Source organism: Paenibacillus sp. FSL R5-192 (assembly GCF_000517845.1).
Taxonomy (GTDB): Bacteria; Bacillota; Bacilli; order Paenibacillales; family Paenibacillaceae; genus Paenibacillus; species Paenibacillus amylolyticus.
Genome location: NZ_ASPR01000005.1, coordinates 57,672 through 115,342, shown reverse-complemented (window position 1 = coordinate 115,342; position 57,671 = coordinate 57,672). Strand labels below are relative to the sequence as shown.

Genomic DNA, 57,671 nt, shown 5'->3' with positions numbered 1-57,671 from the left:
TCGAAGCTCAAGGCCATGAAGTGGTTGTTCGTGACTTGTACAAACTTGGATTCCAACCCGTACTGACTGAAGCTGACACAGCTTCCATGCGTGCAGGACAGACACCACAGGATATCGCAACAGAGCAACAGTTTGTTACGGATGCAGAAGTTATCACATTCATCTATCCGATCTGGTGGACAGGTCTTCCTGCCATTATGAAAGGATATGTTGACCGTGTATTCGCCTATGGTTTTGCATATGCAGCAGGTGAAGCGGGAATCGAGAAATTGCTGACAGGCAAAAAAGGACTCATCATCAATACACATGGTACACCAAGTGAAATTTATGATCAGATTGGCATGACCGCTGGACTGAAATTAACTTCAGACGTAGGTATCTTCGATTTTGTAGGTATTGAAGCCGTAGATCATCTGCTCTTCGGTAGTATTGGATACCTGGATGCCCCCGCATATCAAGCCATGTTGGATCAGGTTAAACAGACGATTACAACCAATTTCTAATATGGATGTTGAATCCAGATACGGATTCCATATGATACCAGACCGACTCGATCATGAGTCGGTTTGTTTGTTCATGTGTTTGCAAAATGGATGAAAGGGGGTATAATTTACCCATGGAACCTATACTTATATTTAAAGCATTATCGAACGAGACACGTAGACAAATCTTGTTGTGGCTCAAAAACCCGGAGCAACACTTCCCACCGCTGGAACTATCTCAGCATCCGGATGGTGGCAAGAACGGAATCTGTGTTGGTACGATTCAAGTGAAGGCTGGACTGGCTCAGTCGGTTATCTCCAGTTATCTGCTGACTATGCTCAAGGCAGGGTTGCTGCTCTCCGAGCGAAGAGGACAATGGACGTATTATCGGCGCAACGAGGAGACAATCCGTCAGTTTGCCGAGTACGTACAGAACGAGTTATAAGCCGGATGCCGGAACGGAAGCTAGGATGCATATGCAGGCAGGGATTCCGTCCGGATGTAAACGGCTAGATTATGAACACATCACCATATCCAATTGCGATTTAATTAATCTATATATCTGGATATACAAAAATATAATCATCGAGGAGATTAAATGATAATGACTACTGAAAATACGGCTTCATCCCATAAAGAACATATTAATGACGTTAAGCTTTCCATTTTGGATCTGGCCCCCGTCGTTGTGGGTGCAACACCTGCTGATGCTTTGCGCAACAGTCTTGATCTGGCACAGCATGCAGAGCGTTGGGGATATCACCGTTACTGGGTAGCTGAACATCACAACATGCCGGGTATTGCTTCTTCCGCAACTTCGGTTGTTATTGGATATCTGGCTGGTGGAACCAAAACGATTCGTCTGGGTTCAGGAGGCATCATGTTGCCTAACCATGCACCGCTTGTCATCGCTGAGCAGTTTGGTACTCTGGAATCCCTTTATCCTGGCAGAATTGACTTGGGACTGGGTCGCGCACCAGGTAGTGACCGCCGTACATCGCTTGCACTACGTAAAGATCTGAACAGTGGGGAAGATTTCCCTGAGCTTTTGGCAGAACTCAGAGCATACTTTGATGCTTCGGCGACATCTTATCATGCGCCTGTTCGCGCAGTTCCTGGAGAAGGATTAAATATTCCAATTTACCTCTTGGGGTCCAGTGATTTCAGTGCACGTCTGGCAGGTCAGCTGGGATTGCCGTTTGCTTTTGCCAGCCACTTCTCGCCCGATTACACCCGGATTGCACTGGAAACGTATCGAAACAACTTCCAACCATCTGATAGCTTGAAGGAGCCACATGTGATTGTTGGTGTTAACGCCGTTGTTGCGGATACAGACGAGGAAGCAGCATGGCTGGGTACAACGATGCAACAGCAGTTCCTGAACATTATTCGCGGCACAACGGGATTGGTACAGCCTCCGGCAGAGATGGAAGGCAAATGGACGGATCGTGAGAAAGCTGGTGTTGAGCAGACGCTGAAGGCAGCTGTTAATGGTTCACCAGAAACCGTACGTGGACAGTTGGAATCTTTCATTCGGCAGACGCAGGCAGATGAGCTGATTATTACGTCGATGATCTATGATCATAAGGCACGGCTGCATTCCTATGAGTTAATCGCACAATTAGCAGGAAAAGCTTAATCTTCATTTTTCAGCATAAAAGCTGGCTTATTGGTAGGGTATAGCTATAAATTTACGGTTCGTCTCCCAGGGAGGCGGGCCGTTTTTGAATAGGGAGAATTTGCAAATGATTCGTGTGGGGCAGAAGACTCATTTTGGGGTAAAATGACTTTACCGGTTTAATTTGAAACGGTTAAACAGCACCATACGTATAAATCCAGAGTGTTATACATATGTTGGCTTGTACAAGGTATTTTTTTCGTGTGTGGGCATTTATTTAGCTTTATAGTTTAGTTTTGAATAAGGGTCATAAGAGAGGACGACACGCCTATGGAGCAACCTGAGCAACCCCGCGTTTGGCCGGAGCGGTTCAAACGATTTTTTCTTAACAACAAGTTTGTCCTATTTCTGCTGATTCTGCTGTTGGTGGGACTGAACGTGATGGTTCTGACCAAAGTATCCTTTGTTCTTCATCCGCTCGCAGTACTCATCAAAACCATTGTGCTACCTATTATTCTGTCAGGCATACTCTACTATCTGCTGAATCCGATTGTGGATGTGATGGAAAGGTGGAAAATCAAGCGCGGCTGGTCCATTCTGATCCTGTATCTTGCGATTGGAGGCATTCTGACAGTCGTAGTATTGGCGGTCATTCCGGTTGTGCGTAACCAGATTGTGGGGCTGATTGAAAATTTCCCAACCTACAGTGAGACGGTAAAACAGCAGTTTGAGGAGCTTACGGGCAGTAAATTGTTCGGTCAGTTCCAGGAAACGGTGAATCTGAATTCGCAGGACTGGTGGGGAACAATCTCCCAAAAGGCTACTGAAATTCTGAACTCGACCTGGACCAAATTGGGCGGATTTCTCGGAGCTTTCACTGAGACCGTGCTGTCTATCGTAACGGTTCCATTCATTCTGTTCTATCTGCTGAAAGACGGCAAGAAGCTGCCAGCGAAAATTCTGTCTTTCCTGCCGATCAAGAGCCGTACGGGCGCAATGCATGTGCTGGAAGACATCAATCACCAGATCAGTTCATTCATTCGTGGACAGATTATCGTCAGCTTCTGCATCGGTATTCTGCTCTACATCGGTTATATGGTCATTGGTCTGGATTATGCATTGATTCTTGCAATTATCGCATCGTTCACAAGTGTTGTTCCGTATCTGGGACCTGCAATTGCGATTACACCAGCATTGATCGTGGCACTCGTCACTTCTCCGGTGATGCTGCTGAAAATGGTTGCCGTATGGACGATCGTACAGTTAATTGAAGGTAAATTCATCTCACCACAGATCATGGGTAAAACGCTGAAAATCCATCCTATCACGATTATCTTTGTCATTCTGACTTCGGGTAATCTGTTTGGAGTCGTGGGCATTCTGCTCGCTGTTCCAGGATACGCGGTGCTCAAAGTATGTGTATCACATATCTTCAACTGGTTTAAGGACAGATCGGGCCTGTACGACCCGAACAAGAACAATCTTTTATAACCGAAGTGGCAAGCTCCAAGAGATAGTTAATCAGAAGATTTAGTCACTTTGTATCCTGTATAAAACGGTACCCTTACCAAGAAGAACCCCCGTCCATCGGCATACAGCCGAGAGGCGGGGGTTCTTCTTCATGAACAAGCTTGGCTGCTGCCTAGCTGTGTTTAATATGTTGGAGCGTTTGCAGGAAAATCTGCTCAATATGAGCATCATCCAGAGAGTAGTACACGGTCTTGCCTTCCTTGCGCCGCTTGACAATCCGCATGTTGCGGAGTGAACGCAACTGGTGTGAAATGGCCGACTGTCCCATGTCGAGCAGAACCGTCAGGTCATGAACACATAATTCCTTCTGTAACAGCGCATCAATAATACGTAGACGTGTGGGGTCGCTGAATGCCTTGAACCAATCTGCCATCTCGGAAGACGTCTCCCGATCTATGAGTGAAGTGCGAATCGTCTGCACGTCGGCTTCAGTACCTGAGCAGGCTGCATCACATTCGCTTGGTGCTTTAACCGGTTGTTCCATTTCCTATCACCGCCTATGTTAACAACTATAGCTCTATTATATCCAAAACCCGCCTAAAGCGAAATGATTACTATTAGCATAATCTGTATGAAAAATCAACAATGATTGTTGACACTCATGTTTAGGCGTGCATATAATAGGGGTAACCAAACATATGAATGAGTGCTCATATATTGAATGCAATTGAAATATAACATCGTTTTTGTACTGCAAAGGGGAGAATTCACATGGGAACCGGACAGGAACAGGTGAAAAGGGAACTGCTGCTTGATGGACTGGATTGTGCAAACTGTGCATTGAAGATTGAAAATGGCGTCAAAAAAATTAAGGGCATTAACGAATGCTCTGTCAATTTTGTTACCAAAACATTATCGCTGCACACCACTTCCGACATGGATGAACAGGTAGTGGAAGAAGCAAAGCGCAAAGTGCTTCGGCTGGAGCCGCATATTCGCATTTCGGAAAAAGGAAAACACGTGAACGGACATGTGCACACCCACACAGGAAGTGCAGCTGGTGCGCATAACCACAGTCATGACCATACTGGACATGATCATGGACATTCACATTCACATGGCAAACACTCGCATACTCATGATCAACATCAACATGGTCATACACATGAGCACGGGAGTCATGCTGGGCATGATCACAGCCATACCCATGATGATGCCCATGCAGGCCACTCGCATGAACATGGTGCAGGACAGACAAAAGTGTTGCTTGCTCGTCTTGCTGCAGGTTCTGTGTTGCTCGCAGCCGCAATCTGGTCGCCGCTGGAGGGCTGGGCACAGTTTACTCTATATGCGCTCGCCTATCTGATTGCCGGGGGAGATATCGTGCTCCAGGCGTCCAAAAACATCATCCGCGGTCAGGTATTCGATGAATACTTCCTGATGTCTGTCGCTACCTTGGGTGCCTTTGCTATTGGAGAGTATCCCGAAGGGGTAGCGGTCATGCTCTTTTATCAGCTCGGGGAGCTGTTTCAGGGCATGGCGGTTAATCGGTCACGCAAGTCGATTCAGTCACTGATGGACATTCGCCCGGACTACGCGAATATCCTGACGGGTTCGGGTGACGAGACCCGGCGTGTATCTCCGGAAGACGTACAGATTGGTGATCGTATTGTCGTGAAAGCAGGAGAGCGAGTACCGCTGGATGGTATCGTTAGAGCTGGGCGTTCCATGGTGGACACTTCTGCTCTGACAGGTGAATCGGTACCTCGTGAGCTGGAGCCCGGAAGTGATGTACTGAGTGGATTTGTGAACAAAAATGGTATGTTGACGATTGAAGTAACCAAAACGTTTGGTGAATCAACGGTATCCAAGATTTTGGACCTGGTGCAGAACGCGAGCAGCCGGAAAGCGAAAACAGAACATTTTATTAGTAAATTCGCCCGATATTACACACCGGTTGTTGTTATCCTTGCAGCCGTGATTGCATTTGTTCCGCCGTTGATACTTAGTGGTGCAACATTTGCCGACTGGATCTATCGTGCATTGGTCTTCCTGGTTATCTCATGTCCTTGTGCGCTCGTGGTCTCTATTCCACTTGGTTTCTTTGGTGGTATCGGAGCAGCTTCACGTAACGGGATTCTTGTCAAAGGCAGTAACTACCTTGAAGCGTTGAACGATGTGAAAGTTGTTGTTTTTGATAAAACGGGTACACTAACCAAAGGTGTATTCAAAGTAACAGCCATTCGTCCCGAAGGTGGACGCACGGAAGAAGAACTGATGGAGCTTGCAGCCATTGCCGAAGCCAATTCCAATCATCCGATTGCTGAATCCATTCGCGTAGCTTGGGCCAAAGCCATTCCCACGCAAGGTGTTGAAGGTTATGACGAAGTTGCCGGACATGGGATTAAGGTGAGCGTCGATGGTCGGGAAGTGCTGGCAGGCAACGCCAAATTAATGAAGCAGGCGGGTATATCCTATACCACACCAGAGACGGCTGGAACGATAGTCCACGTGGCTGAAGCTGGCACATATGTTGGTCATCTGATCATTGCCGATGAAGTGAAGGATGACGCAGCCGCGGCCATCCAGGCGCTGAAGAAACTCGGCATCCGCAAAACGGTCATGCTGACAGGTGATGCTAAAGCCGTAGGTGAAGCGGTAGGACGTGAGCTGGGTGTGGATGAGGTCTACGCTGAATTGTTACCACAGGACAAAGTCGAGCGACTGGAACAACTGGAAGCTGCCAAATCTCCGAAGGAGAAAATGGTGTTTGTCGGTGACGGTATCAACGATACACCTGTGCTGGCACGCGCCGATGTGGGTGTGGCCATGGGTGGACTTGGTTCAGATGCCGCGATTGAAGCGGCAGATGTGGTCATCATGACCGATGAACCGTCGAAACTAGCGAGTGCAATCCGCATTGCTAAGCGTACACGAATGATTGTGTGGCAAAATATCGCGTTTGCTCTGGGAGTTAAAGCGATCTTCCTGTTACTCGGTGTGTTTGGCATAGCTACCATGTGGGAAGCGGTATTCTCGGATGTCGGTGTCACGGTGCTAGCTGTCCTGAACGCCATGCGTGTACTTCGTGTGAAGAATATCTAAGTTTACGAAACGATCCAGGCGGCTCTTCGTATATACGTAGAGCCGTTTTTATATTTTTATGTAGATAAGTCTAACCAGACATTTACACGAGAACGGAGAGGACAGAGATGACCTGAAGAAGCGAAGCTACCATCGCAGGTTATTCTGTCATCGGAGTGTCAATGTGAGCAGGTCTATGGAAGACAACAGTGAAGGGGAGAACGTTTTGACAGGAGCAGTAGTAGGGATCATCATTGGAGTGTGTTATTTCATTCTGGGGTTGATGGTGTTCAAAAAACCACCGAAAATGATTAACGGAATATATGGTTATCGGACCCCGCGTGCAATGAGTAATCCCGAGTTATGGGACGAAGCGCAAAGTTATAGCGCCAATCTGATGATGCAATTTGGTGTGATTATTACGATATTCGGCATTATCGGTTTCTGGCTTACAGATGTACGAGCTTTGGTTCTGAGTCTGGTTGCTACAGGATTCTATACGTTCAGATTGTTTACCAGAGTTGAAGGCCGGTTGAAGCAAATGCAGCGTGCTCAACAGCAACAGAATGAGCAGAACGTTTAAGGTAAAGTGAATGAATAGTGTACAGAGGAAGACCTGCGTGTGAAGCGGGTCTTTTTTGTATGTACCAATCACGGGGACTAGTTAAGTGGTGAAAGTTCGCTGTTGGGGGAGTTAAGAACCCATAGGCAAAGAGCAAGGGTATCCATCGCGAGTTGGTATCCGTCGATGAAAGTTTCTAAAACAGTAGGAAGCACAGCTAAACTTCGGAAAGGAGGGATTAACGCAAAAGAAGAGTGCGGAACGCGAAGGATATGGTGGAACGTGCAGTCATGTAAAGATAACCGAAACGGACAGCACCAACGTAAACGATTCATAGGAAAGGCTGCTTGAGAAAATGTTAAAGCAAACACGGCGGAATTCTGTTTGAAGCGTAGAAATACCCAGTCCAAAAATGAACTTTGTACAGCCTATTTTCAGTCCTTATGCGAATGAACGCTAATCTAACTTGGCTAACCATGAAGAGGAAGAGAGTAGGGCTTATTAATAATATAAAGTTCCCATTAGTAACATTATCTCAATCAAATAATAATCAAACAGGATTGCATAAAGTATTGTTTATACAAAAAAGAATTTATTGTATTATTTAGTATTTTTTTATATATAATTTATGTTATTTTGTATTATGTGGATATATAATACATATTAGAAAGGAGCTGATTTATATGGCGGGATGTCCATCAGGTTGGACTTATACTAGTCAATGTAACGATCAATGGTCTTGTAACCTTAATCAAGTGTGCAGCACCGTACCAGTATTAGAATATACTTGGTACAGACACGAGTATCACAGATGCAGAAATAACAAAACAGGAGCAACTGACTGCTATTGGGCAGATAGTCATTATTCACAATGTTGCTAACGTGAATTAAACTAGTAGGGCTTATGCTCCTACTAGTTTTTTTGCTATTTCAACTAAAAACTCTATTAATCCATATTTTTAGGATGTAGAAGTCCCTCTTCATCAGAACTACCCAGCCAACTTGCAATAAGATCTTGGGCGTATTCTAAATCTTCAGAATCAATGTCATAATACCAAGTCGTTCCTCTCATTTTCCCATTACCTTGAAGCATATAATTTTCAAAGTTAGGAGAGGAATCCTTTAAGTAAACAGTTTCTGCTAAGTTCAGAATAAAATCAGAGTCCATATTAGTTGTGAAATTAGAACCAGCAATATCTATTAATTCTGGAATTTTAGAAATGTTTTTCAATTCCAAAGCTTTATCCATCAAAGCGCTGATAAAAATACGTTGACGTTCGGTACGTTTAAAATCAGAATCTTCACGGTAACGGACATAGGCTAAAGCATCTTGACCATAATAAATTGGCTTATGGGGTTCTATTCTTAATTTTTCATGAATAGGATTTTTGTTTTCAATTAATTCAGTTATCGGTAATTTAACTCCACCTATTGCATCAACAATGTCTTTCATCCCATTGAAATTTACAGCAGCATAGTAATTTACTTTATTTTTCAGAAGATTCTCCACGGTATCTATGGTCATTTTTGCTCCACCATGGGCATATGCAGAGTTTATTTTGGATGTTACATCTCTTCCGATAATATCGGTGTAAGTATCCCTAGGAATGGAGAGTAGTAGTATTTTATCCTCTTTAGGCCGTATTACAGAGTATATTATTGTATCTGACCGACTAGGTTCACCTTCACGTTGGTCGATACCAAGCAACAGTAAGGAAAAAGGTTCGCTCACTTCTACTTTAGGACTTTTGCTTTCATATCCCACGGGTTTGTATGATTTATCTAGCGTTTTTTTTACATCTTTCTTTAACACTGTATTAAACCCAAATACAGATAATTCTTTTCTAAATAAATAGGTTGAACCAGCGAGAAGAATAAGTGCTGTAAGAGTCAGTATAGCCCATTTTTTTTTATTAAATTTTTTATGTTTTTTTTGTTTCCTGGATACCATCAATTATGCCACTCCTTTAATAATGAATACAAATGGAAAGCGGGCTCTAGGAGAAAAATATATTTTCTCAAAGAAAACCCCGCTAAATTATAGATGAGAACAATCAAAAGTCAAAAGCAGTTATCATTTTCATAAATGAATTCACATCGTCAAATTCAGTTGTGCTGATTACTTGATGATTTTGATCAGTGTGATAACAGTAGGGCGTGCTAGGAACTTTATACTTCTCTACGAGCTCTTTTTTTGTAATCGCATATATGGTGAAACTCGAATTATAGTAAGTATCAAGTTCTTTGACTTCTTCAACCGTAGCAACGATATATAGGACTAGATTAATCTTTTCTTTATTGTGCTCTGCTGTACTAGCCTTTTGTATGGCTGTGATGACCTCAATACAATCTTGGCAAGTTAAGGATAAAAAAACAACATTGCTTTTTGGCTGACGGTCATGGTGAGGGAACATTTCTCCTGGTCGAAATGACTCTATTACATTTTCGCTTCCGTGTTGAGCATCCTTAAATAGTTGTTTGAACAAGCCCATTATATTCTTCCTCCATTTTTTGACTCTGATATAAGTTGTAATATGTTCCTCTTGAATTCATGAGTTGATGATGTGTACCAACTTCTACTATTCTCCCATTATCCATAACAATAATTCGATCAAAAAGTTTGCATAAATTTAAACGGTGAGTGATAAAAATTAAATTTTTTCTTCGTTCTTCTTGAATATACGTATTAATAAATTTGAATTCTGACTCCGGATCCAACGCGGAAGTGGCTTCATCTAGGATCATAAATTCGCAATCTTTATATAATGCTCGTGCTAAAGCAACCTTTTGCCACTGACCACCTGAAAGTTGTCTAGAACCTTCATATTCGTATCCCAATACAGTATTCAAATCAATATCAGGAATGAGGTTTGAATATGTTCTTTTAATGCTGAGAATCTTTTCAATATTAGGTTTATCAGAAAGAGAGATATTTTCTTTTAATGTAAAAGGGTATTTCATAAAATCCTGAGTTACCATAGAAAAATTGCTGAAATATGAGGTTGAATCTAACAATTTTATATCTATTCCACCAATAAAGACAGTTTGAGCTTCAATATCGTGTAATCCAGCAATAATTTTAGATAAAGTCGATTTTCCAGATCCATTACTGCCTACAATAGAGATTTTTTCTCCACTTTTAATATTTAGATGAATTCCATTAAGAGTTTTAAATTTTTGGTTAGGATACTGGAAGTTAAGGTTTTGTATGGATAAATCTTTTGATCTTATACTTACACTATCTTTACTTTCTATACCTATATTAGAATATTTTCCAAAAAAATCAACCAATTTCTTAGTTGATATATGATATTGCTTAATTTGTCTGTAATAACTTGCAACACCATAGAATGAGGATTCGATCATTGTAATTGCTGCTAAAAGTGAAATGTAATCTCCGAATGATATTATTTTATTCATTAATGCAAAGACTAGAACAGACTGATTTAATAGCAGGCCCAAGTTAGATTGAAGGCCAAGGATGAGTTTTTTTACAGACTCATGTCTTTTGTATTTTAATGTTTGTATAATTTCTTCTCTATACGATTGATCCCAATGGTTCAGTATAAAAGGCTTAGCAGAAAATATCAGTATTTCTTTAATAGCTAATGGTGTTAAGAGGAGGCTTTGAAGGATTGAACGTTTTCTAGAAACTTCTGTAGTTTGTTCGACAAATTGATAATCTTTCACTGCCAATTTAGATTCAGTGAGCAATTTAGGTAAGTTGAGCAATAATATTATAAAGGGAAGAAACCAAATTTTCTGAAATATAACAACGAAATAGAAAGTTATGGAGAATAAAAGACTAACAAATTGTAGAAAAGATAAAGTTAAACCTGATATAGAATCGAATCCATACTTTGCGATGTTCAATTCATTTTGATACTTAGGCGTTTCTACATTTGTAATAGTTTGTGGATTAATTTTATTTAAGAATATGGTGTCCAGATTAAAGCTCATTTGAATACGTACTTTATCTTGAAAGTATGTATTAATGACTTTGATTAAATTCATGCCAATATACACTGAAAAAAGAAGACCCATCCATAGAACAACTTGTTGGGAATTAATTGAATTACTTACTAACGTATCTGTTAAATGTTTTGTTACTTCTATCTGACTTGTAGAAAGCAATGCAGTTAACAAGCCTAACACAAGAATTGTCACGTACAATCTCCAAGAATTATGATGAATTTCTTTTTTTAATAAATTAAACTTCATAATCTACCTCATAATTTCCAATTGCAAAGGTTCTATCAGATCCTGAAATGAATTCATATCTTGAACAGAATGTGTAGTGACAATTTTCATATTACAATCAATTGCGAAACCAACAGGTAAAAATCTCATTTTCAAGTATTTATTCATGATATGAGGTGGAACTAAATAGAATTGAGCCCTTTCTTTAAAGTGATTGATTAACATTCCGATGCTAGATGGATCGGAGTCTAAAAGAACTACGATATTTAGATCATGATTCTTCTCAGTATACTTATCAATAACTTCTAGTGTTTGTTCACACAAGTCGCAATGAGTGCTTGCTAAAAATAGTATTAAATGATCTTCAATTAAGTCATGTAAGTTGGTGTGGTCAGAGAGAGGCATGTTTGGTAAAAAATCATCAATTTTGAGAATATCTAAGTCATATTTTTTCAAGAATTCAGGCTTTTCCATTTAATATCGCTCCTAAGTTTTTAATTATCATCATAAGGAGAAACCAAACATTCTTACATAAATAAGCCCTAAATTTTATATAATATTAATTATTTTGTTGAAAATATAGACTTTATTGTTAATTATGTGTTAATTATTATATATTGATAGAGTATAAACCAGGATTTAGTATATAGCTTCATAATATATGCTAGTACTGATTCCTAAACTTAATCTCTTTGTATGAATTAAAGATAAATATAAAATTTAATTTTTATCCATAAGATAAACAATGTCATCATTGCTGCCTTTCTCTCTTCAAACAAAGAATTGCAGAATCCGCACAGAGTGTCGTGACTACAATCAAAGGAGGGATTTTATTGTCGACACTTATATGGAAGGATTATTCAGTTATATACACCGCACAAATTAACACACTACTATTAGAGACGGGAGGATTCATTATTGTTTCTGATGTTCATTCGTTTCTAAGTGTTGATCAGAACTACATTAGGTGCATCATCCTTGATTGTCCAAATTTCTCAATTAATGATTTCATTTTTCTAAGAAGAAAAGTGAAACAAGGTATAGATATAATTGTTATTGATCAAGACTGGAATAAGGAATTACATAATTTCTTGAAGAATCAGCGTTACCAATTAAAAAAAAGAGAAGCTGCATTTAATGAATTTAATTCTTCATCGTTTTGTTGTGAAGAAATGATTCAAATAAACAAAATGAATAGATCAGTGATTATTCAAGGAAACATCGAAGTTGAAATGACTAAAAAGGAATTTAATCTATTTTATTTTCTATTTGAAAATAAAGGACAGATTATTAATACAGAGGAAATAATAAAAAGAGTTTGGTCAGGGCTAACTTCCGAAGCAAATGTATACATGACTATTCAAAAGATCAGAAACAAGGTCGAAATCAATCCTAAGTCTCCTGAACTATTAGTCACTAAAAAAGGAGGGGGATACATTTTTAATTATCCAAATCAAATTTAGGATAAATTTATAGATTTATACAATTGTTTTTTTATAAACTTATGAATGTAAATGACAGAATAAATGAGAGGAGGTAATAGAATGGCATGTCCTTCTGGATGGACTCGTATTGGAACATGTACTGACTATTCTTGTAGTACATCTTCTTGTGACAATCCCGCTTATGCTGGATTTGTAATCCAATATAAGCATACTTATGACCGTTGCTCTCAAAGTGGAACAACGAAATGCTACTATGTGACTAGTACTTTTGAAGATTGCGAGTGTAGATAATAAAAATTAAGAAAGAACGCCTGCAATATACCGCAGGTGTTCTTTAATTACTAGGATTTTTGGAATGCATGTAAAGCTAATGACTATGTACCAACCGAGAAATGGAGTTCATATGAAAATTTTATTGTGGACCGATAACCTAAGTTTCCTAGCATATGTACAATCATTATTTAATGGAGCGTCTATTATTACTGTTAGTAGCAAAGATGATTTGCAAAAAATTCATTTAGGTGAAATAGAGAAAATAATTCTTCATTTATCAATGGTTAGGAAAGAACATGAATTGCAATATTTAATAAATTTATACTTAGGGGCTATAGCGGATATTTATCTGTATTATGATTCGACTAATTGTGTTGATAAGACATTTAGAATTCTTGGTAAAATTGGAATAAATGTTCAAAAAAATGTTTTGCTGAATACAAAAAAAAGTATTTATGCTTCAAAATTACATTTAGATTTTGACAGAAAAGCTGTCTTAAAAAATAATAAATGTATTGATTTAAGTTCTAGGGAATATCAAGTTCTTCAATTTCTCATTAATCATTGTAATAGTGTTGTTTATACAACCGAACTCTTGAAATCTGTTTGGAAAGGCTTTGGTTGTGAAGCTAATGTTTATATGACTATACAAAAAATAAGAAAAAAAATAGAGGAAAATCCAAAAAAACCTAAATATTTATTAACCAGAAATGGTGGCGGTTATATTCTGAAATTATAAAAATTGAAATAAAGGAAGGATTAATCATGAATTTACCATTTAAAAAAATGAATTATAGACCCTCAGTACTTCAAGTTGGTGAACTGCTGCCGAATGTACTAATTCATGAGAAAACAACATATCTATATGACTTTATTAAAGATGAGTATCTAATGATACTATTATTAAGTGTGTCTTGTAGATCTTGTGAGAGTGCACTCGAGTCTTTGGTTGAATTCAGTAAAGAACATACAGATGCTAACGTCCTTATTTTAATTGATGCTCCAGAACGAGAGAAAGAACTTTTAGAAACCATTTTTAAAAGTTATCAAATCTGTTCCTTCAGCTCAGAAGCAATGAAAGAACAACTTAATACAGGTACCATACCATGGTTATACAGTATTGATAAAGAAGGCTTTATCATAAAAAGCTACGTTTGTGGTCTGGATTATTACAATTTAGCAATACCACCATACTTTGATTATTCATAAACGTAAGGCCTACTTACTGTAACAACGCTCAGTTAATTGGAGTGTTAGTAGAAACAGCTATCTTCATACAATCGTAATACGTATGCTAACAGTAGAGTTTTCCTCTGATTAGCGAAGATTTTTATGATTAGACGCAAAGGCGACTGAATTTCAAGATAAATTGTTTTTTGAAATTTTTCACGTTACAAAATAGAGAACTTTTATGGTGGAACCTAAAATGTATGTTTGTCTTTCGATCTGATTACAGGAGGTCATAATGGGATTAACATTGATTCTTATAGATTATTTTTTTTCTTTTATCTTTTTCGTTTCCTTTTATTTCAAAGCAAGAAATATTTTTAACTTTTCATATGAAATCAAGAGTTACAACATTGTTCCGTCATCTTTAGCTCAAGTGGCTGCTGTCACTGTAATTATATTGGAGTTCCTGTTAGCAATCCTATATGCATTTCACGTTCTTAATCCATATAAAGAAGTTGCAACAATATGTTTATTCATATTTTTCACAATTATTACTTACAGGAAGAAACGTGAAAGCGGAATAGAATCATGTAATTGTTTTGGGAAAGTGAGCTTTCTAAATAAAAACCCAATTTTGCGAAATATATTTTTTATTGTTCTATCGTTAGTTCAAATCATTATTTCAAATCAACAAAGAGACATCAGACATTCACTATATTTATTATTGGCGTACAGTATTTTTATTGTGATTTTTGATATTTGGGATACTTTGAAAAAAATCAAGAAACTGGGGCCAAGTTTATGAATATTCTAATAATAGGTATTGTTCTAGTTGCATTAATTATTGTTTTGATTTTGATTAATCAAAACTTAAAAGATATGCAGAAGGCGTTATTGTCCAAATGTGTTTCTCAACTTAACCTAAGTAGTACTGATTCTTATAACTTCATTTTTTTAAACTATCGAGCGCAGGAATTCCAAAGTATTGAAGAAAAGTTGGCTATTGGAACATTTCAAAACACAATAGTTATCTTTGATGGTCCTGAATGGTTATTTAAAACCAAACAGAAAAAATTTAAACATATTAATTTATTACATGCCTCTACTGTTATGGTTGAACCGTCAATCTATAAAACTAACGTTGCTTACATTCTAAATGGAAGAAAATTAAAAATAATTGAAAATGCAAATAATTACTTATAAAAGATTTAGATATTATTTATTTCCAAATCTTAAATGTGGAATATAATAGGAATATCCCTAGTATAAGTTTTATATTATTATGATTGGAATACAGGGATATCGTTTCTTTGAATTAATTAAACTATTATTAAGAGGAGGAAATAGAATGGCTGGGTGTCCGAGTGGTTGGTCTTATGTAGGGAAATGTAACCAAAATAGAACATGTGAAGACGGTTGTGATATCTGGGGAATAGGGTATGTTCATAATTATGACCGCTGCAAAAATTCATCCGGAACTACAAATTGTTTTTATGTGAGTTCAGATTATGAAGGCTGTGACTGTAAACATCCTTAAGTCTAGTTTACAAGTTTCGTCGAAATGATCGTTATAAGAGTAGTAGGAGACCTTTTCATCAAGATATAAATCATCTAAATTCTCTTCTCAAGTCAAGTTCTTTTCGAAAGTAAAGGACTTGACTTGCTCTTTGAATCATATAGTAAGTTTCGTCATTTGGAAGTACTACTGATTCCGTCCTTATCTGTTCCATATGTAAATACATACGAATGAGTGTTACAGATTTATAAAAGAGTAGTCTATGTTAGAAGATAAATCGTATGGGGCAGTTTTGGGAAGTATGAACAATAGTTAAAAAGCTTTTTGTTATCTAACTATATATTTAAATTATTGAAAGATGAGTAGGAGGTTTAACTATAGAATATTATTATGAAAATTATAGAAATAATTGAAGTTCTCTCGATAAGCGACGAACCTTTTTGTGATTCACCACGAAGCCTTCCTTTCCTAACGCGTTTCGCATACGTCAGTAGCCAGAATAAGGACGAAGCTGGTGAATACCTAAAAAAATATGTGCTTTTATATGTGCATCCCAATCTACTTGTTTTTCTCTTAGGACAACACTCTTCATCCGTTTGTAGTGACCTGCGCGATGAATTTAAGCAATTTTACACACCCAACCACAGTGCCCACTTGTTTATTCCTTGAACGGGCTGGCATTGGGCTTCAAAATCCAGCTTCCCTCTCCGTGCAAATTCGTGTTGAGCTTTTTAGAAATATTCTACCTGCGCTTTCAGATAAGCCGTTTCTTCTTCTGCACTAAAAAGGTTCTTCGTCCAACGTCCACGATAGTTCTCAGAACCCTCTCTGTTTTGGTTATTGCGAACCTAACCTCAGAAAATCTGATTCATATTCTTTTCTGTGTATTTACTGACAACTCAAGACGTAAATTTAAATACGGCCATATGCTGAACAACACGTAGGGTGTTGTGAGAGGTCGGCTATTCAACGAATGGGTAATCTCCTATTCAATTGAAGATAGAGAAGCGAAGAGGATGTTAAACTCGCTAAGACTTCATACACAAAATCTAACGTTGACGTTAACGTTAATATTATATATAATTATGTACATAACATTATAGACATATAAAAAGAAGTAGAGGTGAAGGAATGAGTTTATATAAAATCGACGACGCAGCCAAGGAATGTGGTTTGACCAAGCGAACCATTCGGTATTATGAAGAGATTGGTGTCATGCCTTCACCTCAGCGGACAGATGGCGGTACGCGGTTGTACACTCGGGAGGATATCGATTATCTGAAAAAGGTGGTTCGCGCCAAAGAGGTACTTGGATTCTCCCTTCAGGAGTTACATACCTATGTGGCAACAGCAGATGCCTTGAACGAACAACGTTTTGACTACCAGCAGACGACCGAAGTAAGAGAACGGATCGAGAAGCTTACCGCGATGGAAACAACGCTGGATGGTCAGCTGCAACTGATTGAGCAGAAACTTCAGAGCATACATGCCGTACAGACTGAACTGGAAGAGCTGCGTGAACGCGTTCGGAGCGGTATTCAGAAGTTACAGGCACATGATCTGCAGGGTGATGAAGACGGCTAACCGAATTAGTATCTATTTTCAAATAAACAAAACTGTATACACATAATCGCTACATGGAGTGAGCACCATAGTACCTGTGGCGATCCTGTACAAACACCGGATGTTTCGGTGTCATTTGTGCCTTTTTGTTACCTCTAATTCTGAAAATGTATAGAATGTTTTCATTATTTTCACGGTTGTTTTCAAATGAAAAATTTCACCACATAAATTATTCACAGGAGGAATTACGTATGAAAAGAGAGCCATCATTACCGGACGAATTGCCTTCATCACGTGGGGGCCTGTTATCCCAGCCGCGAGCGGTATGGGCGGTTGCTTTTGCATGTATCATATCTTTTATGGGTCTGGGTCTGGTTGACCCGATTCTGCCCGCCATTGCAGATCAGTTGCATGCTTCGAAAAGCCAGGTGTCACTGCTATTTACCAGTTATAACGCTGTAACCGGGGTAGCGATGCTGATTACAGGTGTCGTATCCAGCCGGATTGGTGTGAAGTGGACGCTGCTCAGCGGTATATTGTTGATTATTATCTTCTCGTTCCTCGGCGGTACCTCAGACACGGTAGGTGCACTGGTTGGTTACCGTGGCGGTTGGGGACTGGGTAATGCCTTGTTCATCGCAACGGCGTTATCTGCCATTGTGGGACTGTCCACGTCGGGGACAGCCAAAGCGATTATTTTGTACGAAGCAGCGCTTGGTCTCGGGATTGCGGTTGGACCGCTGCTTGGTGGTGAGCTAGGTTCCATCTCTTGGCGTGGCCCGTTTTATGGGGTGGCTGTTCTGATGGCGATTGCCTTTATCAGCATTACATTTATGTTGCCCAAGATGGCCAAACCGAAAACACGCAGTTCTTTGTCCGATCCGTTTAAAGCATTAAGTTATCCTTCACTGAAAACATTGGCGATTACCGCCTTCCTGTATAACTTTGGTTTCTTTACCTTGATGGCTTATTCACCATATGTCATGAATCTGGATGAGCACGGCTTGGGTTATGTATTCTTTGGCTGGGGACTGATGCTGGCGATTACGTCGGTATTCGTGGCACCAAGATTACAACGCCGATTCGGATCGGTTCCGTCCATGAGTGTCATGCTTACATTGTTCGCGATTGATCTGGTTGTTATGGCAGTAGGTACGGTGATGGGTTCACCAACTACCGTTATTGTGGCAGTCATTGTAGCGGGGATTTTCCTTGGGATTAACAACACGTTAATTACAACGGCTGTTATGGAAGCTGCACCTGTAGAGCGTTCTGTTGCTTCTGCTGCATACAGCTTCGTTCGTTTCCTGGGTGGTGCACTTGCTCCATGGCTTGCGGGTAAATTGTCCGAGTGGTTCCTGCCGGAAACGCCGTTTTATTTTGGTGCATTAATGGTTCTGGTTGGAGTCGTGGTACTGCTGGTGCGCCGTCATCATCTGCGGGATATCGATTCCGCCATTACATCTCATTAATTCACAGGAGGAATTGCAATGTTGAAACGTATATTGGTTGCTGTTGATGGTTCGGATCATGCGCATAAGGCTTTGGAGCAAGCACTGATCCTGGCTGAAAATATGAAACAACCCGCAAGTCTGTTGATCGTGCATGTGAATCCGGCTATCTCTATCAATGAACCTGCATTGGGTGTTGATCTGGAAGCTCGGATTGCCGAAGAAGGGCAACATATTATAGAACCGGTGACTAATCAGTTGTCCGGGCGTGACATTGCATATGAAACGCTGTTGATTGCAGGTGATCCCGTTAATGAGATCTGCCGTGTGGCGCGTGAACGAGATTGTGGAATGATCGTGATGGGCGCGGCTGGGAAAGGTATGATCGCAGAGATGATCGTGGGCAGTGTCAGTCATAGCGTGTTAAAACATGCAGAATGCCCCGTCCTGACGGTTAAATAGGTTGTGAAATCCTTTATAATGCAATAGCTCAAGATTGCCACAATGGCTCATCAGGCACGTTACAAGCTATGATTGCCGAATACCGTAGTGGGTTGATGGCACGGAAATAGTGTATAAATAGATTATATAAATTGAACTGAACTTTTACATGAGACTATGGTTGTTCTGTCATCGAAGTGGCAGTGTAATATTCTTAAGTTCAATAGGCTCTAAAAGGATGGAGGATGCAGCATATGAAAAAACAACATCTGTTTATCGGTGGCCAACCGACCGAATCTGTAGATTATAAAACACTTCAAGCACCATACTCCGGGGAAACGCTGGCAGAAGTCTCTTCGGCTTCAGCCGAGGAAGCGGAGGCTGCTGTTGCAGCTGCGGTTCAAGCTGGGAAGGCAATGCGCCAGATGCCTGCACATCAGCGTGCAGATATTCTGTACAAGTTGTCCTCCATGCTTGAAGAACGCAAGGAAGAAGCAGCGCGAATCATTGCGCTTGAAGCGGCGAAGCCAATTACGGCAGCACTGGCCGAGGTTGACCGGACGGTGGAAACATATCGTTTTGCCGCTGAGGAAGCCAAGCGGCTGACCGGAGAGACGGTTCCGATGGATGCAGCCAAAGGTGGAGAAGGACGTATCGGTTATACGATGCGGCAACCTCTAGGTGTCATCGGTGCGATTACGCCGTTTAATTTTCCAATGAATCTGGTAGCCCACAAAGTAGGCCCAGCGCTGGCAGCGGGCAATACGATCGTACTCAAACCTGCGGAACAGACGCCTCTGTCTTCCTATTACATCGCTAATCTGCTTCAGGAAGCCGGACTGCCGGATGGTGCACTGAACGTGGTGAGCGGTGATGGCAAAACCATTGGTGATGTGCTTGTGGAGCACCCCCGTGTTGCTCATATTACGTTTACAGGCACTCCAGCGGTAGGGACGAGCATTCGTAGCAAAGCAGGACTCAAACGCGTGACATTGGAGCTAGGGTCGAATGCAGCGGTGATTGTGGATAAGGACGCAGACCTGGATAAAGTGGTTCCTCGCTGTGTGACGGGAGCTTTCACGTATCAGGGACAGGTATGTATCTCGCTACAGCGAATCTACGTACATCGTGACATCTCGGAAGAATTCATCCGGCGTTTCGCTGAAGCGGCTAAACAAGTGGTGGTCGGAGACCCGCTGAGCCCGGATACGGTGGTCTCTGCGCTGATTACCTCCAAGGATGTACAGCGTACACTCGACTGGATTGAAGAAGCCAAACAGGCAGGGGCTGAGGTGGCAGCAGGCGGTCAAGCTGAAGGAGGCATTCTTCGTCCAACGGTATTGATTAACGTTCCGCGTGATGCCAAGGTATCCTGTCAGGAAGTGTTTGCACCCATCGTTGTGATCAATACGGTAGATTCCGTTGAAGAGGGTATTGAACATGTTAACGATTCGATATACGGGCTTCAGGCAGGCGTATTTACAAACGATATCCATACCGCCCTCCAAGCTGTCGATCAGATTGAAGCAGGCGGAGTTATGATTAATGATATTCCGACGTTCCGAGTGGATCACATGCCCTATGGTGGGGTGAAACAGAGTGGTATCGGACGTGAAGGTGTAAAATATGCTGTAGAGGAAATGACGGAATTGAAATTTGTTATGTTTAACAAAGGGTGATTCTCTTCCATTATTTTACTCAATATACCGTATGCCAATGAAAACATAACCACACACTCCTGTGCGAGAATAATGGCACAGGTTTTTTTATAGGAAGATCATGGAAAAAGTTTTCAAAAAATACATGCGGATTCTTCGCCGACTGCGGGTTCACATCTGATGAGACGGGTATAACATAGTTAACATACCGCAACATAACTGACCAAACGCCGCTCATATCACCGAAGCATGATGTACCCATCCAGAGCACGAGCGGAATGAAGCGGTACAGCATTGCCGAAAGTCTTATATTCTCTCATTATTCAAATACAATGCAGTATGAATTAAGCCTGAACTCTGGAGTTGCAGGACAGGCAGGAGGTGTATTCAAATGGCATATTCCATGGTTGACGTATCGGGAATGTCAGGCGTAAGTCTGAACGAACTGAGCCAGTATGCGGAGACAGGTCTTCTGAATCCGGCTTTTGGGGATATAGATGAGGACATCTATTATGAAAAGCAGGAATTGCTGAGACTCCAGCAAATCCTTTTCTGTAAGGAAGTAGGTATGAAGGAGAATGAGATTGCCCCGATGCTCCGGGATAATCCTCAGGATGTCATACGCATCATGAAGCAGCATCGCATTGATATTCTGCAGAAGGCACTCCGTCTGCATGGATTGATTCAGACACTGGACAAAACGATCTCTCATTTGCAAGGTGAACAGGAAATTGATGAACATGATCTTTATATCGGTTTTGTAAATAAGGGGCGTCACCAGTTGCTGAATGAATCGGGTTCTGAAGCTGTAGTCACTAATAATATGAACCATGTGCAGACAGACGGTGCTCAGAGGTCCGACATCCAATCTTCCAATTCATCCACATTACCTGAAAATCAGGAGTTGAAGTCAAAAGAAGATTATCTGGATTCCCAGGCGAAAATTGATCAAGTTCATCTGGACTTGCAACAGGCCATTGAGGACGGATTGGAGCCCGGTAGTGCAAAAGTACAACAGATTATTGGCAGGCATCTTGAATGGATCAAAGGTTATTATACACCCACCGCTGAGATCTATCGGGATTTGGCCAATCTGTATGTAGAGCATAAAAATTTCCGTCAGATGTATGATGGTTACCACCCGAGGCTGGCTGAATTCCTGCGGGATGGGATGATGATTAAAGCGGAACATGAATTATCCTAGATGCATAAAGTAACATGGGCGAGCAAGAACATGGGTGTGAATCATAATGGATAACAAAGAGCGCAGACCTCTGAGAGGACTGCGCTCTTTGTTATTACGGGTTCTTCATCATCGTGTGTGATGAGACTCCGATCACCTTATTCATCATTTCCTAAAGGGGTATGGTTGCTTCCAACTGCTCTGTGAGCAGGCTTACGGCTTTCTCCAGGAAGACGCGGTCTTCGTCGTCAAAACGGTTTTTGATCGGGCTGTCGATATCCAGCACCCCGTACAGTTCGCCGTTTTTGATAATCGGTACGACAATCTCACTGTTCGATGCTGCATCACAGGCAATGTGGCCTGGGAAGGCATGAACATCATCAACGACTAAGGTACGTTTTTCCGCAGCAGATGTGCCGCATACACCACGTCCCAGTGGAATTCGGATACAGGCAGGCAGTCCTTGGAATGGCCCGAGGACCAGTTCTTTTCCATCATACAGATAGAAGCCGACCCAATTGGTGTCGGTCATAAATACATTGAGCAGCGCAGCAGCGTTCGCCAGATTGGCAATCGCACTAGGTTCATCGCGGATCAGAGCACTTAACTGTCCCAGGACGGCGGTGTGCTGCTCACTTCGTGTTCCTTCATAGGAAACAGCTTGAAACATGGTAAATCACCCTCCCGAGCAAAATGGTACTTATTTTCAAGATAGTGCAGAGGATGCGGTTAGTCAAGCGGAGGATTTCGGAAAGGGAAGGGAATACCTGAAGAATCCTCCTGTTTCTCAGCTTCTTACGTGGGGTAATTACTTAGCAACCACGGAGGGCTATAACCCGGGAAGGAGCTTGGCTTATGCATGCAGAGGTACAGAATCTTTTTGTACGGATTCATCTACTATATTTCGCGCAAAATCAGGATTTGAACGTTAGCGAGGCACTGCCCCTATTGGAAGAACGGGGATATCGCGTTGGAGAGCGGGAGATCAAGCAGGAGCTTGAACACCTGACACAGGAGAACTTCCTGACCGCCCACGGGGACCAATGGAGCCTGACCGGGACTGGCATCGAAGAATTCAAGGAAATCACGGCTGTGTTTGGCCGGGTTAGCGATGAATTACTGGGGAAGGGCAAGAAAACGTCCAAAGCTTAAAATCATTAGGACAAGCCATGATTCCGTAATTCACTCAAACTTGAATTGTTCCATACGTACAATAAGACCGGGAGCGACATTGGCCCGGTTTTTTGACGTGTGTGCATGACTGAACAGTTGCCATTCGGCGCAGGTTATGATTAGATGACTAGTGAATATTATGGTCTGCGGAGATAGATCGGATCGGAGTGTCTTTATATGTATAAATGCAAAGGAAGAATTCCCGAAATGGAGACTGCGCGGCTTCGTCTGCGTAAAATGCGTCGCCGGGATGCGGCTCAGATGTTCGCATGCTGGTCAGATCGCGAGGTGACCCGTTACATGAATCTTGCACCCATGATTGGGACAAGCGAAGCGGCGGACATGATTGGACTGCTCAACCAAATGGCAGGAGAAGAGGATGCGATCCGCTGGGGGATCGAACTCAAAGAAACAGGCAAGCTCATCGGCAGCTGTGGCTTTAACACATGGCAGCTTGAAGGCGCCTTCCGGGGTGAGATCGGTTATGAGCTGGGACGTGATTATTGGCGACATGGTTATATGACGGAGGCTTTCTCCGCATTGCTGCCCTTTGGATATGAGACCATGGGTCTTAATCGAATTGAAGCGCTGGTTGATCCGCGTAATCTGGCGTCCGGCGATTTCCTGACGAACCGCGGCTTCACGCGGGAAGGATTGCTGCGACAGGTGCAACATACGTCCACCGGATACAAGGATATGGTAATGTATTCAATGCTGTATGATGAGTTCCTTCGTAAGAAAGGTAAATAAAAGAGACAATATATGATTTTTTTTAAATACACGTAAACGAAGAAACAGAACAAAGCTGGAGAAGCGAAGCGTTCGCCTTTAAAGCTTTCTGAAAGAAAGCTACATCGGAAGTTTGTGCTGGTTCGTAGTAGAGGTGTAAATTAACGTACCAAATTATATAGAGAATGAAGAGAGAAGGGTTTGTGTGAATGCAACTGGAGGTTTGAAGCGCAGTTTCATCTTGACGGGGCTGTTGCTCGCGACATTTCTGTCAGCAATTGAAGGCACCGTAATTGGTCCGGCAGGGCCGACCATTGTCAGTGAGCTGGGGAGTGTACAGCTGCTGAGCTGGATTTTCACGGCATACCTGTTGACGATGGCTGTGAGTACGCCCATTTTCGGTAAAATCAGTGACCTGTATGGACGAAAGCCTGTATTTCTGATCGGCTGTGCCTTATTTTTACTGGGTTCACTCTTGTGCTGTCTTTCGCAGAACATGGAGCAATTAATTATTTTTCGTGCCATTCAAGGGATCGGTGCGGGTGCAGTAGTTCCTGTTACATTTACGATTATTGGGGACATCTACGCCATTGAAGAACGTGGCAAAATCCAAGGCTGGATTAGCTCCGTGTGGGGCATTTCCTCTCTGGCGGGACCGCTGCTTGGCGGTTATTTTGTAGATAATCTCGGCTGGCAGTGGATCTTTGGTTTTAATGTGCCATTTGGTCTGCTTGCGATGTGGTTTGTATTTCGTTATCTGAAGGAAGATATCTCTCCGCGTACAGCCAAAATTGACTATGTTGGTGCGCTGACCTTCACGGTGGGCATTACCGCATTGTTGTTTGTCCTGTCGGCGGGTGGGCAATATTATGCCTGGAGTTCTCCGTTGATTGTTGTGCTGAGTGTGGTCGCCGCTCTGTTTATCATTTTATTTTTCGTGGTGGAAAAAAGAGCTCAGGCTCCAATGGTTCCACTACATCTGTTCCGAATTCGGGACATCCGTGTGGCGAATATCGCTGGACTGCTGACCAGTACTTTGATGATCGGCCTGACCAGTTATTTGCCGCTCTGGGTGCAGGGGGTTCGGGGAGGTAATGCGACGGAATCCGGGCTGCTGCTCGCACCGATGTCGGTGGGTTGGCTCATTGGTAGTGTGATGGCAGGCCGTCTGTTAATGAAAATTGGATCACGTATGACCGCATTGATTGGGTTAACCGGTATTGCGATTGGATCGGGTGGACTCTTTCTGGTTGGCGGGACATCCCCGCAGGCTGTGCTATTTGTATTGACCTTTATTTATGGTCTTGGTTTCGGTTTTGCTTTTACAATCTTCACCATTATTGCGCAGTCTTCTGTAGGATATAAGGAGCGTGGCTCCTCTACGGCATTGCACACGTTCATGCGTACGTTGGGACAGACGATTGGTGCAGCGGCTTTTGGCACTTGGTTAAACTATCGGATCTCCACGTTATCCAGTGAACAGAATCTGGCGGAGGCGGGAATTTCGGAGAGTGATCTGAACGAACTGCTCGCACCACATACGGATGCTGCCCTATCTGATGACAAATGGGCGCTACTGCGTAACGTGCTGGAAGGAAGCTTGCATTCCTTGTTTGTGATTATGTTTGTCATTGCATTGGTCTCGTGGGTAACGACGCTTGCTTTACGCAAACGTTTAATTGTACCCGAAGATGCAGATGCTCCACCGCAGCCACAAGGCTCAAAGTAAAAAGAAGATATATATACGAAAAACATATGAAAAACCGGATTCGCCGATGTCAGGCAAATCCGGTTATTTTTGTTGGCACATGTGCAGTGGACTAGAGTGTATCTTCAAACTCAGGCAAGTGATACGTTAGTGGGATATCCGGGTCTAAAGCATTTTGAAGTACAGGCTGGCTGATCCTGGTGAATCGTCCAGACGAATTTCTAAGGAACGGAGGACGTCTTATTTGACCTTCTGCTCCTCTTTCTAAATTGTAAGGAACATGAGACAAGTTATTTCCCGAAATCACCTGAAAAACACGTTGTAAACGGCTGTTTATTCAAAGATAGCGTGTGTCAGATTCCTTAAAATGCTGCAAGCGCTTCAAACCCCTGAATAAGACGTCACAGGTTCGTTAGCGTTAGCGCTCCCACTTTCGACAGGTTTTAAGATACGCCCTAGCTGCTCGCTGATAAACGGTCTGCAGAATGTGCAAGCCTTCCCAAGAGTTCGGACAGCAATTCCTTGTCTTCCTCGCTCAATCCACTTACAGCCCGATCAATCTTCAACGCATAACCTGGATAGATGTCATCCATGGTGCGCTGTCCTTCTTCGGTCAGTTCCACAAAGATGATACGTCTGTCTTGCGGACAATGTTTGCGGTGTAACAATCCTTTTTGCTCCAGCTTATCGATCACATAGGTCACATTACCACTTTGCAGCAGAAGTTGTGCGCCAACCTGTTGAATCGGCTGAGCTCCTTTCATATATAACACTTCGAGTACCCCGTACGCGGTGGGGTTGAAGCCATGCACTTTGCTTCCGGATACAGCGTGTTCATTCACGCTCTTGAATGTCTGGGCCAAGGTGCGGTACAGATGAAGTGAACGTTCGGTTCCGATTTCTTGTAATTCCAGCATGCTGATCCCGCCTTTTCAGATTAGTTTTATAAGTTGAAATGATAAAGTTACAACCTACCACTACGAGGACAGAACAACCTTCCAATCACTGTTATCCCCAGATTTTTTGAAATATTCTTCAAAGGTAAAATCCGGTGATAGCGTATGCTTCCGATGGAGCTTTCTTTCAGAAAGCTTTTAGGTGAACGCTTCGCTTTTTCAGGTTATTTCTGTCCTCTCCGTTATGCTGTTCATGTAAAAGAGTATTTCAACTTATATGAGTTGGTTAGTTATGTTTGACGATTCAGGTTGTCGCCATAGTTTAATTGTAAACTTCTATTTCTACGAAAAACATGCGATATGTCACAAGATTTGCATTTTTAGCATTTAAAATTTGATCATTCATCATGCTGAAAAATCATCCTTCAGATGTCGCTTTTTCTCCGCCTCTGGCAGGAGGTCGAGTTAAGGGCTGCTCTATATAATGAGTTCATACTATGAATTGGAATATAATGGAGGAGAAGAAGGATGACAAGTGATTTAACGTTTGAAGGACAACGACCGCTGAAGAATAACCGATCTTTTGTAACATTGATGGTGGCACAGGCTATTTCCAATCTGGGTGATTGGCTGCATCTGCTCGCAATTCTGACCCTCGTGGGTATCCGCTGGAATGCAACGCCTTGGGAGATTACATTTGTCACACTTTCCGCAGCACTACCCATTCTGTTGACAGGGCCATTCGCAGGCACACTTGCAGATCGCCTGAACCGAAAATGGCTGATGATTGTAGCCGATGGTGCACGGATTATCATCGTGGGTGCGTTAATTTTTGCTGACCAGATCTGGCACGTCTACATACTGCTTGTCCTTAAATCCCTGTTTGATGTAATCTTCTCTCCGGCCAAAAACGGAAAGCTGAAGGAAATTGTACCTCGCGAACACCTTGCCCAAGCTGTATCCATCAGCTCGGTGATTGAACAGATGTCCAAAATTATTGGTCCGGCGCTTGGCGGACTTTTGGTAGCCGCCTTTGGAATTACCTGGTGTTTTGTTCTCGATTCAGCGTCTTTTCTTATCTCCGGCATCATTTTATTGTGGATTCCTGGAACTCGGGTGATCCAAACCGCAATTCATAACGTAACAGAAGTAGAGGAAGAGACAGCTGGGGATGTTCGCAACCGCTCAAAAGGCTCTTTTTGGAAAGAAACACTTGAGGGTATCCGCATGCTCGCATCTCTCCCTCATGTAGGAACGTCTCTGATCTTGCTTGCTTCAGCCATACTTTTTCTGCAATTTGCCGATTCACAGACTGTGGTGTTATTCAGACAACTTCCCGGAATTTCAAGTGATCTGCTGGGATGGTGCGTGGCAGCAAGTGGCGCAGGTACATTAATTGCAGCGATGAGTGTACGGAAGTGGAAGCATGCAGGGCATGTTTTGAAAATGGGTCTGGGCACCATACTCATGGGTCTGGTTATCGGCGGAGCCGGAGTTATTGTTGGGATTTGGCCGCACGCCGGGCTAGGTGCCAATCTGTTGTTAGTATCCCTCTTTGCCCTGGCAGGTGTTGGAATTGGGTTTGCAATTGTCCCCTTTCAGATCCTGTTGCAGGAACAGACACCTGAGGCGATGACAGGCAGGGTGTTTGGAACGGTAGGCAGCGTGATGACAGCCAGTAATATTATGGGCCCGGTGGTAGGCGGATTTATGGTCACCTCATTTGGTGTAGTGCCGGCTTTTGTCTGTTCAGGCATTTTGATGACCCTGCTTGGTTTGATTTATTTGATGAAACGTAGCGGGGAAAAAGCCGATTTGACTGGCTCCATTGAAGCCAAGACGATGATTGCAGGCGACTGAAAACAGGCCGGATCTGCTCAGGTTAGAACAGTTGAAATGAAGGTTTGAATTTACTTCAAATTTTAAGTTTATGATTATAAAGCGTTTGAGTAAACGCCTTCACGTTTAATGAGGAACAGGCAGAAATCCCTGTATTCTAATTATTCCTAGGGGAAAACTCATATGCTTTGTCCCACCAACGCATTAGCGGAAAGGGGGTGAAGCAACTTGAATGTAAAGTTACCAAAATCGATTATGCGTCTTGGAAGCATACCACTGGCTATACTCGCCGGGACTTTGATGCTGGGGTTTGGATCGTCACATGTATACGCAGACGAGGCTCAGGTATCTTCTGAAAAACCTTCCAGCGGCTTGTCGCTAAATTTGTTTTCACGTGATTCGTATGGCGGGTTGAACCTGACTCCGTCAGTATCGGTATCCACACCACTGCTGGATGCTGAAGTTCCTTCGATCAAAGCGAACGAATCGACAGGTAAGCTGAGTGTATCTGAGCTGAAAGTAGATACACCGCTTGGATCGGCCGGAACATCAGAGATTGGGATTGATGCGAAGAAGGGAACCGTCGAACTGCCGTCTGTACAGGCGGATACACCGGTGATCAAAGCCGATGTATCAAGCAGTCAGGTGAACCTCAACGAAGGTACAGCTTCCTTGCCTGGTGTTACCGCAGAGGTACCCGATGTGATCAAGGCAGAGACGTCTGCTGTAAAAACAGACCTTCGGCAGGGTAAGGTTGAATTGCCTTCCGTGAAGGTGGATGTACCTGAAGTTACTTCGGTCAATATCTCTTCATCCCGTGTGGATCTGAGTAAGGTAAATGTACAGTTGCCTTCTGTGAAAGCAGAAGTTCCAGTTGTAGACGTATCCGCTGAACTCAATCCTGATCAGGAAAAGGTGGAGATTCCAAGTGTGAAGCCGGAACCGCCTGTAGTCACTCCGGAAAAGCCGACGCTCGTCAAAACACCGAATGTTGAAATTTCCAATTCGAGTGCACTCGCAGATCCTGTTTCATCACAGAACAACGAGGAAGGACAGGACGCAATACAGGTTACGGGTAAAGTGATGGAGGTCACCCCGGAACCAGTAGTACGTCCAGAACAACCTATTGTCCCGCAGGCATTGCCTATGGAAGGAACCGATTTGACGCAGGATTCCGATGTTAATGCAGGTTTGCCCGATAACGAGTTATTCCTCGTAGATCAGACAACTGCTAAACCAGCTGTCACTGAACAAGTGCAGAGTAACCAGGAAGCCAATCTGAAACCAGATGATGATGATGCAACATCTCCATTGCACCCTCGCACAGAACGACCAACAAGTTGGTCTGTTGCAGCAACTTCTCCCGGAGCAGCTAATGCTTCCGCCGGGACAAGCTCCGGTTCGTCCGGTGTAACTGGAGGTGGAGCAACCGCTCCAGCCGCTGCACTTCCGGGAGCAACAACGGGTCTGGTTACGCCAGATTACGATTTTGCCTTCCGAATGGAACGGCTCGATGGGTTCAGTCAATGGTCACAGGCACCACCTGGGCGGCCGCCGCAATATACCTCTTTCTCATAGGCAACAATGGCGTTAATTCAACCAAAATTGAGAAGGAGTGTATAATCATGAAAAAAGTGAATCGTTGGGTAAAATTGTCGGTATTGTCGGGTACGTTGGTAGCTGGATTGCTGGGAGCTTCGCAGGCAACTTATGCCGATAGCTATAGCAATAACAGCAGTGGCAATCTGGATCTAAATGCAGGTTTGCGCCTGGAACTGGGATCTCTTCTGTCAGGACACCGTGACACAGGTTACGGTAACCATGGGAGCTACGGAGGTTCATCCAGTGCAACTGGAGCATTGAATCTGGATCTTGGCCTTAACGCCGGCTTATCTTCCGAGAGTATGAACCGTTACAATGATCGTTCTTCCGACCACACAGTTGAGCGTAGCAGTTCTGGCAAGCTGGGCCTTGGCCTGAATGCCAATGTGTCGGGAGAAGGTACAACGATGAGCGACTATTCAAGAGGCGGCGATGATCGGAACGTGAACACCAGCTACGCGAGTGAAAGCCGTGGAGCACTGGGTCTTGGTCTGAACGTGAATGCCGAAGGAGAGAGTGCAACGATGGCTCAATCCGAGCGCAACAGCAACGTGAATGACCGTGAGCGTAACACGAACAGTAGCTATGCCAGTGAAAGCCGTGGCGCACTGGATCTCGGTCTGAATGCAAAAGTCGAAGGAGAGAGTGCAACGATGACTCAATCCGAACGCAATAACAGCGTGAAAGACGGCGAGCGTAATGTGAACAGCAGCTATGCGAGCGAAAGCCGTGGAGCACTGGATCTAGGTCTGAACGCAAAAGCAGAAGGAGAGAGTGCAACGATGGCTCAATCTGAACGCACTAACAGCGTGAAAGACGGCGAGCGTAACACGAACAGTAGCTATGCGAGCGAAAGCCGTGGAGCACTGGATCTGGGTCTGAACGCGAATGCCGAAGGAGAGAGTGCAACGATGGCTCAATCTGAACGCAACAACAGCGTGAAAGACAGCGAGCGTAACGACAACAGTAGCTATGCGAGCGAAAGCCGCGGCGCACTGGATCTCGGTCTGAACGCGAATGCAGAAGGAGAGGGTGCAACGATGACTCAATCCGAACGCAACAACAGCGTGAAAGACAGCGAGCGTAACGTAAACAGTAGCACTGCGAGTGAAAGCCGTGGAGCGCTGGATCTTGGTCTGAACGCCAAAGCCGAAGGAGAGAGTGCAACAATGGCTCAATCCGAACGCACTAACAGCGTGAAAGACAATGAGCGTACCGTGAACAGCAGCTATGCAAGCGAAAGTCGCAGAGCACTGGATCTGGGTCTGAACGCGAAAGCGGAAAGTGAGAGTGCGACTTGGACTCAATCTGAACGCAACAACAGCGTGAAAGACAGCGAGCGTACCGTGAACAGCAGCTATGCGAGCGAAAGCCGCGGCGCACTGGATCTGGGTCTGAACGCGAAAGCGGAGGGAGAGAGTGCAACATGGACTCAATCTGAACGCAACAGCAACGTGAAAGACAGCGAGCGTCACGACAACAGCAGCTATGCGAATGAAAGCCGCGGAGCACTGGATCTGGATCTGAACGTGGATGCGGATGCGGATGCAGAGAGTGAAACTACATCTGTGGTGGAGACAAATCGGTAATATGAGATTTTCACTGTAATATGAAGAAGCAGGGGCTCCGGAACCCCTGCTTCTTTTTATTATAAAAATGGGGAGATTATTATTAAAAAGTCTGCAAAAGTTAATTTGCCTAACGGAATTAGTAGTGATTTTATGGATACATTGGCTGATGTGATGGGTGATTATGATCAAACCTTGAAAGGTCTCAAGGATAGGTGAGTATGACCCGGTATTGAGTATTCAAGAGGTTATTGCGATCAACGACGCTATGATTAAGCGTTACAGTCCTGGAGAGCAGATTGGAGTTAAAGATTCTGGTCTGCTTGAATCTGCTGTTGTAAGAGCACAATCATCAGCTTTTGGTAACGAAGCCTACCCATCTATATAGAAATGCTCAAAATGATCAAACACACAGCCCGCAACTCGATTACAATAAAACATAAAGAATGAAATAAACACCCGATTAGAACAGGGAGTGAATGATATGGGAACGGAATATAAAAGCACGGAAGTACAGGAGTCCATATTGGACGTACATATTACAGAGGCAGGATACGAGCCGGGACAATCGACCATACGCAATATTCGAATGAATGTGGGGCGAGGAGAGCTGGTAGGTATTATCGGACCCAATGGTGCGGGCAAAAGTACCACAATCAAAACGCTTCTTGGTCTGCTGGAACATGCGAACTATGAAGTTACGATTGGCGGAGATGGTCGTTATGCTTATATTCCGGAGCAACCGGTTTTTTATGAATATATGACACTATGGGAACATCTTGATCTGGCCGCAGCGGCGTATGAAATGGAGGAAGAAGCTTTTGTTGCCCGAGCGGAGGAACTGTTGGTTCGTTTCGGTATGGACCACGTTCGGAATGATCTTCCAGCCAGTTTCTCAAAGGGCATGCGGCAGAAAATGATGTTGATGATCGGATTTCTGTCTTCGCCGGATATTTATATTGTGGACGAGCCGTTCATCGGACTGGACCCTCGTGCAACCAAGGATTTTCTAAAATTACTTGATGATGAACGTCGCCGCGGCGCGGGTGTGCTTATGTCTACGCATGTACTGGATACCGCTGAACGAATCTGCGACCGGTTTATTCTGATTGCTTCGGGCAGATCTGCTGCCGAGGGAACATTGGATGAGATCCGTGAAGTGGCAGGATTGCCGGAAGCCTCTTTGTTTGACTGTTTTGATGTACTGACGTCTTAGATAGAGAGAGGGTGAGAGAGAATGGAAACTTCCCAGTGTTATACCCCACTTCGTTTATACAGACGAAGACGCAAAGAGCATTTCAAGGAACAGATGAAAAATCTCAGACTCGTCGTGGATTGGACAGTGTGGGTATACCTGCTTGTTCCGGGTCTGCTCTATCTGATTGGATGGTACACGAGTCTGTGGACCAAACCGCTGCCTGCATGGGCGACAGGATTACCGCTCCCCGTACTGACTGGGCTGATCGACGTGGTTATGCTTACCGGTGGTGTGTTGATATTTGTGGAGGAAGCGGATGTATTGTTTTTGAAATCAAGACCGTTGTGGATGCGAACACTGATGAGGCAAGGGCTCTACCGGTCCTGTCTGCAACATCTGGGCAAAATGATCCTGATTACAGCGCTGACCGCACCCCTGTGGTCCCGTGTCTATGAGATGTCGAATCTCCAGATTGCACTTATGGCTGTCTGGTTTGGTGCGGTAGCTTCATTCCAAGCCATAACACTACATATGACGAAGGTTCGACATACTGGATGGCGACGCTGGATTCAGATGATCCCTCTCGTCATTGGCATAGGTTACATGACCATTCATGCGACATCATGGATGCATGGACAGACGTGGAAAATCAGTTTTGGAATCGTAATTATCATGCTTCTTCTAATTACAGTTGGACAGATGAGGCTATTGATGAAGGGAACGTTTGAAGGGGATGTGCGGGAGGATCTGCGGAGCAGGCTGCAGCTTACAGCTCTAATGTTAAGCCGGGCGGTGAGCAAGCCGAAAGCCCCACGAACACGGTCCATCATCTTCCGTAAACCGCGTAAACTGTTACGTAATCGTTCCATCGCGAATCGGACAGCGGAGATTGCATTCAAGGCATTTTTCCGAAACTCGGCCACGATGAAATTGTATCTGCAGCTTGGCGGACTATCCATCGCAGCAGTTGCATTACCACCTTTTCCGGTCAATGTCATTGTGTGTGCGTTATTAATCATCATGTTGACGGTGATGTTTTATCGTTCCTGGGATGTTTTTGCCACGTCCGACTATGTTCAGCTTATAACGTATGACACGGAGGCGCTGCATCTTGCAGGTTCAATGATGGTTCGGATGTTGTTTGTCCCGATTGGTATTCTTATGGGATTCACGCTGGGATTGGCCTGGCTCGGCTGGATCGTCGGTATTCTGACAGCTGCAGGTGCGGTGGCCTTCGGACTCTGCGTCTTATCTATTGCCGGATGGGTCCGGCTGACCCGGGCCTAGGCCGTGTCTCAAAAACTCGCTGAAGTTCATCTTTTACCGCCTTTTCGCCCCATGCTGTGTCACTTTCCCTTGACGTGCCCCGGCACGCCTGCGGAAAACTTCCTTGCTTGGAACGAAAATTCGGCAAAATCTGATTCCTTCGGAGTTTTCAGACACGCCCTAAAGGAATTCCTTTCTAATTCGGAGCATATCGTGCGCTATATCTGCCCATGCTATAGAAGAAGAATCTCATCTATGGATGATGAGAGATTAGCTGTAGCAAGGAGGAAGAGAAGATGATGGATAATAGCGAACTACAGGTGCACTTTTCAGACGATTCAGCGTTGAATGCCGCCAGGGCAACCTTGGAGGAATTGGGATATAAGCCGTATCAGTCCGGCCCGCTGGAACTGTACATCCCCACAGATCGCCAAGATCCTCAGTCTGCCGTAGAGATTGTACAATCTCATGGAGGAAGTGCCGTGTTTGCCTCGCAAACGGAAGAACTGGATCAGTTTCAGAATATATCGATTCCGGCTCATCTCGTGAATGAAGACTGGCATGAGGGTTATGCGAGCCAAAACCAGGGAAGCCAGGCTGAGCAAGGCAGACATAACTATAGCGATGACCCGACATACGATGATTCGGCTGATGGATTTTCAGGCAGTGTGAAAGCATAGAAGCATCACAAGCTAAGAGCAGTTCGAGCTAATTTTTCTAAAATGGAACAATGCCCAAAAACCCCGATCGTCCACAATAGTGGATATCGGGGTTTTTGGCATCTGAGCTAATTCATTATCGGGTTAAAAGGTGTAATACCTATTATGATGTAACGTGTTTATATTCAGCTGCATGCATGCCAGCCGTGTATCCTGTGGAGAATGCAGCGGTGATATTATACCCTCCGGTGTAGCCGTGAATATCCAAAACTTCACCGCAAAAGAATAGTCCAGGCAGCAGCTTGGATTCCATTGTTTTTGGGTATATCTCCTTTAAGTGGATTCCTCCCCCAGTAACAAAGGCTTCTTTGAGCGATCTCGTTCCGTCTGCACGGAAGGTAAAAGCTTTCATTAGCCCACACAAGTTGCTTAACATACCTTTGGGGAAATGGTGGAACGTGAGGTCATCGCTGATCTCTGCCCGTTTCATCATTAAGGGAATCATACGTTCAGGAACCCATGTTTTTAAAATATTTTTGACAGCTTTGCGGGACTCTTGTTCCAATACTTGTTGCACCTGTGCTTCTAATGCACCTAAGGACAGTTCCGGGAACAGATCAATGCTCATAATGACCTGTGGGTTTCCAGACTTCATCTGAACCTTGCGGATAAATTGGCTGCAGCGCAGTGCAACCGGTCCTGACACGCCAAAATGCGTGAAGATCATATCCCCGCGATGAGAGATGACTGTTTTTCCTTTGGCATCTACTACGGATAGAGCGATATCCCTTAAAGACAAACCTTGCAGTTCTTTAGACTGAATCCAACTCTCTCCAGACACAATGGGCACTTCGGTCGGATATAACTCCGTTATCGTGTGACCCGCAGCCTCAGCCCAAGGATAACCATCTCCGGTAGATCCCGTTTGGGGTACGGACTTGCCGCCGGTAGCGATGATGACAGAGCGCCCAAGAATGGTTTTACCGGATATCAATTTAACACCTTGTATCTGCTGACCATTCTGAATAATTTCCTTGACCGGTTCTTTGGTGCGAATCTCAACGCCGAGGGAGACAATCTTGCCAACCAGCGCATCCACAACTGTTTTGGCTTTATCGGTTACAGGGAACATTCTGCCGTTGTCTTCTTCTTTCAGGGCAATTCCGAGATTCTCGAAGAAACGCATGATTCCCTGGTTGTCCAAATTTTGAAACGAACTATATAAAAAGCGTCCATTACCCGGAATATGTCGGATTAGTTCATCCGTTTCCTTGGCATTGGTTACATTGCATCGACCTCCGCCAGAGATGCCGAGTTTACGACCCAGTTGATCTCCTTTATCCAGCAGAAGCACGGAGGCTCCATGCTCGGCAGCAGCAACGCAAGCCATCAGGCCCGCAGATCCACCACCAATTACAATGACATCATACATATGTTATTACCCTCTTTTTTCATTGATTTTGTCTGTTTTACGTAAAATGTGTCTACTCCTGGCTTTTTCTGAAATATAATGGAGTTATGAGCAGTTCTATTGTGCAGTCTTAAGGGATATATTGTAATATACTGTCGCCTATGTTTTAATCAGAAATACATGAGGGAATGTGCAGGCAGAGGAGGAGATGGCATTGTGGTTGCGTTAAAGGACATGCTTTTACAAGTACTGCTGGCAGGGTCGGCGGTATTTCTGATTCCCTTATTCCGTCTGGCACTCTCCAAGCGGGTTATTGCCAGAATGGAACATGCCGGAATCGTTCATACCAGTTTTGCTGTGACAAGTGTCGCGAGCATGTTATTGTGTCTGCTGTTTGCGCTCTATGCAAGCCCGGTGGCCGTACCCATATCATTAAGCATCGTACCTGTGATACTTGTTATTTTGTATTGTAAGTCCGCTATAGGCGTAACGCTGTCCATTCTACATATTCTCTTCTATTTTCTTTTTGCGCATCCCTATGATCTGTACGGATTTCTCCTTCATACGGGCATTCTTCTCTATCCTATTGTATGGTTGTCTGCCAAACGATTCAAGCATAATACACCTTCACGCAAAATGGCGATCCTCATCATCCTGATTACAATGGAACTGGTTGTAACGAGTCTGTTATGGATCGCATCCCTCCAGAATGAATCCACATACTCTGCGACCTACATGATACTTACAGCACTTGGATATACCGCTGGAGCCATTGTTGCGGGCAGTCTGAGTCTGCTATGGCTGGAACGGATGAAGCACTATCGCGGGCTGGAACAGCATCTCTCGGAAGTCCACCACCGATACATAGCTGAAACGGAGAAACTTCATCAGATTCTAAATGCAGTGCCTCTCTCCATTGCCACCGTAGATAAACAAGGCACAGTGATGTTTGTCAATGAGATGATGGAGCAAACCGCAAGGGAGCAGTTACCTTGTACCTCCACACCTGATCTCATTGGACAGCCTGCCAGTCAATTTGTTGAACAAGGTCAGGCGGACAAGATGGATAAAAGCATTCGCAGAGCCGTCGTTCATGGTGAGATTAGTGGGTTGACCGTTCGTTACGGTGCACACGTATTTCAGTCCCGAACCGTACCGATTTATGCCTTTTCAACAGAGTCTGCGAGAGAAGTTACAGGAGCCATGCTGATCATTCAGGATATCACGGAGCTTGAGATGTTGCGAAGTGAACTGGATAATGTGGATCGTCTCAGTCTGGTGGGGCAGATGGCTGCAAGCATTACGCATGAGGTGCGTAATCCAATGGCGGTTGTGCGGGGTTTTCTTCAACTCATGCAGGAAAAGAGTCCTGATTCCCTCGATCACTATTACCGGATCGTTCTGGAAGAGCTGGACCGGGCCAACAGTATCATTAATGATTTCTTGTCTTTGGCTCAGAATCGTATTGCCGAGAAAGAAGAATCCCAGCTGCACGATATCATCCATGAACTCAGTCCGTTGTTATGGGCGGATGCGAACCTGCGTGGTCAGAGTATAGAACTCATGTTGGCCCATAATGTGCCAAAGTTGCATCTCAATTCTAAGGAAATCAAACAGGTGGTGTTGAACCTGGCCCGTAACGGGATGGAAGCCATGAATGAGAAGGGTGTGCTTACGCTGGAGACGCGGATAGTGGATGATAAAGTGGAACTGTGTGTACGTGACACAGGACCTGGTCTACCCAGAGTGAAGAAGGAAAAGCTGTTTGAACCTTTCTATACGACAAAAGCCAAGGGAACCGGACTTGGATTGTCCATGTGCCTAAGTATTGTGGAACGACATAATGGAACCATTACTGTGGAATCGGAGGAAGGACAGGGCACGACCTTCAAAGTGGCATTTGAACGTTAGTCATTCAGCATATATTGCCAGACATTGAGACATAATATTATGGAAGAAGCCTTTCCGCAGGCGGTTTCTGAATCTTGCTTTCATTGCTTATGGATGTATAATAGGAATAGCACATCATTACATCCATAATGTTCGATATGAATGTAACGTTGTTTTGGAGAGTTTATTGGCCTTTAATTTTATCAAGATCATAGAACAACCATTTATAAGGAGTGAAACCGAATGTCGATGTCATTTGATCAATACATGAAAGATATGGTTCAACCGATGCGGGATGATTTAACTCGTCTAGGAATCCAGGAGTTGCGTACTCCTGAAGAAGTGGAAGCAAGTCTTCCGGATGCAAAAGGAACAGCGCTGGTTGTCATTAACTCTGTCTGCGGATGTGCCGCAGGTCAATGTCGCCCAGGTGTGTCCCAAGCACTGCAGCACGATATTACACCGGATCACCTGTACACTGTATTTGCTGGTCAGGACAAAGAAGCAACTGCAAAGGCACGTGAATTCTTTGCACCTTATCCTCCATCTTCACCGTCCATCGCTCTGATGAAAGACGGAGAACTCGTTCACTTTATCGAGCGTCATCAAGTGGAAGACCGTTCTGCAGAGGATATTGCGGCTGATCTCAAAAGTGCATTTGACCGTTACTGCCGTTAATTCGCTCCAATAGAACGCCCCGCCCTTCGGATCACCGATGCCGGGGCGTTTCATTTTGGATAGATAAGGTTATTGAACCATTCGGACCTTTCAAGCTGGACATCAAATTTCATTCATTTAGAAACGGGGTGTGTGAACGATGAGTTTGCAACAACAGATCATCGCTGAATTGAAGGTTAAACCAAGCATTAATGAAGAAGAGGAAGTACGCAAGCGTGTTGATTTTCTGAAGACGTATGTGAAAAATGCGGGTGCCAAGGGTTTGCTGATTGCGATCAGCGGCGGTATTGACAGTGCAGTGGCTACGGCGCTTTGCAAAAGAGCGACGGACGAGCTCACGCAAGAGAACAACCAAGAGTACAAAACGCTTGGTGTGTTCCAACCTTATGGTGAACAATCCGATATCGACCACAGCTACGCTGTAGCCAAAGCATACGATCTGAAGCATGTCGTGGAAACCAATATCGAAGATGCAGTGAACGAGATTGCGCTGGAAGTGGAGCAAGGTTTCAAATCCTTGGGCAGCCCACGTCATATGACTCACCAAGGCAAAGGTAATGTAAAGGCGAGAACTCGTATGGTTATGCAATATGCGCTTTCGTTTGAAGAGAACCTGCTCGTTGTAGGTACGGATCATGCGTCCGAAGCCATTACAGGCTTCTATACCAAATGGGGCGATGGCGCTGTGGATATCACACCACTAAGCACTCTGAACAAACGTCAGGTACGCCAGCTGGCAGCATATCTGAACGTGCCACAGGCTGTTTTGGACAAAGCACCATCGGCAGGGCTATGGGAAGGTCAGACGGACGAAGATGAGCTGGGAATCTCGTATGAAGCGAACAGCGACTATCTCGAAGGCAAACAGATCGATTCGGCTGCACAAGAGCGCCTCGAAGCGTTCTATACGCGCACACATCACAAACGCAATGCGATTCCTGGTATCTAATACGGGTGGATGAGCATGATCGTTATAAGCTGTTAACACCAACATTGAAATAACGTCCCTTTTAGGGAATGCAAAAGAGTCACTGCTCACGCAGTGACTCTTTTTGTTATGTGGAACGAGAAACCGCAAAAATCCAGGTGACTACTATAAAGATGTGTTAGCTATTCCAGTCTTTGATCTGTTGCAGGGTTTGGGTGATGGCTTGCTCCAGTTGCGGAGTGGTTTCTTTAAATGGGTGTACGGTATTAAAGGTATGGTTCCCATCAGGAATCTGGTGCCATGGGATATCAGGGCGTGCTTGCACAAGTGCGGCAGAACCGTCCCGCAGACGCTGGGGATCTTCTGTTCCCTGAATGAGTGCGACTCGCAAAGTCGAAGAAGCCAAGCGGTCAAGGATAGCGTAACGTTTGCTATGCTTGTCCAGGTCTTCCAGAATAGCCACGTCCAGTGGCATCTGCTGGCCTGTTCGTCCGTTAACGACATGGCTGCGGCCATGCGTACGCATTTCTTCTTTTTGCTCCGCTGTGAAGAGATCCAGATTGGTTACGCCATTCCAGGAGATGACACCTGCCACCTGCTCGGGGTGATCCAGTGCATAGACGAGACTTACGCCCGCACCGCGGCTATGACCAACCAGGTATACAGGAAGTCCAGTGAGTTCAGGTTGTGTAGCCACATGTTCCAGTACCAGGGCCAGATCGGCAAGCTCCCGGCTGTAGGTATTCACTGCGAACTTTTCAAGTTCAGAGAATTGCTCCAGATATTCGCCGATACCGTTGTGAGAGAAATTAAAGGTCAGCACATGATGCGTCTGGCTTAGCTGTGCAGCTGCATAGGGGAACATGCCCCAGTCTTTGAAGCCTTTGTATCCGTGAGCCAGAATGATGACACCTTGAGCGGGTTGTTGTGCAGGGAAAAAGTCTCCGCGAATGATCGCATCTACGTCAGTAAGCAATTCAAAAGTTATGGGCATTATTCAGACCTCCTAAGAATTTCAGACGATTCCTGATTCATATTTTAGCATATATGGTAATGCGGATAGGTACTCGCTTCTGATCGTCCCTCCTGCTACAATAGAATACGTGTTCGGAGAGTTACGGATCATGTGATTGAATGGAGATCTTTTACAATGAAGGTTCAAAAAGAGCGGTTTTCAGTACCGAGAAGATGGGACTTTTTGAATAACCTCTTACAGTATAAAAGATTAAGCGGGTGAAGCGTTGATGATATATGGCATAGGTAATGATGTGCTGGAGATTGGACGTATGCAGAAGTTATTGTCCGGTCGCCATGCGGAAGCTTTCATAAAACGAATTTTAACGCCAGCAGAGCAGGAGATCGCGGTTCGTCGAGGGAAGCGGATGACGGAGTTTGTATCCGGTCGATTTGCAGCGAAAGAAGCGGTGTCTAAGGCATTTGGCTGCGGTATTGGTGGTGTCATGGGCTTCACTGACATTGAGGTGCTACCTGATGGGACAGGACGTCCCGTGGCCTCGCTGTCCAGTCAAGCCTGGGAACGTCTGCAGCTGCCATATGATAAGCAATATGACATTCATTTGAGTATTACACATCAGACGGAATTGGCAGCGGCCTTTGCGATCGTGGAACAGATGGAAAAGTAGTTAGCTTGGCAATAGGAGAGGACGGAAATATGGGTTTACAGGAACAGAAACAACATTTCAGCGTGAATTTGCTGGACTGGTATATGGTCAACAGACGGGATTTGCCGTGGCGTCGCCACAACAATCCGTATTTCACATGGGTATCGGAGATTATGCTTCAGCAGACGCGGGTAGATACGGTAATTCCGTATTTCAATCGTTTTATCGGGAATTTCCCGACCGTACAGGCGTTGGCGGAAGCACCCGAAGAGGATGTCTTGAAAAATTGGGAGGGACTCGGTTATTACTCCCGTGCACGTAATCTTCAGGCAGCCGCGAGACAAGTCATGGAGCTGCACGGAGGCGAGATGCCGCAGGACAAGCCGGCTGTCTTTGCATTAAAAGGAGTGGGCCCGTATACTGCCGGGGCCATTCTCAGCATTGCCTTCAACCAGCCGCAACCTGCGGTAGATGGCAATGTCATGCGGGTACTGTCCCGATACTTCCTCATCGATGAGGACATTATGAAGGGCAGCACCCGGGTGTTGATGGAAGAGCTCGCAGGAGAGCTCATTCCGGAAGGGCGGGCGCGTGATTTCAATCAGGCGCTGATGGAGCTTGGCGCGCTGGTGTGTACACCCAAAGCGCCGCACTGCCTGACTTGCCCGGTCATGGAGCAATGTTCCGGCCGCATCGCCGGAAGAGAGCTTACACTGCCGGTCAAGACCAAGGCGAAGCCGCCGCGCCCTGAGCAGCGGCTGGTCGCGATTGTGGAGGGCCGCGGTGCTCATCGCGGCCAAGTGCTTGTGCGCCAGCGCCCAGACACGGGCCTATTGGCCCGCATGTGGGAGCTGCCGCATGTGCTCGCGGCGCCCGCCGCAGCCAGCAAGAAGGCGGCGCCGCTGGCGGATGAGCCGGCCATGGCATTGCTGGCCGGCAGTCTGTGGGCGGAAGGCTTCGCTGCCCGCCCGGAAGGGCTGGCTACCCATGCGGAGCATGTGTTCAGCCACATTGTCTGGAGCCTGCAGGTGTACAAGTGTACCGAGCAGGACCAGAGCAGTGAGCTTCCGCTGATCGCAGCGGAAGCCAGAGCCGCCTACGATGCACAGGCGGCAACAAGGGAGGGCACAGCCTCATCATCAGCTGTGTCACCTGAGTCAGACACGACGCATTCATCGGAGCCAGGCACGCCTAATGCGCAGAACATCTCAACATCGCTTAACGATGGAGAGATGTTGATGTCATCATCTGATGTTAGTGACCTAGCGCTGAGCACTCCGACATTGACAGGTAAAGGCGATGGCTTGACCTACCGCTGGATCGGTCCGGAAGATATGGATAAGATGGCATTCCCGAATATCTTCCTGAAGCTGATCAGCAGTTATTTTGCTGGTGCGTATGATCAAGTGAATGATTAAATGGGGGAGCTAACGAACTCCAGAGGTCTTATCATGTGGATATACCACAATTATAAATTCTAACGAACCTGAGTGACGTTATCATAGCCAAATCAACCCAAAAGTGCGTATCAAAGCCCGTATCTGGGGAAATAGCTACTCTGAGATTCGTTAGGTTCGCGATACGATGAAATATGGAGCAATAGCGTGTCCTGGGTTCGTTAGAAACAAAACACCCATTAACTATAATGATAGCAAAAAGAGAGCCTGATCACGGTCACGATGACCGAATCAGGCTCTCTTTTATGTTAACTATTGCATGCTAACAATCTTATTTTGCAGAAGCGTATCGTTTGTTCACTTCATCCCAGTTGATTACATTCCAGAAAGCGGCGATGTAGTCAGGACGTTTGTTTTGGTAGTTCAGGTAGTAAGCGTGCTCCCATACATCCAGACCCAGAACCGGAGTCAGACCTTCGAAGAGAGGGCTGTCTTGGTTAGGTGTGCTAGTGATGGACAACTTACCATCTTTACCAACTACGAGCCAAGCCCAGCCGGAACCGAAGCGAGTTGTAGCTGCTTTAGCGAAATCTTCTTTGAATTTATCAAAGCCACCCAGTTCGCTATCGATAGCTGCTGCGATATCGCCTGTAGGAGCGCCGCCGCCGTTAGGTCCGATGATTTCCCAGAACAAGCTGTGGTTAGCATGTCCACCACCATTGTTGCGAACCGCTGTGCGGATGCCTTCTGGTACGCTGTCAAGGTTAGCAATCAGATCTTCCAAGCTTTTTTCTTGCAGTTCAGGAGCGCTTTCCAGAGCTGCGTTCAAGTTGGTTACATAAGTATTGTGATGGCGATCGTGGTGGATTTCCATCGTTTTTGCATCGATATGTGGTTCCAGTGCGTCGTTAGCGTAAGGAAGTGCTGGTAATTGAAAAGTCATAATGAAATACCTCCTGAGATTTTAGGTTTTTTTTGAAAACAGGTACATATGTAATAATACCCTTGCCACTAATATTAAACCGCATTCGAGCTAATTAAGCAACATTTTTGTTTATTAAGTCCCCCGAGGCGTTGATCTAATGATGGGCCAGAGATAACAAACATATTTTACCCTTTATTCAACTATTTATGTGTTTTCAGGCGTTAAAATGGATGGAAAGTTTAATATTCGTATGTAAACGGTTACAATTAAGCGCTTTCAAAAGAAAATGCGTGTTTTATGGAGAAAAGTATGGTTTAATTGACGAAGAAGCGGTATTTTCTCGTTTTTTGTCATTATATGAACATTGGGTTTTTGGTAAAAAGGGATTCCCTTTTTGTAAAAAACCTCATCTAAGCTAACGAAAAGGGAGATTTAAGACATGCACGTTCGTTCCTTTCAGTTGAGTGATGCAAGCCAGATGACGGAGCTTCTCCAGGTTGCACTATCGGAAGAGTGTTATGAGAACACGATGGGCCCGTTTGCCCGTCAATTGTCATGGGATTCTGACCTGATCATGGTTGCGGAAGAAGAGGGAGACCTCGTAGGCGCTTTGATCGGTACGATTGATCACAACCAGGGTTGTATCTACCGTATTGCGGTACATCCAGACTATCGTCGCCGTGGAGTCGGCAAAACACTTGTCGAGGCTATGGAACAGCGGTTCCAGCAGCGTAAAGTCAGCCAAGTATGGGTGGCGGGTGATGAGCACAACAAAGTAGCCATGCCTCTATATGAAGCAATGGGTTACGGTGCCAATCAGATTATGAGCGCTTTCCAGACTCTTAGTATTTTGTCCAAAGCTTAGTTTGCATGTTTAAAAAGAAATAAAAAAAAGATTTTCATTTCATATTAGGCATATCTCTTTAACGTGTAAGAACGTGAGGGATGTGCCTTTCTATTTATATGAGTGTTCTTCACGTCATATTCCTCTGGTTTCCTCAATTTCTGAACATGCTTCGGAGTCCCTGAATTCTATTTAAATCACCCTGATTATCCCGGCTGTATTCACGATAACCAAGGTATTGGTGCTCATAACCAATTGTTTCACTCTCCCAAATGGAGTAGACTGAAAGGGAGTATGGTTACCATGTTACAAGTTTAATTCAACTATTTAATAAATGAGGTGTCCCTTTGAATTCCAATAATCATTCAATGGAACATGTGACTTCCGAGCAACGTAATGAACCGTCAAAGCCTGAACAACCGGGGAAATCCTGGGTTGTCGAGCTGTGGGACTGGGTCAAAACGATTGTTGTTGCTTTTGTAATTATGATGCTGCTGAACCTGTTTGTGTTTAATCTGTCAATGGTCAAGGGACAGTCCATGCAGCCGACACTGGTTGAGCGAGATCGCCTTTTCGTCAACAAAATCGTATACCATCTGGGTAATCCTTCCCGATCAGATGTGATCGTACTTCGTGATCCAAGCGAAGGTGTGGAGAAGAAGGATTTTCTGGTGAAACGGCTCGTTGGACTTCCGGGAGATACAATTGAAGTTAGGGATCACCATCTATATGTGAACGGCGAGCAACAAGCGGAAACGTACACCGATATTGAGGTGCAGGACCCAGATTTTGGCCCAATCACCTTGGAGCCGGATCATTTCTTCGTGATGGGGGATAATCGTCATGAAGGCAAAAGTAAGGATAGCCGAGTGTTTGGCAGTATTACATCCGACCAGATTGTAGGCAAGGCTGAATTTATTTTCTGGCCGTTTTCTGAATTGAAGAAATTGTAAAATGCTTACAGGACAACAACTTCAGACTGCATTTTGCGTTAAACCATATAGACTCGTTCCGTTTGAATTCAAGTATGTAAGGCATATATAGAAATTAACGCCTGTCCTCTTACCGTGAGGCGGGCGTTCACTATTTACGGAATAAGTGTCGGAAGAAGAGAGGGAAGAGAAATGACGAGCGTACAGACCGGGGCAGCACAGGATGCCTCCATATGGGAAAAGTTAAAACAGGAGATCAAGGCAGCTGGCCCCGGACTGGGCATTGATGATATCGGTTTTGCTTCGGCTGATCCCTTTGTTTCCCTGAAGTCGCTGCTGGAGCAGTCGCGGGATAAAGGGTATGCTTCAGGTTTTGAAGAGCCGGATATTGAAAAAAGGGTGCACCCCGCCTTAAAAGATGGCGAGCCCGCTTCACTTATTGCAATAGCCGTGGCATACCCATCCAAAATGGTGAATCCGCCGAAATCGGAGCCTGGTGCGTATCGAGGCATTTTTGCCCGTTCGGCTTGGGGTCAGGATTATCATCAGGTCCTGCGTGCAGCGATGGACAAGTTGGTCAATTTTATAAAGGAACGCGTACCTGAAGCCATGATCGAAAGCATGGTAGACACCGGAGCATTGGTGGATCGTGCGGTGTCCCAGCGTGCGGGGATTGGTTTTAGTGCCAAAAACTGTGCCATTATATCACCCAAATTTGGTTCATGGATTTTTCTCGGAGAACTGGTAACGAATATTCCTTTTCAACCAGACACACCTGTGACCGAGGACTGCGGTGAATGTACAAAATGTATTGATGCCTGTCCTACAGGAGCATTGGTGGGACCGGGGCAGTTGAATGCACAGCGTTGTATTTCTTTTGTAACCCAGACAAAAGGGTTCGTGGATGAAGAATTTATGCTGAAAATAGGCAACCGTCTGTACGGTTGTGACACGTGTCAGATTGTCTGTCCGAAGAACCGGGGCAAGAACTGGGATCACCATCCCGAGTTTCACCCCGATCCGGAGATTGTGAAGCCACTCCTACTGCCGCTGCTAGACATCGGTAACCGGGAATTCAAGGAACGTTTCGGTCAGAGTTCCGCCGCCTGGCGGGGCAAAAAGCCGATTCAACGCAACGCCGTTATTGCCCTGGGTAATTTCAAAGACAAAAGTGCTGTACCCAAACTTACAGAAGTATTAAAACGTGATCCGCGCCCCGAGTTGCGGGGAACCGCAGCCTGGGCGTTAAGCAGAATTGGAGGAGAAGACGCCATGAGAGCAATTGGGGAAGCTGCCGCTAACGAACAAGATGGGAACGTACTAAGCATGCTGCAGAAGGCCGAGGAGCGACTGAGTTCGTCCGAGACCTTACCCAAACAGCCACAGGCTGGGCAAGTGAGTGAGAAGCAGCCAGAGGAACAGAATAACGAGAACAATACCTTACTTGCGTTACAACAGGATTTGAAAATGGAAGCTGGGATTGAACCGGGTAGTGAGCAGTCTGCACAGCCTGACAAACCGGAAGCCGCAGCGTGGAAACCTTCAGCCGTTACAGGTCTTCATGGCAAGCCCGTATACTACGATGAGGTACTGACACCGATTGGTACTCTTACGTTATGCGCGACGGATGAAGGGCTGTGTCACATCGATTTTGGCGCCTTTCACGTACGCGAAGCTCATCTGCAACAATGGGCCCGCATCTGGATTGGCGAGTATCGATATGAGAAGAATGAAGAGAAGCTCAGCGAAGCTTCAAAGCAGTTAAAGGAGTATTTTGCAGGGGAGAGAAAAACGTTCGACTTGCAGCTTGATCGGCTTGGAACACCATTCCAGCTACAAGTATGGCAAGTTCTGTCCGATATATCTTATGGAGAGGCCTCATCACACCAACAGGTTGCGGAAATCATCGGCAGACCCAAGGCTGTTCGTGCAGTTCTGGACGCCATTAGCAAGAATCCGATTCCGATTATTATTCCCTGTCACCGTATCAGTGGTAAAGACGGTACCCTGGTGGGTTATGTAGGCGGTCTGCAAACCAAGGAGCAATTGCTCGCATTGGAGCAGCTATCGTAAGAGCGGGGGACGTTCATGAAGTATGTAAACGTGGAGAGCGTGGAAGCGGGGGAGCTTCTGGGCAAGACGGTATATTCCAGTAACGGCACGGTACTGCTGTCTGCCGGAGTCCAGCTCACCGTATACATGGTCAATACGCTGAAGCGTATTGGCGTGACCATGTTATACATCCAGGATGAAGCGTATAAAGATGTGGATGCAGAAGACATTCTGGATGAAACCACGAAACGGGCAATAATTAATGAAATGAGTGTCACACTCGAATCCATTCGATCCGGGAAAGACTGGAGTCCGAGAAAAGTTGCCCTCAGTATAGAGAAGTTGCTGAATGATGTACTGAACGGACGTGAAATGCTTGTGCAGCTCACCGATATTCGTACCAAAGACAATGCACAGTATGTTCATGCGATGAATGTATGTTTGTTGTCTTCGGTCATCGGACTGAATATGGGACTCAATTATAATCAACTGAAGGACCTTGCTGTGGGGGCATTATTGCATGATATTGGCAAAGTGGGGGAACCTCCGGGCAGTGGCTCTGCTGCGAATTCTTCGCTGCACCACACGTGGCGTGGATTCGAAGTGATTAAGAACAAACGGGAGTTCAGTCTGTTGGTCGCTCATACAGCCCTGCAACATCATGAGCATGTAGATGGTACAGGCATGCCGAGAGGGATCAAGGGAAGTGACATTCATCTGTTTGCGAGAATCGTTAGTGTGGCTAATATCTATGATAATCTCATTAATGGTTTATCCAAGGACAGTTTGATGCCACATGAGGCCTGTGAAGAGATGATGGCGTTGTCTGGTACAAAGCTGGATCGGGACATTCTGATTGAGTTCAACAAGAGTGTATCCGTGTATCCCAATGGTACAGCGGTACGACTGTCCACCAAAGAGACTGGAGTCATTGTGCGTCAACATCGGGGATTGCCCGGCAGACCTGTAATCAGGGTGGCGCGCGGAAGTACGCGTTATTCTCTGGATGTGGTTGAAATCGATCTGGCTCAGCATACAACCGTTTTCATTGAAGCTGTCATGACGTAGCTTGTGTGCGGTTCAACTGGAAAATCCGTTTGCTCAAGGCGTGCGGAAATGCTATGATACTTTCAGGAAATCCGCTCTGTGTCAGGTTTGCAACATGTGTGTCGAACATCATGAAGTGACACGGATTATCAGGCTTTTTAGAATGCATACAGAGGTGTCTAAGAGATGGATATTGTTATACCGATTATTACATTGATTGTTGGTCTGGTCGGGGGATTTTTCATCGGGGTGTTCTACTTGCGTAAACAACTTGAGAAAATGCAAAGCAATCCGGACATGCTTCAGAAAATGGCGAAGCAAATGGGCTACAACCTGAATGGCAAGCAAATGCAGCGTGCCCAGCAGATGATGAAGAATCAGCAGCCAGGAGCGAAAATGCCTCAGCCGCAACAGCATCCTGCGCGTAAAAGTTCGGGCCGCCGAAAATAATAGCAGTGAAGTGAATAACTGCTTACCTTATTGTGGTTCGAAAGGAGGCGTTTGGCAGTGGCTGGCGTTAAAGATTATTTGAATTCAAAAGTATCCGACAATCGGGAGAAGATCGAGTATCATGTAGAGCAGATCCTGAAATTGATCGGAGAAGATAGTACACGTGAAGGGCTGCTTGAAACGCCTGCACGTGTGACCCGAATGTATGAAGAAATTTTTGGCGGATATGAAGTAGACCCGCGCGATGTGCTCGGTGTCACGTTTGACGAGAATCATGAAGAACTGGTTATCGTCAAGGATATTGTCTACTACAGTCAGTGTGAGCACCACATGGCGCCGTTCTTCGGCAAGGTGCACATTGGGTATGTACCGAGCGGCAAGATCGTTGGTCTGAGCAAAATGGCTCGTCTGGTCGAAGCAGTAACACGTCGCCTTCAAGTTCAGGAACGTATTACATCACAGATCGCTGACATTTTGACAGAGGCCGTTGAACCTCATGGAGTTATGGTCGTTGTGGAAGGCGAGCACTTGTGTATGTGTTCCCGCGGCGTGAAGAAACCGGGAAGCAAGACGGTAACGTCTGCTGTACGTGGTTCTTTCCGTGAGAATCCGGCACAACGTGCGGAGTTCTTGTCTTTGGTAAAAGATTAAGATCAGGTATGTCCACTCGCTGGACAAGCCGGATGAGTAAGTTCCTTTGGTTTTGGAAGCAGCAGTTTCTAAACCACAGGATGTGATATAAATAAGCCGTGTTCCCTGGGAACCGGCTTATTTATATATGCGTTGTCACTCCTATATACTGAATACATATGAATTCGTTAAGCCGGAGGTAATGGAACGATGAGTGTACCTTCCCATTCAGATCAACCGGTTCAGCCGGAAAAGGGACTACAGGCAGATCAACAGGCTTCATTGCGTCTGCAAATCTGGGAGACACCACTCATGCGACAAGGTAGTAGTGTACTCGAAGCTTTTGCTTGGGAAGAAGTTATGTGCAGGCGGGTTGGGGCAGGGCATCTACCTGTTGCACATATATGGAGACACCCAGATGCCTTTGTAGCGGGTCTGCGTGACCGCAGGTTGCCACAGGCTGTAGAAGCGATGGAACAGATTAGAAGCCAAGGGACAGCGGTCTGTGTTCGGCCTTCCGGTGGAGCGGCAGTACCCTTGAACCCAGGGGTAGTTAATGTGTCGCTGATTCTGCCTAATCCCGGACATGCCATCAATATTCATGATGATTTCCGGGAGATGGCTTCGATTATTGCCGAGTCGCTAACGCCGTGGTCGAATCAGGCGCAGACAGGTGAGGTTCAGGGTGCTTTTTGCCCGGGAGATTATGATGTCAGTGTAGGTGGATTGAAATTCTGTGGTATTGCCCAGCGCAGGCAGGCAAAGGCGTATATCATTACGGCTTTTATCATCGTGGACGGTCAGGGTGATCAATTGGCAGCAGATGTGCGACAATTCTATCAGCATGCAGCAGGCGGGGCGAGTGAAGGATATCCCGATGTTCAGCCTGGCACGATGGCAAGTCTGAAAGAATTGGCAGGTGTACCTTCAGCTGCGGCATATACTGCGGCTTTGGTTCGAACACTGCGCGATCGCTATCCGCAGGCGGAGACCAGCAGGGTGCTTAGCGTTGGCTCTGAAGAAGTACGCCTGACAGCTGAGCAGATGAAGCTGCGTTACGATTAACACTTTTTACTAGGGCTTGGAATTGGTTAATAGAGATGATATGATGTGATTTCGGAAGGAGAGTGTTAGGATGGACACATTGAGATATACGTATTTATATGAGGTTGTATCAACAGGCGAAAAATCCGAGTTCAGCCAAATGGCAACAAGCAAGGAAGAGGCTGCTGCACTGATCGTTGCACGTATAGCCGATCTGGAGTTTACAGATGAGTCTGATATCAAGCTGGGCGATCTGATCTCCATTAGCAAACAGGTTGGCGACAACTATGTGGCGTGCGAGGGCTGTGCTTCTTAAGTGAACATTTAGAAATAGGAAGTCTCTCAAAATACAAGCAAGTCTCTTTTTACCGGAGGCTTGCTTTTTTGTATACACCAAAAGAGATATCGTTCAGTCATTCGGCTGGAGATATCTCTTTTTTCTCTAAACCATCTAACCCCAAGCTTAATAAGGCGGCCACAACAACTTGCGTGCCGTTTCGTAACGCTCGGCCACAGCGGGCCAGTAGACAACGTTCCACCAATCCTCGATATACTTTTTGCGTTCATTCTGATGTTTCAGATAGTAGGCATGTTCCCACACATCCAGTGGCAGGAGTGGTACGATATCGGACTGGGACAGGTTCTGGTGTTTTTCCGCCTGTAAAATCTCCAAACGATGTGCTCTCGGGCTCCAGACAAGCATCGCCCAGCCACTGCCTTCCACCTTGTTCGCGGCTTCTGTGAATTGATTCTTAAACGCTTCATAACTTCCGAAATCTCGTTTGATCTGTTCTGCCAGCATACCGGAAGGTTTGCCACCGCCAGCAGGGTTCATAATTGTCCAGAATATCGTATGCAGGTAGTGGCCTGCCCCGTTGAAGGCAAGTTCACGTTCCCAATGTTTGATGAGTTCAAAGTTATTCTTTTTTCGCGATTCCGCCAGCTTTTTCTCTGCTACATTTAGTCCATCCACATAAGATTGATGGTGTTTGTCATGATGGATACGCATCGTCAGCTCATCAATATGTGGCTCCAGCGCATTGTACGCATAGGGGAGAGGAGGCAGTGTGTGTCCTCCAATGGGAACCGGCTTTTCTTTTACAGGAGGTGCTGTAGAGCTGGGTGTGGCTTGTGTTGTTCCGGTAGAAGGCGTTTGAATGGTTGCGGATTGGATCTGAGCTGAAGCCGCAGGTGCATTTATATTTCCCTCTGGAGAAGTTGGAGCTTCTGAAGCTTGGCGATGGACGCTTCCTGACTCTGACGTATGCAACGCATTTTCCAGAAAAAGTGATGGCTCCGAATCCGTTTCACGCAAGATGCCCGGTTGGCCAAGCGTATCCAAAACGCCCAGAAAATACTCCGATTCGCGGATAAAATGCAGAATGAGTACTTTGGCAAGCGGAACAGCTTGCACAGCAGCACTTTGCTCCAGAAGAACATACAGCTGTTTGATGAACTCCCTCGATTGCTTACGAGCTGCCGCCACAAGTTGATCGATACAACGAACCATGTAGGGAGCAGGTGGATGGGTTGCGGGCAATAGTTGTTTTAAAAGCTGATTGGCTACTCGCTCACTGTTTGCAAAGGTAACCTCCCATTCCTCCAGTAGCTTGACGTATGGGGGCTCCAGATCAGGAACCAGGGCACGAATGACGAGTGTATGTTCTTTCTCCTGTTCTTTCCAGAAACGGATTTCCTCCAATGTCCGCAGAGGCAGCAGGTGACCATATCCATACCAGTTCATCTTTGTTGAACCTCCTTCAGATGAAATACATTGCATGCAGACCGTCTGTTCATGCGTCCCAAGAGTATATTCCGCGAGCTTGTTGTCCTATGAGTGCAAAAAAAAGAGCCCCTGAGGGCTCTGGAATCAACGAAAAGTTCGGTGATTGAAATTTGGTTATTCTCCATTATTCGTGTTTTGCACATCGTCACTGCTTGTTTTCGTTACATGACTCAGGAAAGTTGAGACACGGCGCAGATATTCCTTTGGATGCTCCCGGAAGATCAACTCATGATGCGCATCCTGGACAATCCATACATCGGAGTACGGATTGGTCTGGTTGGCGGCGAGTTGCTCCGCAATTGGATAAGGCGCCTTCTCGTCCTCTGTACCATGGATGAAGAAAATCGGGAACGGATAATCTTCCTTTTTCACTTCCTGGTATGGAATCTGTTGTAATCCGGTACCATTCAGAACAGGGAACAACAGTTTCATGATCTCCAGTGTAGGCTGACGTGGCAAATCGATCTGGTTGTGAATGTTGTGGTACAGCGTATCTGGCTCCAGCAGGAACGCACTGTCCAGAATCATTGCATCCACTTCCTTCGTAATCAGTCCGGTTTGTAACGCTGTACCGGCACCCATCGAGAAACCCCAGACAACCAGTTCCTGCGCACCACGTTGCTTGGCGAACTGGATCGCACCGAGCAATTGCTGTGACTCAGCTTTGCCACCTGTGGCTACAGCTTTGTTCACTTGAGAAGCGAAGCCGTAATCGAACATCACCACGTTGAACCCAAGTTGATGGGCATAGTGTGCCAGGTCATACATGGGTACCCATGTTTCTTCACGATTAGCACCATAGCCGTGACTGAAAATAATCGTTTTGCTTGCAGCATTGTCAGCAGGTATATACCATCCCTGCATCGTGCGGCTGCCATCTGCTGCCGGGAACGTGATGTCTTCATACTTCATGTTCTTGGCTTGCATCGGATTGGAGAAGACAGGCGCTACCGTTGGATTGGATAATACCCATGCGATATAACCATGCAGTGCGATAAAACAAAACAGTAGAAAAAATACAACGGAGAGCAGCAACGCTACGATAATATGTTTGAACCGAATCAGCCTCGGTGATAGGGAAGAGGGCAGATCGGACACTTTTGTTTGCAGCGGGGCTTCGCTCTGGGATGATTGATACATGAATGCCCCTCCTTTGAAGTTCAGTTGAAGATAACAACGAAATGTAAAGAGAATTGCATCGATTTTCAGAGCCTGCTTCAGAGCGATATCTTAATGTAATATATCTTTATCGTATGTTCCAATATAGTCAAAGTCAATTGATTGAGGGCATTTGTTACGCAATTGTTATATAGTTCTTAAGATATATGGGTAACATTACCTTAGTGTGTAAATTACAGGGGATTAAGTCTTATAAAAAGGAAAAATTTACACGTTGGCCTATTTTGAATTTGGCTCTTTTTGGTTTACAGATGAGACCGTTTCTCATATAATTTATGTAACCAAGTTTCATGTGATGAAACATGAGGAGGGCATTATGCCATGGAAGATCGCAAGTTAACCGTCCGGGCTGTGGAACGGGCGCTGGATATATTATTATGTTTTACCACACGCAGTGATCTGGGACTCACCGAAATTGCCAGCCAGATTGGCCTGCACAAAAGTACAGTGCATCGTTTGATGGCTACGCTGGAGGATCGAGGGTTCGTGATCCGCGATGCAGCAACAGAGAAGTACCGACTTGGCATCCGAATCTGGGAGCTGTCAGCTCACATGTCCCGCAGTGATGATCCCGCTATTCTGCTGCTGCCTGCGATGGAGCGACTGAGAGATCGATTGGGGGAGACCGTGAGTCTGTACCTGCGTGATGGGAGTGAAAGGATACGGATTCAAGCTGTGCAAAGTGATCAGGCGATCCGCCGAGTCGCTCCAGTGGGTGTTAGACTCCCGCTGTCTGTGGGCGCTTCCAGCAAAGTCCTGATGGCGTTTGCCACGGACGAGGATCGTGAAGAACTGATGAACGGGCCGGAATGGCCGGTGTTTATTGATCCCGCGGTGTATTTGGCGCAGATGGGAGATATCCGGGATAACGGATATGCGACGAGTTATGAGGAACGTGAGCCGGGAGCTGCCGCGGTATCTGTACCGATTATGGATCGCAGAGGCAATATTGCAGCTGCGCTCTCGGTCTCAGGACCTGTCAGTCGACTCTCGCAGGAGACATTGCATGAATACGCACCTGTGTTGAAGGATGCTGCTACGCAAATGGGGCTCATGTTATCCTGATGTTGATGTAAGTTTTTTCTCCAATAGAGTTTGATGATTTGGAATATAAAGGTTGTTTTTATGTTCCGGTTGCGCTACTCTGTAATGGACGGCCCAACGGGGCCAGCTTCATTGAATATGAACGGCGGCTTATGTAAGCCGCAACTTATTAACGTTACTGGGGGAGTCCGAATTGTCCGGACTGAGACGGAATCGCATGAGATTCCGGACCCTTTGCACCTGATCTGGATCATACCAGCGTAGGGAAGTAATCGGCGATATGACCACAACCACCACATGATGTGACCCTTGTAGGGCTCCGTTAAGGAGCTGCATGAAGGTGCATTATTGGTGATGGACATAAAAGTCGGTTCCTTCGGGGACCGGCTTTTTTATATACAGGGAACGGGCGATATAGCGCGGATTTTATGGGCTTCTTTTTCGATAACCTGCGGAAGTGGGCTTGGATGAGGAGGGAAGTCTTATAGATCGATGATCTGTGGCAGCCTCCGTCTGTTGTTAACTGTACATGAAAAGTGTCTCCCCTGGTCTGGTGTAGGATCGCTCTTTCTTCTCTGCATTGCGCATGATTTGGGACAGGTACGTAAGCGAGCTAATGATGAAACCAACCAAACAAGCGACGAACACTGAGGAGGAGACAAGTGAACATGAGTACAGGAAATCAAACGGGACAACAAGCGATGGAACAGGAACATAACGGTCAGCAGGTGGAAAAGGAAACAGGGGCGGCCGGACGGGTTCAGCCCTTTCCGGGCAGCCGCAAAGTCTACATTCAGGGCTCACGGCCGGACATTGCTGTACCGGAGCGTGAGATAGCCCTTCATGACACGAATACTCCCCAAGGGGTGGAGCATAACGAACCGCTGCGTGTCTACGATACGAGCGGCCCCATGACCGATCCTGCATTCCATGCGGATATCCGTGCAGGTCTGCCATCCCTGCGCACACGTTGGATCACAGAGCGCGGCGATGTCGAAACTTACCAAGGCCGTACAGTTAAACCGGAGGATAACGGACTAAAGCCTGGAGGGAAGAGAGCTGGCGCTGAAGAGTACCCCGGATTACGAGGCAAACCGTTGCGGGCACAGCCAGAACGCTGCGTGACTCAGATGCACTACGCGAGACAGGGAGTCATTACGGCTGAGATGGAATTCGCCGCCATTCGTGAAGGCGTGGAGCCGGAATTTGTGAGACAGGAGCTGGCGAGTGGACGGGCCATTCTGCCATCCAACATCAATCACCCGGAGAGTGAGCCGATGTTGATCGGTCGTCATTTTCACGTGAAGATCAATGCCAACATAGGTAACTCTGCTGTATCTTCTTCCATTGAGGAAGAGGTGGAGAAGATGACCTGGGCGGTACGATGGGGATCGGATACGGTGATGGATCTGTCCACAGGCAAAAACATTCATACCACCCGGGAATGGATTATCCGCAATTCACCTGTGCCGATTGGTACGGTGCCGCTGTATCAGGCGCTGGAGAAGGTGAATGGCGAAGCGGAAGCGCTGACCTGGGAGTTGTACCGTGACACACTCATTGAGCAGGCAGAGCAGGGCGTGGACTACTTTACGATTCATGCAGGTGTACTGCTGCGTTATATCCCCATGACCGCCAAGCGAATGACAGGTATTGTGTCTCGGGGTGGTTCCATTATGGCAGCATGGTGCCTTGCGCATCATCAGGAGAATTTTTTATACACCCATTTTGAAGAAATCTGCGAGATTATGAAAAGGTATGATGTGGCGTTCTCACTGGGAGATGGACTTCGTCCAGGCAGTATCTACGATGCGAATGACGAAGCTCAGATGGCGGAACTGGCCACGCTTGGGGAACTGACGCAGATCGCATGGAAGCATGATGTGCAGGTGATGATCGAAGGCCCGGGTCATGTGCCGATGCATAAGATCAAGGAGAATGTGGACTTGCAGATGGAGATCTGTAAAGAAGCACCGTTCTACACACTTGGGCCGCTAACGACCGACATTGCGCCAGGATATGATCACATCACATCCGCCATTGGGGCAGCCATGATTGGCTGGTTCGGCACGTCCATGCTCTGTTATGTTACGCCAAAAGAACATTTGGGCCTGCCCAACAAGGATGATGTGCGGGAAGGGGTCATCGCCTACAAGATCGCAGCTCATGCCGCCGATCTGGCGAAAGGCCATCCGCGTGCTCAACGCCGCGATGACGCATTGTCCAAGGCACGCTTCGAGTTCCGTTGGCGGGACCAGTTCAACCTGTCACTGGACCCGGAACGGGCATTATCCTACCATGACGAGACGCTGCCAGCAGAAGGGGCCAAGGAAGCTCATTTCTGCTCCATGTGCGGACCAAAGTTCTGTAGCATGCGCATCACGCAGGACATTCGTGCCTTTGCCGCAGACAAGGGGTTGTCCGAGAATGAGGCTGTAGCTGCCGGGATGCAGGAAAAGGCCGAGGAATATCGGACACGGTCCTAGGCGCCGGTACAGCGCAAGCTGGGCAGTCTGACATCGTTTGAAGGTGAGAATACTGCTATCATGTCGTCTTCTTCATCTTATTGATCAGCTTCCTGATACTTTTTATCAGCATTATGGTTGATTGTCTAGCAGATGTTTAATAAAATGAATGTAAGTAAACACCAATAAGAGTAGCCAGGCCAATGGCTACTCCTGCACAGCATTTGCGGTGGGTATTCCTCCGAGTGCAGCAAGTTCAGATGAAGTGACCCGTCAGGCCGTCAACCTGTGGCGGGTCACTTCTTTTTACGATCGATGTATGTCAGGAGCGCAATAATTAACATCGCGAACACGATTACGTCGTTAAAAGAGAAGTTCATAGGATCACCTCCCACTGGAGGCAAGCCTATTTCCCACCACAAATTGGCTGTACAAAGTGATTATACCATTTGAAATGCTCTTGTTCGAGAGCATTTTTATTTTGCAAAAGGAGTCGATATAGTAGTTTTCACATCTTTTTAGTGATTGTAATATTTCACTCCAAATCCGCTACTACTGTCGAGCCAGGCCCAAATTCTTCTCCAAATACGTT

At 45.3% G+C, this 57,671-nt stretch carries 55 protein-coding genes and 1 riboswitch (2 of these 56 cut by a window edge); of the genes, 42 read left to right on the top strand and 13 right to left on the bottom strand.

What is annotated here, in order from left to right:
* The 4 genes from C161_RS03545 to C161_RS03530 all read left to right on the top strand — a co-directional run.
* Positions 1-503, top strand: partial view of an NAD(P)H-dependent oxidoreductase gene (locus C161_RS03545; protein WP_036668256.1) — the 3' portion only. Its footprint begins 79 nt before the window's first position; the window shows 503 of its 582 coding nt (coding positions 80-582); its start codon lies beyond the left edge, outside the window; its stop codon occupies positions 501-503.
* A 113-nt stretch (positions 504-616) separates the two neighbouring features.
* Positions 617-928, top strand: a complete 312-nt coding sequence (locus C161_RS03540) for an ArsR/SmtB family transcription factor (RefSeq protein ID WP_036668255.1) — start codon at positions 617-619, stop codon at positions 926-928.
* Positions 929-1,087: 159 nt separating this feature from the next.
* Positions 1,088-2,122 carry an LLM class flavin-dependent oxidoreductase gene (locus C161_RS03535; RefSeq protein ID WP_051449565.1) on the top strand — a complete coding sequence of 345 codons (1,035 nt, stop codon included), beginning with the start codon at positions 1,088-1,090 and terminating at the stop codon, positions 2,120-2,122.
* 309 nt (positions 2,123-2,431) lie between these two features.
* Positions 2,432-3,592: an AI-2E family transporter gene (locus tag C161_RS03530; RefSeq protein ID WP_036614215.1), complete on the top strand. Its 1,161-nt coding sequence runs from the start codon at positions 2,432-2,434 to the stop codon at positions 3,590-3,592.
* Positions 3,593-3,743: 151 nt separating this feature from the next.
* On the opposite strand, the gene C161_RS03525 is transcribed toward C161_RS03530, so the two are convergent.
* A complete protein-coding gene (locus C161_RS03525; protein WP_036614212.1) occupies positions 3,744-4,115 on the bottom strand; it encodes an ArsR/SmtB family transcription factor in 372 nt (123 codons plus the stop codon).
* Positions 4,116-4,342: 227 nt separating this feature from the next.
* Here C161_RS03525 and C161_RS03520 point away from each other — a divergent pair, with 227 nt between their 5' ends.
* Together C161_RS03520 and C161_RS31350 are read left to right on the top strand one after the other, a co-directional pair.
* The gene (locus C161_RS03520; protein ID WP_036668253.1) at positions 4,343-6,676 is read left to right on the top strand and encodes a heavy metal translocating P-type ATPase; all 2,334 of its coding nucleotides are present in this window, start codon (positions 4,343-4,345) and stop codon (positions 6,674-6,676) included.
* Positions 6,677-6,881: 205 nt separating this feature from the next.
* Entirely contained in the window at positions 6,882-7,238 is a 357-nt protein-coding gene (locus tag C161_RS31350; protein ID WP_076254810.1) for an SdpI family protein, read from the top strand.
* Positions 7,239-8,163: 925 nt separating this feature from the next.
* Here C161_RS31350 and C161_RS03510 read toward each other — a convergent pair.
* From C161_RS03510 to C161_RS03495, 4 genes are all read right to left on the bottom strand, one after another.
* Positions 8,164-9,168, bottom strand: coding sequence for an LCP family protein (locus C161_RS03510; RefSeq protein WP_036614202.1), 1,005 nt, complete (start codon positions 9,166-9,168; stop codon positions 8,164-8,166).
* A 103-nt stretch (positions 9,169-9,271) separates the two neighbouring features.
* On the bottom strand, positions 9,272-9,709 hold the full coding sequence (locus C161_RS03505) for a hypothetical protein (RefSeq protein ID WP_036614199.1): 438 nt from the start codon (positions 9,707-9,709) through the stop codon (positions 9,272-9,274).
* Positions 9,684-11,438, bottom strand: a complete 1,755-nt coding sequence (locus tag C161_RS03500; RefSeq protein ID WP_036614196.1) for an ATP-binding cassette domain-containing protein — start codon at positions 11,436-11,438, stop codon at positions 9,684-9,686. The genes C161_RS03505 and C161_RS03500 overlap by 26 nt, the downstream gene beginning before the upstream one ends.
* Before the next feature lie 3 nt (positions 11,439-11,441).
* Entirely contained in the window at positions 11,442-11,891 is a 450-nt protein-coding gene (locus C161_RS03495; protein ID WP_036614193.1) for a hypothetical protein, read from the bottom strand.
* 359 nt (positions 11,892-12,250) lie between these two features.
* On the opposite strand from C161_RS03495, the gene C161_RS31345 reads away from it, so the two are divergent.
* From C161_RS31345 to C161_RS03440, 11 genes are all read left to right on the top strand, one after another.
* Positions 12,251-12,880 carry a winged helix-turn-helix domain-containing protein gene (locus C161_RS31345; protein ID WP_051447352.1) on the top strand — a complete coding sequence of 210 codons (630 nt, stop codon included), beginning with the start codon at positions 12,251-12,253 and terminating at the stop codon, positions 12,878-12,880.
* 385 nt (positions 12,881-13,265) lie between these two features.
* On the top strand, positions 13,266-13,874 hold the full coding sequence (locus C161_RS31340; protein ID WP_162158989.1) for a winged helix-turn-helix domain-containing protein: 609 nt from the start codon (positions 13,266-13,268) through the stop codon (positions 13,872-13,874).
* 26 nt (positions 13,875-13,900) lie between these two features.
* Positions 13,901-14,344 carry a hypothetical protein gene (locus C161_RS03480; protein ID WP_036614191.1) on the top strand — a complete coding sequence of 148 codons (444 nt, stop codon included), beginning with the start codon at positions 13,901-13,903 and terminating at the stop codon, positions 14,342-14,344.
* A 256-nt stretch (positions 14,345-14,600) separates the two neighbouring features.
* Positions 14,601-15,110, top strand: a complete 510-nt coding sequence (locus tag C161_RS03475) for a MauE/DoxX family redox-associated membrane protein (protein ID WP_036614188.1) — start codon at positions 14,601-14,603, stop codon at positions 15,108-15,110.
* Entirely contained in the window at positions 15,107-15,508 is a 402-nt protein-coding gene (locus C161_RS03470; RefSeq protein ID WP_036614185.1) for a hypothetical protein, read from the top strand. Before C161_RS03475 ends, C161_RS03470 begins: the two co-directional genes overlap by 4 nt.
* A gap of 703 nt (positions 15,509-16,211) precedes the next feature.
* Entirely contained in the window at positions 16,212-16,490 is a 279-nt protein-coding gene (locus tag C161_RS32890; RefSeq protein WP_036668252.1) for a hypothetical protein, read from the top strand.
* Between the two features lie 462 nt (positions 16,491-16,952).
* On the top strand, positions 16,953-17,405 hold the full coding sequence (locus C161_RS03460) for a helix-turn-helix domain-containing protein (protein WP_036668251.1): 453 nt from the start codon (positions 16,953-16,955) through the stop codon (positions 17,403-17,405).
* Between the two features lie 230 nt (positions 17,406-17,635).
* Positions 17,636-18,856 (top strand): MFS transporter, encoded by a 1,221-nt coding sequence (locus C161_RS03455; RefSeq protein ID WP_036614180.1) that lies wholly within the window; start codon positions 17,636-17,638, stop codon positions 18,854-18,856.
* A gap of 18 nt (positions 18,857-18,874) precedes the next feature.
* A complete protein-coding gene (locus tag C161_RS03450) occupies positions 18,875-19,297 on the top strand; it encodes a universal stress protein (RefSeq protein WP_036668248.1) in 423 nt (140 codons plus the stop codon).
* Between the two features lie 233 nt (positions 19,298-19,530).
* A complete protein-coding gene (locus tag C161_RS03445) occupies positions 19,531-20,955 on the top strand; it encodes an aldehyde dehydrogenase family protein (RefSeq protein WP_036668247.1) in 1,425 nt (474 codons plus the stop codon).
* A 370-nt stretch (positions 20,956-21,325) separates the two neighbouring features.
* Positions 21,326-22,138: a MerR family transcriptional regulator gene (locus C161_RS03440; protein ID WP_036668246.1), complete on the top strand. Its 813-nt coding sequence runs from the start codon at positions 21,326-21,328 to the stop codon at positions 22,136-22,138.
* A 151-nt stretch (positions 22,139-22,289) separates the two neighbouring features.
* Here the strand turns inward: C161_RS03440 and C161_RS03435 are convergent, their stop codons facing one another.
* Entirely contained in the window at positions 22,290-22,787 is a 498-nt protein-coding gene (locus tag C161_RS03435; RefSeq protein ID WP_036614172.1) for a GAF domain-containing protein, read from the bottom strand.
* A gap of 185 nt (positions 22,788-22,972) precedes the next feature.
* Between C161_RS03435 and C161_RS03430 the strand changes: the two genes are divergently transcribed.
* The 3 genes from C161_RS03430 to C161_RS03420 all read left to right on the top strand — a co-directional run bounded on the left by C161_RS03430 (position 22,973) and on the right by C161_RS03420 (position 25,748).
* Complete coding sequence (locus C161_RS03430; protein WP_036614170.1) at positions 22,973-23,269, top strand: hypothetical protein; 297 nt, start codon at positions 22,973-22,975, stop codon at positions 23,267-23,269.
* A 198-nt stretch (positions 23,270-23,467) separates the two neighbouring features.
* Positions 23,468-24,040 carry a GNAT family N-acetyltransferase gene (locus tag C161_RS03425; RefSeq protein ID WP_036668244.1) on the top strand — a complete coding sequence of 191 codons (573 nt, stop codon included), beginning with the start codon at positions 23,468-23,470 and terminating at the stop codon, positions 24,038-24,040.
* A 202-nt stretch (positions 24,041-24,242) separates the two neighbouring features.
* A complete protein-coding gene (locus C161_RS03420; protein WP_036668268.1) occupies positions 24,243-25,748 on the top strand; it encodes an MDR family MFS transporter in 1,506 nt (501 codons plus the stop codon).
* A 434-nt stretch (positions 25,749-26,182) separates the two neighbouring features.
* Here C161_RS03420 and C161_RS03415 read toward each other — a convergent pair whose 3' ends face one another.
* Complete coding sequence (locus tag C161_RS03415; protein ID WP_017690799.1) at positions 26,183-26,644, bottom strand: MarR family winged helix-turn-helix transcriptional regulator; 462 nt, start codon at positions 26,642-26,644, stop codon at positions 26,183-26,185.
* A 507-nt stretch (positions 26,645-27,151) separates the two neighbouring features.
* On the opposite strand from C161_RS03415, the gene C161_RS03410 reads away from it, so the two are divergent.
* The 7 genes from C161_RS03410 to C161_RS03380 all read left to right on the top strand — a co-directional run bounded on the left by C161_RS03410 (position 27,152) and on the right by C161_RS03380 (position 34,776).
* The gene (locus C161_RS03410; RefSeq protein ID WP_036668243.1) at positions 27,152-28,483 is read left to right on the top strand and encodes an MFS transporter; all 1,332 of its coding nucleotides are present in this window, start codon (positions 27,152-27,154) and stop codon (positions 28,481-28,483) included.
* A 207-nt stretch (positions 28,484-28,690) separates the two neighbouring features.
* Positions 28,691-30,040: a hypothetical protein gene (locus C161_RS03405; protein ID WP_036668242.1), complete on the top strand. Its 1,350-nt coding sequence runs from the start codon at positions 28,691-28,693 to the stop codon at positions 30,038-30,040.
* Between the two features lie 47 nt (positions 30,041-30,087).
* Positions 30,088-31,653 (top strand): hypothetical protein, encoded by a 1,566-nt coding sequence (locus C161_RS03400; protein WP_036668241.1) that lies wholly within the window; start codon positions 30,088-30,090, stop codon positions 31,651-31,653.
* Positions 31,654-31,864: 211 nt separating this feature from the next.
* Positions 31,865-32,020, top strand: coding sequence for a hypothetical protein (locus C161_RS32560; RefSeq protein ID WP_036668267.1), 156 nt, complete (start codon positions 31,865-31,867; stop codon positions 32,018-32,020).
* A gap of 96 nt (positions 32,021-32,116) precedes the next feature.
* Positions 32,117-32,848: an ABC transporter ATP-binding protein gene (locus C161_RS03390; protein WP_036668240.1), complete on the top strand. Its 732-nt coding sequence runs from the start codon at positions 32,117-32,119 to the stop codon at positions 32,846-32,848.
* 21 nt (positions 32,849-32,869) lie between these two features.
* Positions 32,870-34,117, top strand: a complete 1,248-nt coding sequence (locus C161_RS03385; protein WP_036668238.1) for an ABC transporter permease — start codon at positions 32,870-32,872, stop codon at positions 34,115-34,117.
* Positions 34,118-34,392: 275 nt separating this feature from the next.
* Entirely contained in the window at positions 34,393-34,776 is a 384-nt protein-coding gene (locus C161_RS03380; protein ID WP_051447349.1) for a hypothetical protein, read from the top strand.
* A 142-nt stretch (positions 34,777-34,918) separates the two neighbouring features.
* Here C161_RS03380 and C161_RS03375 read toward each other — a convergent pair whose 3' ends face one another.
* Positions 34,919-36,187, bottom strand: coding sequence for an NAD(P)/FAD-dependent oxidoreductase (locus C161_RS03375; protein ID WP_036668236.1), 1,269 nt, complete (start codon positions 36,185-36,187; stop codon positions 34,919-34,921).
* A gap of 213 nt (positions 36,188-36,400) precedes the next feature.
* Here C161_RS03375 and C161_RS03370 point away from each other — a divergent pair, with 213 nt between their 5' ends.
* The 3 genes from C161_RS03370 to nadE all read left to right on the top strand — a co-directional run bounded on the left by C161_RS03370 (position 36,401) and on the right by nadE (position 39,683).
* Positions 36,401-38,077 (top strand): two-component system sensor histidine kinase NtrB, encoded by a 1,677-nt coding sequence (locus tag C161_RS03370; RefSeq protein ID WP_235193725.1) that lies wholly within the window; start codon positions 36,401-36,403, stop codon positions 38,075-38,077.
* Between the two features lie 222 nt (positions 38,078-38,299).
* The gene (locus C161_RS03365; RefSeq protein WP_017690788.1) at positions 38,300-38,734 is read left to right on the top strand and encodes a BrxA/BrxB family bacilliredoxin; all 435 of its coding nucleotides are present in this window, start codon (positions 38,300-38,302) and stop codon (positions 38,732-38,734) included.
* 139 nt (positions 38,735-38,873) lie between these two features.
* Complete coding sequence (gene nadE / locus C161_RS03360; RefSeq protein ID WP_036668235.1) at positions 38,874-39,683, top strand: ammonia-dependent NAD(+) synthetase; 810 nt, start codon at positions 38,874-38,876, stop codon at positions 39,681-39,683.
* Between the two features lie 157 nt (positions 39,684-39,840).
* Here nadE and C161_RS03355 read toward each other — a convergent pair whose 3' ends face one another.
* Positions 39,841-40,656 (bottom strand): alpha/beta hydrolase family protein, encoded by an 816-nt coding sequence (locus C161_RS03355; protein WP_036668234.1) that lies wholly within the window; start codon positions 40,654-40,656, stop codon positions 39,841-39,843.
* 250 nt (positions 40,657-40,906) lie between these two features.
* On the opposite strand from C161_RS03355, the gene acpS reads away from it, so the two are divergent.
* Together acpS and mutY are read left to right on the top strand one after the other, a co-directional pair.
* Positions 40,907-41,305: a holo-ACP synthase gene (gene acpS / locus C161_RS03350; RefSeq protein WP_036668233.1), complete on the top strand. Its 399-nt coding sequence runs from the start codon at positions 40,907-40,909 to the stop codon at positions 41,303-41,305.
* Positions 41,306-41,334: 29 nt separating this feature from the next.
* Positions 41,335-42,702, top strand: coding sequence for an A/G-specific adenine glycosylase (mutY, locus tag C161_RS03345; protein WP_036668232.1), 1,368 nt, complete (start codon positions 41,335-41,337; stop codon positions 42,700-42,702).
* A 310-nt stretch (positions 42,703-43,012) separates the two neighbouring features.
* On the opposite strand, the gene C161_RS03340 is transcribed toward mutY, so the two are convergent.
* On the bottom strand, positions 43,013-43,624 hold the full coding sequence (locus tag C161_RS03340) for a superoxide dismutase (RefSeq protein ID WP_036614138.1): 612 nt from the start codon (positions 43,622-43,624) through the stop codon (positions 43,013-43,015).
* Positions 43,625-44,045: 421 nt separating this feature from the next.
* On the opposite strand from C161_RS03340, the gene C161_RS03335 reads away from it, so the two are divergent.
* From C161_RS03335 to C161_RS03300, 8 genes are all read left to right on the top strand, one after another.
* Positions 44,046-44,471, top strand: a complete 426-nt coding sequence (locus tag C161_RS03335) for a GNAT family N-acetyltransferase (protein WP_017690782.1) — start codon at positions 44,046-44,048, stop codon at positions 44,469-44,471.
* Positions 44,472-44,818: 347 nt separating this feature from the next.
* A complete protein-coding gene (gene lepB, locus C161_RS03330) occupies positions 44,819-45,403 on the top strand; it encodes a signal peptidase I (protein ID WP_036668264.1) in 585 nt (194 codons plus the stop codon).
* Positions 45,404-45,574: 171 nt separating this feature from the next.
* A complete protein-coding gene (gene queG, locus C161_RS03325; protein WP_036668230.1) occupies positions 45,575-47,455 on the top strand; it encodes a tRNA epoxyqueuosine(34) reductase QueG in 1,881 nt (626 codons plus the stop codon).
* Between the two features lie 15 nt (positions 47,456-47,470).
* A complete protein-coding gene (locus C161_RS03320; protein WP_017690779.1) occupies positions 47,471-48,502 on the top strand; it encodes an HD-GYP domain-containing protein in 1,032 nt (343 codons plus the stop codon).
* A gap of 165 nt (positions 48,503-48,667) precedes the next feature.
* Positions 48,668-48,931 carry a YneF family protein gene (locus tag C161_RS03315; protein WP_017690778.1) on the top strand — a complete coding sequence of 88 codons (264 nt, stop codon included), beginning with the start codon at positions 48,668-48,670 and terminating at the stop codon, positions 48,929-48,931.
* A 57-nt stretch (positions 48,932-48,988) separates the two neighbouring features.
* On the top strand, positions 48,989-49,582 hold the full coding sequence (gene folE / locus C161_RS03310) for a GTP cyclohydrolase I FolE (RefSeq protein ID WP_036668229.1): 594 nt from the start codon (positions 48,989-48,991) through the stop codon (positions 49,580-49,582).
* A 189-nt stretch (positions 49,583-49,771) separates the two neighbouring features.
* On the top strand, positions 49,772-50,626 hold the full coding sequence (locus tag C161_RS03305) for a lipoate--protein ligase family protein (RefSeq protein WP_036668228.1): 855 nt from the start codon (positions 49,772-49,774) through the stop codon (positions 50,624-50,626).
* A gap of 70 nt (positions 50,627-50,696) precedes the next feature.
* Positions 50,697-50,921 carry a hypothetical protein gene (locus C161_RS03300; RefSeq protein ID WP_036614132.1) on the top strand — a complete coding sequence of 75 codons (225 nt, stop codon included), beginning with the start codon at positions 50,697-50,699 and terminating at the stop codon, positions 50,919-50,921.
* 147 nt (positions 50,922-51,068) lie between these two features.
* Here C161_RS03300 and C161_RS03295 read toward each other — a convergent pair whose 3' ends face one another.
* On the bottom strand, positions 51,069-52,349 hold the full coding sequence (locus C161_RS03295; RefSeq protein ID WP_036668226.1) for a Fe-Mn family superoxide dismutase: 1,281 nt from the start codon (positions 52,347-52,349) through the stop codon (positions 51,069-51,071).
* A gap of 156 nt (positions 52,350-52,505) precedes the next feature.
* A complete protein-coding gene (locus C161_RS03290) occupies positions 52,506-53,531 on the bottom strand; it encodes an alpha/beta hydrolase (RefSeq protein ID WP_036614129.1) in 1,026 nt (341 codons plus the stop codon).
* 360 nt (positions 53,532-53,891) lie between these two features.
* Here C161_RS03290 and C161_RS03285 point away from each other — a divergent pair, with 360 nt between their 5' ends.
* Together C161_RS03285 and thiC are read left to right on the top strand one after the other, a co-directional pair.
* Positions 53,892-54,635 (top strand): IclR family transcriptional regulator, encoded by a 744-nt coding sequence (locus C161_RS03285; protein ID WP_017690772.1) that lies wholly within the window; start codon positions 53,892-53,894, stop codon positions 54,633-54,635.
* 149 nt (positions 54,636-54,784) lie between these two features.
* Positions 54,785-54,898: riboswitch (TPP riboswitch) on the top strand.
* Positions 54,899-55,315: 417 nt separating this feature from the next.
* Positions 55,316-57,100 carry a phosphomethylpyrimidine synthase ThiC gene (gene thiC / locus C161_RS03280; RefSeq protein ID WP_036668263.1) on the top strand — a complete coding sequence of 595 codons (1,785 nt, stop codon included), beginning with the start codon at positions 55,316-55,318 and terminating at the stop codon, positions 57,098-57,100.
* A gap of 531 nt (positions 57,101-57,631) precedes the next feature.
* Here the strand turns inward: thiC and C161_RS03275 are convergent.
* A protein-coding gene (locus tag C161_RS03275; RefSeq protein ID WP_036668225.1) for a hypothetical protein crosses the window boundary here: on the bottom strand, positions 57,632-57,671 show its 3' end. The gene runs 650 nt beyond the window's last position; 40 of the gene's 690 nt are visible here — the last part of the coding sequence; the start codon falls outside the window, past its right edge; its stop codon occupies positions 57,632-57,634.

Excerpts from the sequence above, each read along its gene's own strand:
- C161_RS03540 (WP_036668255.1), top strand. The coding sequence starts at position 617 with ATGGAACCTATACTTATATTTAAAGCATTATCGAACGAGACACGTAGA.
- C161_RS03535 (WP_051449565.1), top strand. The coding sequence starts at position 1,088 with ATGACTACTGAAAATACGGCTTCATCCCATAAAGAACATATTAATGAC.
- C161_RS03530 (WP_036614215.1), top strand. The coding sequence starts at position 2,432 with ATGGAGCAACCTGAGCAACCCCGCGTTTGGCCGGAGCGGTTCAAACGA.
- C161_RS03525 (WP_036614212.1), bottom strand. The coding sequence starts at position 4,115 with ATGGAACAACCGGTTAAAGCACCAAGCGAATGTGATGCAGCCTGCTCA.
- C161_RS03520 (WP_036668253.1), top strand. The coding sequence starts at position 4,343 with ATGGGAACCGGACAGGAACAGGTGAAAAGGGAACTGCTGCTTGATGGA.
- C161_RS03510 (WP_036614202.1), bottom strand. The coding sequence starts at position 9,168 with ATGGTATCCAGGAAACAAAAAAAACATAAAAAATTTAATAAAAAAAAA.
- C161_RS03505 (WP_036614199.1), bottom strand. The coding sequence starts at position 9,709 with ATGGGCTTGTTCAAACAACTATTTAAGGATGCTCAACACGGAAGCGAA.
- C161_RS03500 (WP_036614196.1), bottom strand. The coding sequence starts at position 11,438 with ATGAAGTTTAATTTATTAAAAAAAGAAATTCATCATAATTCTTGGAGA.
- C161_RS03495 (WP_036614193.1), bottom strand. The coding sequence starts at position 11,891 with ATGGAAAAGCCTGAATTCTTGAAAAAATATGACTTAGATATTCTCAAA.
- C161_RS31340 (WP_162158989.1), top strand. The coding sequence starts at position 13,266 with ATGAAAATTTTATTGTGGACCGATAACCTAAGTTTCCTAGCATATGTA.
- C161_RS03480 (WP_036614191.1), top strand. The coding sequence starts at position 13,901 with ATGAATTTACCATTTAAAAAAATGAATTATAGACCCTCAGTACTTCAA.
- C161_RS03475 (WP_036614188.1), top strand. The coding sequence starts at position 14,601 with ATGGGATTAACATTGATTCTTATAGATTATTTTTTTTCTTTTATCTTT.
- C161_RS03470 (WP_036614185.1), top strand. The coding sequence starts at position 15,107 with ATGAATATTCTAATAATAGGTATTGTTCTAGTTGCATTAATTATTGTT.
- C161_RS32890 (WP_036668252.1), top strand. The coding sequence starts at position 16,212 with ATGAAAATTATAGAAATAATTGAAGTTCTCTCGATAAGCGACGAACCT.
- C161_RS03460 (WP_036668251.1), top strand. The coding sequence starts at position 16,953 with ATGAGTTTATATAAAATCGACGACGCAGCCAAGGAATGTGGTTTGACC.
- C161_RS03455 (WP_036614180.1), top strand. The coding sequence starts at position 17,636 with ATGAAAAGAGAGCCATCATTACCGGACGAATTGCCTTCATCACGTGGG.
- C161_RS03450 (WP_036668248.1), top strand. The coding sequence starts at position 18,875 with ATGTTGAAACGTATATTGGTTGCTGTTGATGGTTCGGATCATGCGCAT.
- C161_RS03445 (WP_036668247.1), top strand. The coding sequence starts at position 19,531 with ATGAAAAAACAACATCTGTTTATCGGTGGCCAACCGACCGAATCTGTA.
- C161_RS03440 (WP_036668246.1), top strand. The coding sequence starts at position 21,326 with ATGGCATATTCCATGGTTGACGTATCGGGAATGTCAGGCGTAAGTCTG.
- C161_RS03435 (WP_036614172.1), bottom strand. The coding sequence starts at position 22,787 with ATGTTTCAAGCTGTTTCCTATGAAGGAACACGAAGTGAGCAGCACACC.
- C161_RS03430 (WP_036614170.1), top strand. The coding sequence starts at position 22,973 with ATGCATGCAGAGGTACAGAATCTTTTTGTACGGATTCATCTACTATAT.
- C161_RS03425 (WP_036668244.1), top strand. The coding sequence starts at position 23,468 with ATGTATAAATGCAAAGGAAGAATTCCCGAAATGGAGACTGCGCGGCTT.
- C161_RS03415 (WP_017690799.1), bottom strand. The coding sequence starts at position 26,644 with ATGCTGGAATTACAAGAAATCGGAACCGAACGTTCACTTCATCTGTAC.
- C161_RS03410 (WP_036668243.1), top strand. The coding sequence starts at position 27,152 with ATGACAAGTGATTTAACGTTTGAAGGACAACGACCGCTGAAGAATAAC.
- C161_RS03400 (WP_036668241.1), top strand. The coding sequence starts at position 30,088 with ATGAAAAAAGTGAATCGTTGGGTAAAATTGTCGGTATTGTCGGGTACG.
- C161_RS03390 (WP_036668240.1), top strand. The coding sequence starts at position 32,117 with ATGGGAACGGAATATAAAAGCACGGAAGTACAGGAGTCCATATTGGAC.
- C161_RS03385 (WP_036668238.1), top strand. The coding sequence starts at position 32,870 with ATGGAAACTTCCCAGTGTTATACCCCACTTCGTTTATACAGACGAAGA.
- C161_RS03380 (WP_051447349.1), top strand. The coding sequence starts at position 34,393 with ATGATGGATAATAGCGAACTACAGGTGCACTTTTCAGACGATTCAGCG.
- C161_RS03375 (WP_036668236.1), bottom strand. The coding sequence starts at position 36,187 with ATGTATGATGTCATTGTAATTGGTGGTGGATCTGCGGGCCTGATGGCT.
- C161_RS03370 (WP_235193725.1), top strand. The coding sequence starts at position 36,401 with ATGCTTTTACAAGTACTGCTGGCAGGGTCGGCGGTATTTCTGATTCCC.
- C161_RS03365 (WP_017690788.1), top strand. The coding sequence starts at position 38,300 with ATGTCGATGTCATTTGATCAATACATGAAAGATATGGTTCAACCGATG.
- nadE (WP_036668235.1), top strand. The coding sequence starts at position 38,874 with ATGAGTTTGCAACAACAGATCATCGCTGAATTGAAGGTTAAACCAAGC.
- C161_RS03355 (WP_036668234.1), bottom strand. The coding sequence starts at position 40,656 with ATGCCCATAACTTTTGAATTGCTTACTGACGTAGATGCGATCATTCGC.
- acpS (WP_036668233.1), top strand. The coding sequence starts at position 40,907 with ATGATATATGGCATAGGTAATGATGTGCTGGAGATTGGACGTATGCAG.
- mutY (WP_036668232.1), top strand. The coding sequence starts at position 41,335 with ATGGGTTTACAGGAACAGAAACAACATTTCAGCGTGAATTTGCTGGAC.
- C161_RS03340 (WP_036614138.1), bottom strand. The coding sequence starts at position 43,624 with ATGACTTTTCAATTACCAGCACTTCCTTACGCTAACGACGCACTGGAA.
- C161_RS03335 (WP_017690782.1), top strand. The coding sequence starts at position 44,046 with ATGCACGTTCGTTCCTTTCAGTTGAGTGATGCAAGCCAGATGACGGAG.
- lepB (WP_036668264.1), top strand. The coding sequence starts at position 44,819 with ATGGAACATGTGACTTCCGAGCAACGTAATGAACCGTCAAAGCCTGAA.
- queG (WP_036668230.1), top strand. The coding sequence starts at position 45,575 with ATGACGAGCGTACAGACCGGGGCAGCACAGGATGCCTCCATATGGGAA.
- C161_RS03320 (WP_017690779.1), top strand. The coding sequence starts at position 47,471 with ATGAAGTATGTAAACGTGGAGAGCGTGGAAGCGGGGGAGCTTCTGGGC.
- C161_RS03315 (WP_017690778.1), top strand. The coding sequence starts at position 48,668 with ATGGATATTGTTATACCGATTATTACATTGATTGTTGGTCTGGTCGGG.
- C161_RS03305 (WP_036668228.1), top strand. The coding sequence starts at position 49,772 with ATGAGTGTACCTTCCCATTCAGATCAACCGGTTCAGCCGGAAAAGGGA.
- C161_RS03300 (WP_036614132.1), top strand. The coding sequence starts at position 50,697 with ATGGACACATTGAGATATACGTATTTATATGAGGTTGTATCAACAGGC.
- C161_RS03295 (WP_036668226.1), bottom strand. The coding sequence starts at position 52,349 with ATGAACTGGTATGGATATGGTCACCTGCTGCCTCTGCGGACATTGGAG.
- C161_RS03290 (WP_036614129.1), bottom strand. The coding sequence starts at position 53,531 with ATGTATCAATCATCCCAGAGCGAAGCCCCGCTGCAAACAAAAGTGTCC.
- C161_RS03285 (WP_017690772.1), top strand. The coding sequence starts at position 53,892 with ATGGAAGATCGCAAGTTAACCGTCCGGGCTGTGGAACGGGCGCTGGAT.
- thiC (WP_036668263.1), top strand. The coding sequence starts at position 55,316 with ATGGAACAGGAACATAACGGTCAGCAGGTGGAAAAGGAAACAGGGGCG.